A 40,828-nucleotide genomic window follows, 5' to 3' on the forward strand; every position below is an offset into this window, starting at 1 on the left:
TGAGCCAGGATCAAACTCTCATAAAAAGTTCTCTCCGGCAGCATAAACTCTGACCTTCCGCTTTCGCGGGTTTAGTCTTGGAATTACGTTGTTTTTGATTTATTCTTCACTGTTCAATTTTCAAGGTTCTGCTTGTGTTGCTGTCCGTTCTCCCTTTCGCAAGGTTGTTTTACCGGACCAGCGAAATGTAGTATATCATGGCACCAGCCCAGTGTCAACCCTATTTCCAAAGATTTCTTATGATTTTTTAATCTAACCTTTGCATCAGTGAAACTTCCTGTATTCCGCCATCAGCATTGTCACCGGATTGTTCTCCAATACCCAGCGGACTACCATGGATTCGACCATGGATTCCCTCAACTGGGGGAACGTGCCCATCATGGTCACAGCATCCAAAAGATATGTCAGGATGTAGGTAAGGATCCCTCCAAAGACCACGCCCGCAAAGATTCCCAGCAGTCCATTGGCTTGTTTGACCAGTGGAAGCCTGCTGGCCAAATCCAGGGAGGCTCCCAGCATTCCGATGAGCAGCCAGACCAGAAAGAAAGTGGCAACGAACGCCAAGGCTCCGATGATCAGATTGGCCAACATGCTGGTGATGTAGGACTCCAGACTGTCCACCTGGAATAGTTGGTATACTTCCGTATTGTTGTTTCGGATGAGGAGGGTCCTCAAATAGGGCGGCAACGGCATGCCCTGCAGGAACATGATCTGGTCTTCCGGACTGATCATGTTCTGGACGGCCGGGTCCATGGACAGAAAACCGGAAACCCGCTCCCCCACGCTTGCCTGGATGCCAGTCGCTCCGGTCAGGACAGCCGTCACCATGGGATAGATGAAAAAGGCCAAAACCAGGGAAAACAGGGCCGAGGACAGTTTAAAAAGTGTTTTGACAAGACCATTCCTGTAGGAAACACAAATAATGGCCAGGCAGAAAACCAGCAGCAGCATATCCAGCAAATTCATTTCTTTTCTCCTTCGATTCCCCTGTCTTTATGGATGATTTCCGTATCAGCTTTCCCTGATCCGTACCACTTCATAGCCTTGGGGGTAGACCATCAGATAATTTTTTCCACCAAGATGGAACACCCGGGACACCTCCCGATGGATGGAGGAAAACCACTGGGGCCGGGTTCCATAAAAAGCCGTCAGCCGAGAGGCCGAAACCACATAAAGGGTGTCTTGGTCTGCAAATATGCTCTTCACTTCTTCTTCCGGCTGGAATTTTTGGACCTCTTTCCCCTGGGTGTTGTAAAAAACCACGGTGTTCCGATGTCCTTCGCCTTCTGTCCCCAGCGCCTCTCCATACTGCACCACCACATGTTTGTCCGTATAGGCGATGTCCATGACCCTGTTGTTGACCTCGATGGCCTCCAGTTGCTTGGGGATCCGGTCTAGCTCGAAGAAGAGCAGTTTTTTGTCGGAACCCACAAACACGTGTGCGTCATCCATGAATCGTATGGCTGGAGCCAGGAGGTCCTCTTCCAAGAACCCACCCGTGATGTATTCTTCCAAGTTGCTGCTCTTGGCCTCGAAATTGAAAAAGGACAGCTTGCTTTGCATCCGGTTCTCTCTGATATAGGCATAGGATGTGACCCAGTCCATTGCGGTGCTGGAAATGTCCAGGGCCACGGGGTATCCGTCATTCTTGAAGGAGGTTCCCCGCTCCGCAAGCAATTTGCCCTCCTTGTCGTACATCTGGATCAGGTGGGTTTCTCCCGACTCTTGGACGATGACCAGGAAACCGCTGCTGTTCACCCGCAGCAGCACGATGGGCCAACTGACGGTGAACTCATGAAGAAAGCCTTCTTCGTTGAACAAAAAGGCTTTCTTGCCGGAAAGGTCGCCAACGGCCATATAACCCTGGTCCATGACCAGCTGGGGTGTTTGTACGGTATATGCCTTGCTCCAGATGGTCTCCCCGGAAACGTTCCTCTTTTCCAGTCCGTTCTTTCCTGCGGAATAGATGTTGCTTCCATAGGAATAGACGCTTACGGTGTCATTTGCATCGAACCGCCGGACATCAACCGGCTCCAGGAAGACCGCACCTCCTTGGAAAAGATGGAAGTTCGGTTTGACAAGGATCACATAGAGCAACAATAAAACAGCCGCCAGCAAAAGGAAACTGGCTGGCAGCATTTTTTTCTTGGATTTTTTCATGATACTCCCGCTTTACATTTGCTTGGCGATGATTCTCGGCTGTTTTTCCGTTCTAAATCGACAGGACCTCATTGTAGATCCGGATGTATTCCTGTGCGGACTGTTCCCAGGAAAAGCGTTTCCGCATGCCCCGTTCGACCAGCATCTCCCATTCCCCTTGGTTCCTGTAAACTTCCAAACCACGGGTGACGGCCGCCAAAAATTCATGTCCGTTGTAGTTCTTGAACAGGAATCCTGTACTGTTCTCATAGTCCTCGTGGTAATCCGTAATCGTATCTCCCAATCCTCCGGTTTTGCGTACGATGGGAACTGCGCCATAACGCAGGCTGTACAACTGGGACAGTCCGCAGGGTTCAAAAAGGGACGGCATGAGGAACATGTCGATGGAACCATAGATTTTGCGGGACAAGGCCTGGTTGAACATGATGTTTGCCTTGACTTTGTCCGGATGTTTCTCCTGCAGCTCAAGAAGCCTGCTCTCGTAATGGTAATCCCCATTTCCCAGGATTACGAACTGGACATCATCGTTCATCAGGTGTTCCATGGCATAGAGGATCAGGTCGATGCCCTTTTGCTCGGCCAGCCTGGTCACCACCCCGATCAGAGGAGTATCCCCCACGGGAAGTCCTTGCTCTTGTTGGAAGACATACTTCTGCTGCTTCTTCAACTCACGGAAATTGTCCGCGCTGAAGTTCCTGGCAAGAGCGGGATCCGTCTCCGGGTTGTAGCTGGAGTAGTGGATGCCGTTGACGATGCCTTGGATCTTTTCCGAATATTTCCTCAACAGCCCATCTAATCCATACCCGTACCACGGCGTTTGTATTTCCTTCGCATAACTCTTGCTGACCGTGGTCACCATGTCCGCATATACAATTCCAGCCTTCATGTAGCAGACCTTTCCGTAGTATTCGATTGCTTCGATATTGAAGTATTTGGGGGAAAGGTTCAGGTCATCCAGCGCATCCTTGCCGAACACCCCCTGGTATTGCAGGTTGTGTATGGTGAACACCATCTTGATGTCCTTGTACAGGTCCAAGTGGGAATATTCTTGCTTCAACAGCAATCCGATGAGGGCTGTCTGCCAATCATTCAGATGAATGATGTCGGGACGCAGGTTCAGGAACATGAGCATTTCCAGGGCGGATTTGCAGAAAAATCCAAACCGTTCATCGTCATCCCCATACCCATAGAAGTTGTCCCTGTCAAAATAGTGGCTGTTTCCGATGAAATAGTTGGTGATTCCCTTTTCTTCCATCACAAACACGGAGGCTACATTCGCTCTTCCCCCCGTTTCCACAATGAAATTGAAGACATGCTTCAGAGGATACCTTTCCTCCATGCCCTTATACTTCGGCATCAGCCGGATGACCTCCACGTTTTGATCATGCAGCGCTTCCGGAAGTGCTTGGGCGACATCCGCCAAGCCACCTGTTGCGGCATAGGGAACCGTTTCCGGTGTTACAAACAATACTTTTATCCGATCACCCATAATCATCCCTCAAATCTTTTTCGCCATTCCTGGCTTTATTGGTGGTATTCCTAATATCCCCATTATACCACAGGGGACTGCGGTTGGGAAATGGTAATTCGAAGCCCCTACTACACGTCAAGCCGCAGATCTCCCGGTTTGATCCAATTCTTTTTGCGCATGGATTCGGAAATCACCAGGGTCAGGCCGGCCGGCAACAGGAAATGCAGCAGAAGGATTTGCAGCAGCAACGAGGAGTCTGGTCTGCTGCCCGCCATGGTGCTCCAAGTCATCAGCGGTCCAACCAGACCGGAGGTTCCCATCCCTGCACCGGAAGGATTGTTTGCCATCTTGAATACGACCGTGGCGAGGGGCCCCAACAAGGCGCTGGCTACGGTGGGTGGAATCCATACACGGGGATTTCGCAGGATGTTTGGCATCTGCAGCATGCTGGTGCCCAGTCCCTGGGCCAGCAATCCATTCATCTTGTTTTCACGGTAGCTCGCAACCGCGAACCCGATCATCTGGGTTGCACAGCCCACCGTTGCGGCTCCCGCCGCCAGACCTTCCAGACCCAGGATGATGGACAGTGCGGCGGAGCTGATCGGCAATGTCAATGCCATCCCCATCATCGTGGACACAAGGATTCCCATTATGAACGGAGCCTGCTCCGTCGCCATCACGATGAGGCTTCCCAGCCACAACATGAAGGCAGAAATACCCGGACCGACCAGCAGTCCGGCGGTCCCCCCGGCCAGGATGGTCGCCATAGGCGTCAGCACGATTTCCAACTTTGTCCTTCCGGAGACAATCCTTCCGAACTCAATTCCGACCACCGCCGCTATGAAGGCCCCCAGAGGCTCGCCCGGTCCGATAAGGACCACATTCCCTTCCACGAAGGCGGCACCGGAAAGGATCTTGCCGGCATAAGCCCCCATCATTCCCGTGACAGCCGAGGAATACAGGACCATGGGGGACACCTTGAACCGGTGGGCTACCCCCATGCCGATTCCCGCACCCGTCAGGACGGAGGCGATGCTGCCGAACCATACGACGGGAAGAAGTCCGGTAATTGCCCCCAGCTGCTTCAAGATCAATCCTACAATCAAAGTGGTGAACAGTCCCAGGGCCATTCCACCCAGGCCATCAATCAAATACCGCTTGAATCCAGCCTTCAACAGCTGGGATATGCCGGCTCTTTTTCCCATAAGTCCCAATTCCTCCCAAAACATAGAATGATGTCGCTTGTCAAGGCTGCAGCAGCTTCTTTTCAATCAGCCTGCGTTCGATTTCATCCAGCGCTTCTTCACTTTCCGCTTCAATGGTATGGTAATGGACACCTCCGGTAAGGTCCATCAATGGGATGAAGTCCTTGTCCAAAGCCCTTTGCAAAAAGTCCTCCACATTCTTTCTGGACCGCAACATCATGGCCGCACTGATATCTCCGTAGACAGGATGGGTGATGACCACATTCAGCACATGCCCCCCCAGATCCACGATTGTGTTCAATTCCTCCTCCATCTGCTCCGTACCGTGACGGACACACAGCACCCGCTTGCAGGTGTTCCCTTTTATCCTGTAGGCCATATACCCTTCCGAAGTGGAAATTATTCCCTTGCCCTGGGCCCGCAGGAGTGCGATATCTTGAACGATCACCTGCCTGCTGACACCCAGAACGATTCCCAATTCATGTCCCTTGATGGGTTCTCCGCTCCCTTCCAGCATCTCCAGTATTTTTTCCCTTCTTTTCAGTCCCTCCAAAAACGATCCACCTCCATTGTCTTGTCAGAAGCCTTCGTCCCCCAATATACCACATCCATGCTGCACAATCAATCCCGGGGGCCAACCGGTCCTCCCTGTGCCCCTCCCAGGGGAAACACCATCCTGAAAGCCACCCCTTCCCCTTCCGGCAGGTTCCTGGCTCCATAACGGACCCCATGGTATTGGAAAATGCCCGCGGCTATGGCCAGACCCAAGCCGGTTCCCTGTCCCCCTCCTTTGTAGAAACTCTCCCAGATCCTAGGCAGGTCCCCTTCCGCAATCCTCTCGCCGTCATTTCTGATCTCCAGAACCGCATGATTGTTGAAAACGGCATATTCCAAGCGGATGGAATGCCGCGCATACTTCAAGGCGTTTTGAAGGATGTTTGCTATGGCCTGTTCCAGACGCAACGGGTCTCCCTCGAAACCGAACGCCTCTTCTCCAATTCCTTCCCTCCATGCAAGTCCCTTTTTCTCAGCCAGCACAGGAAATTTCTTGGCGATGCTCCGGACCAGGGATGTCAAATCCATCGGTTCCATCCGCATCTTATAGGTGCCTGACTCCAATTGGGAAAGGTGCAGCAGGTCTTTCACCATGTTGCTCATCTTTTCCATCTCGTCCTCGATGATTTCATAGTACGCTTCTTCTTCTTCGCCCTCCACCATTCCGTCGGACAAAGCTTCCAAATAGCCGTTGACGATGGTGATGGGGGTCTGCAGTTCATGGGAGACCTGGGCGACGAATTTCTTGCGCATGACGTCCAGGTTCTTTTCCTTGTCCAATTCCTTCTTAAGGTTATCGATGGTTTCCTCCAGCTTTCCCGTCAACTCATTCAGGGTGTTGCCCAACTGGCCAATCTCATCCTTCCTTTTTCCGGTGTACCGGTGCCGGAAATCCAGCTGGCCCATTTGCTTTGCTATGCCGTTCAGGTCGGCTATGGGACGGGTGATGTTCCTGGACAAGACCAGGGACAGGAAAACGGCCGCTGCCATGGCGATGCCCACAAGCCCAATGGAGAAGCTCTGGACGATGCCGATTGTGTCTTCCATGGCTGACACCGGAATCTGCAGGACGGCAATCTTACCCCCTTGGATCTCTTCCCCATAAACCAGCCATCGGGTGCCTTCCACCGGCATGGAAGTCTTGACCACATAAGCCTTGGTTCCCCTGTAGACGACTTCCTTCTCTACGCTTCCCTGCAGGAACCAAGACCCCTGGTTTTCAAAAAGAAGCAGGTTGCTGCTCCGGTCGATGAGCGTTATTTTCCCTTCAAAACCGTATCCAAGGTATTCCATGTGGCTCAGCGCCTCGTCTTCGCTTCTGCTGAGCCTGAAAAGACGTTCGATGTCTTCAACGGTTCCCTGCATAATCGCGACTTTTTTTCCGTAATAGTAGTCCTCCAGCCTGTAATGCAGGCCCACGTACAGTACCGTCCCCATCAGGCACACGAAAAACAGGTAATGGAGGAGCAGGCGCAGACGGATCGACTTCATTCCTCCCCCTCCTCGAACCTGTACCCCATCCCCCGGACAGTGTAAATCCAATCTCCCATGGTTCCCATCTTTTTCCGCAGCCTTTTGATGATGGTATCCACAGACCGGTCGTCGCCATAGTAGTCATATCCCCAGACCTTGTTCAGGATCTGCTCCCTGCTCAGGGCCCTGCCCCGGTTCTCCACCAGATACAGGAGCGTGTCGTATTCCTTCGGACTGAGGTAGATTTCCTCCCCTTGGACCTCGACCCGCCGGGCCGCCAATTGAATCCGCATGGCCCCCACCTGGATTTCCTCTTTGGCCGAAAGCTTTCCGCTTCGCACAAGCAAAGCCTTGATCCTTGCCATCAGTTCCCTTGTCCTGAACGGCTTGGCCACATAGTCATCCGCACCGAGCTTGAATCCCTGGAGGGCATCCTCTTCCTCTGTCCTTGCGGTGAGCATCAGGATGGGCACCGGACTTGTACCGCGCACCTCCCTGCACACCTGGAACCCATCCATGCCAGGCATCATCACGTCCAGTACCAGAAGGTCCACGCTGTTCTCCTGGAAAAGCTCCAGTGCCTCCCTGCCGTCCCTGGCTTCCAACACATGGTATCCTTCCCCTTGCAGGTACTTCACAATCAGTTTCCTCAGCCGCTCCTCGTCTTCCGCAATCAGTATGTTCCCTTTCAAACCAACAGCCTCCTTCCCCGGCTCCTATGGAAGTTCCTGCAGGGATTTGAAGCGGTATCCTTCCCTGCGCAATCCGTCGATCATTTCGCCCAGTGCTTCGGTGTTGGAGCTGGAAACCGCATGGAGCAGGATGATGGCTCCTGCGTGATGGTTGTCCATGACATGCCGATAGGCAACCTCTGCCCCGGGCTGGCTGTTCACGTCCCAATCCTTATATGCCATGCTCCAGAAGATGGTCTTGTAGCCTTCCTGACGAACCAATTCCAGGACACGCTGGCTGTACTCTCCCATCGGCGGCCTGAAAAACGGATCCATCCTTTGCCCCGTCACATCGGCGAATGCCGCTTCCGTATCCTCCAGCTCCTTCCTAAGCTGTCCGTCGGTCAATCCTGGAAAACTGGGGTGGGTGGCAGAATGGTTGCCCACCACATGCCCTTCCTTGGACATCCTCTCCACCAAATCAGGATTCGCCTTGATATAGGGTTTTGTCACAAAAAAAGCCGCTTTGACCCCCTTGTCCTTCAGGACATCCAGGATCTTCGGTGTGTACCCGTACTCATACCCCTCATCAAATGTCAGATAGACCACCTTTTCCTTAGTGTCCTCCAACCCATAGGCGCCATAGGCCCCCACATCGAAAGGGGTGTTGCCTGCGGCAGGCTTGTGGTCAGGATTTCTGCGGAAAGACCATCCTACCTTCTCGTTGCTCAAGACCCCCTCCCCGGAAACGGGTTCCGGTTCCGCCTCTTCCTCCACTTCCGTTGCCGGGGTTGGGGGGACAGGTTCCGGAACCTGCGTAGGGACGGGTTCCGGTGCCTGCGTAGGGACCGGTGCCGATTCCGGAACGGGTTCCGTCCTTTCCACAGGTTTTTTCACTGGATCGGCCGAAGACGCCGGTCCGGGCAAGGGCAGGACAACAGACTGTCCCGTTTCCCCCTCACATGCGGAAATCGCAGCAATGATCACCAAGATGGCCACGAACAGGGACGCCGCCTTGACCGTCTTCTTGTCTTTCTTTTTTTTCCTTGCCATAATGTCCTCCCTTCCATCCATCTTTAACCATTATAATACGCCATTCTCCATAGCGCCACCCGCACTGCCAAAAAGAAAGGGGAAGTACAGGAAAAGACCGGCGGTTGCCCAATGTCATTAAGTTAAGAAATTAGAAAAGCCCTATATCAGTAACTGATATAGGGCTTTTTTCTTTGTAATAAATTTCATGAAACACTTGACAAATCACTCAAAAAATGTGGCGAAGCTCCTTGAATATAGCTTGTTTCAAGGAGGACATTGCATGGAAAAGACTTTTCAAGAAAGCGAAAACTGGACTTTGAAACCTTCATGAAGTTCTCGCTGGGAATGTCTGGCAAATCAATGAATAAGGAGATTCTGGATTTCTTTAACTTCTCAACTGACAGCCCGAGCAACGCTGCATACAACCAACAGCGTTCAAAAGTATTGCCAGAAGCCTTTGAATATCTGTTTCATGAATTTACTTCTAAGCTTCACGCAAATCGACATTTCCATGGCTATCGGCTAATTGCCTGTGATGGAAGCAATCTATCGATAGCTTCAAATTCCTTTGATTCTGAAACACGTGTAAAATCCAATCAATACAATGCAGAAGTTAACAGACTTCACCTTAAGCTTTTTACGATCTTATGAATCGCATTTTCAATTGTATATGTAAAATGGGCAGATGGCAATCTGTCTGTTTCTCATGTATGAAATTATATTCCAAATCATAAAAAAAGAATCCTGAAGAAAAACTCATATGTTTCTTCTCAGAATTCTTTTTTGCTGCCATTAACTTAATGGCATTGGGCGGTTGCCGGTCTTTTCCTGTACTTCCTATTCTCCGATGAAAAACTTCAACTCACATTCCGTTGCCAGCTCTTCACCCACATATGCTGCGGCCTTTCCCACTCCCATGGGGCCCCGTTGCTTTATGATTTCCACTTCCAGGCGCAACACATCGCCAGGAACCACTTTCCTTCTGAATTTGGCTCCGTCGATGCCGGCGAAGAAAGCGATTTTTCCCTTGTTATCCTCTTGGGACAGGAGCGCAACAGCTCCAGCCTGGGCAAGGGCTTCGATGATCAGAACACCCGGCATCACCGGCTCCTGGGGAAAATGCCCTTTAAAAAAATATTCGTTGAAGGTGACGCATTTGACGGCCACCGTTTTCTTTCCCGGCTCCAGCAGGTCGACCCTGTCCAGCAGAAGGAAGGGATCCCGATGGGGAAGGATTTCCTGAATCGCTTTGATGTCCAGCATTTGCACTCCCCCTATTCGAATTTCTTGAACAGCAGGGTGGCGTTGTGGCCTCCAAAGCCCAAGGAATTGGAAAGCACATATTCCACAGGAACGGATCTGCCCACATTGGGCACATAATCCAGGTCGCAATCCTCATCTGGCGTGTCGTAGTTCATGGTCGGATGGATGAACTGGTCCTGGATGGTCTTCACGCAGGCTGCTGCTTCCACTGCCCCGGCCGCCCCCAGAAGATGTCCAATCATGGATTTCGTTGAACTTACCGGAATGCTTTTCGCCTGCTCCCCAAACACGGACTTGATTGCCTGCGTTTCGAACTTGTCGTTGTACGGGGTGCTTGTTCCGTGGGCGTTGATGTAGGAAATCTGGTCGTTGCGGACACCCGCTTCTTCCATCGCAAGCTTCATCGCCCTGGCGGCCCCGTCTCCGGATGGGTCGGGGGATGTCTGGTGGAATGCGTCACAGGTGGCGCCATAGCCTACGATTTCAGCCAAAATGGCGGCCCCGCGCTTCTGGGCATGCTCCAGGGACTCCAGGACAAGAACGCCTGCCCCTTCTCCCATAACGAAGCCGTCCCTGTCCTTGTCGAAAGGTCTGGAGGCCTTGTCCGGATCCGGATTGGTGCTGAGGGCTGTCAGATTGGTGAATCCCGCAAGGCCCAGCGGCACGATGGACGCCTCGGTCCCTCCCGCAAGCATGATGTCTCCGTATCCGTGTTTGATGGCCCGAAACGCCTCTCCAATGGAATGGGTACCGCTGGCGCAAGCCGTCACCACGTTGGTGCAGACTCCCTTGCAGTTGAATTCGATGGCCACATTTCCCGCTGCCATGTTGGTGATGATCCTGGGAATCAACGTGGGGGAAACTCTGGAAGGGCCCTTTGACAGCAACTTCTGTTCTTCCTCTTCGATGGTTCCCAGGCCGCCGATTCCGGAACCAAGCACCACACCCATGCGGTAGGGGTCCACGGCCTCAAAATCGATCTTCGCATCCTCCACCGCCTGCTTGGCGGCAGCCACCGCATACTGGGTGAACTCGTCCATCTTCTTCGCCGTCTTCCGGTCCATATAATCCTGGGCCTTGAAATCCTTCAGCTCCGCCGCGACTTTCACACCGAACGCAGCGGTGTCGAACTTGGTGATCATGCCGAAGCCCTTGACTCCCGCCCTTATGTTCTTCCAAAATTCCTCTACGGAATTTCCTACGGGAGAAACCACTCCCAATCCTGTGACGACAACTCTTCTTTCCATGGTCAAATCCCCTTTCGATTACATGGTCATTCCACCGTCTACGGCGATGGTCTGTCCAGTAATGTAGTTTGCTTTGTCGGATGCCAGAAAAACAACTGCATTTGCCACATCTTCCGGCTCGCCCAAACCGCTCATGGGGATTTTTTTCAAGATTTCCTCCCGGATGGATTCCGGCAGGTTTTCCGTCATGTCCGTCTTGATGAAACCGGGGGCTACCGCATTTACCGTAATGTTCCTGCCGGCAAACTCCCTGGCCAACGATTTCGTCAACCCGATGACACCCGCTTTGGATGCGGCATAGTTGGCTTGACCCACATTGCCCACCAATCCGATGACGGATGTGATGTTGATGATCTTCCCTTGGCGCCTTTTCAGCATGGACTTTGAAACCGCCTTGATGCAGTTGAAGGTCCCCTTCAAATTTATTTCCATAACCTGGTCGAAATCTTCCTCCGTCATGCGCAGCATCAGCTGGTCTTTCGTGATTCCCGCATTGTTCACCAGCAGAAGGATATCGCCGTATGTCTTCTGGATTTCACCCATCCGCTCCTGGACTTCCTGGAAATCCCCGATGTTGAACTGTGCCAAAGCACCCTGTCCACCGGCTTTCCGGATTTCCTCCAGTGTTCCTTGGGCCATGGCCTCGTTGCCTCTATAGTTGACGACTACAAAATAACCTTCCTTTGCCAATCCGATGGCAATGGATTTTCCAATCCCCCTGCTTGCACCGGTGACCAGGGCCACTTTGTTTTTGTCCATGTTTTCCATCTCCGTCATGCCTCCAGATTTGATTTCAACGCTTCCAAGGAAGCCAAATCGGATACACTGTACACCTTGGCCTTCCGGTCGATTTTTTTGATCAGGCCGGCCAACGTGTTGCCGGGGCCTATTTCAATGAATGTATCCACACCGCAAGCAATCATTTCCAGCACGCTTTCTTCCCAGCGCACGGAAGCCTTGACCTGCTCCACCAGGAGCGGAGCCACTTCCCCCTTGTTGTGGACATATCCCGCTGTAACATTGCTGACATAGGGAACCGTGAAGTCCTTGAACGCAACTCCTTGGAGTTCTTCTTCCATCTTGTGGGAAGCCTCCGACATGAGACTGGAATGGAATGCGCCGCTGACGGTCAGGGGGACCACCTTGATTCCCATCTCGTCAAAATGCCTGTAGCTGCTCTCCAATGCCATGACTTCTCCGGAAATGACGATCTGCTGGGAATTGTTGTAGTTCGCGATTTCCAGCACCCCATTCACCTTTTCAATTACCGCATGGATGGCTTCCTTTGTTGCGCGAAGCACAGCCGCCATGGAACCCTTTGTATTCTTGGCCGCCTGCTCCATGTACATGCCTCTCTTGCGCACCAATGTCACGGCCTCCTTGAATTCCATAGCGCCGTTGGCAACCAGTGCGGAATATTCGCCCAAGCTCAGGCCGGCAACCACATCGGGCTTCACACCAATACTTTCCACAGCTTTCAACAACGCAACGGAAACAGCCAGCAGTGCGGGTTGTGTATACTCTGTTTGATGGATTTGATCGTTCTCTTCAAAGCATACCTTGGCAAGATCAAAATCCAGCACAGATGCGGCCTCGTCGAATACCACCTTGCTTTCTTCAAAGTTTTGGATCACTTCCTGTCCCATGCCGACACATTGCGCGCCTTGTCCTGGAAATATGAATGCTGTTTTGCCCATAATCTCATTGCCTCCTTCGTACGGATCCTACCATGCAATCTTTGAAAATTTCTTGACTTCCTCAACACCCGCAAACAAATCTTCGATGATTTCCTTGCAGGTCTGTTCTTTGTTCACCAATCCTGCAATTTGCCCCGCCATCACGGAGCCATAATGCATGTCTCCATCCACGACGGCGTTGCGCAGGGAACCAGCCCCCAGCGCTTCCAGTTTTTCGGCGGAAGCGAACTCCCGCTCCAATTTCAGAAACTGCCTTGTCAGCTTGTTCTTCAAAGACCGCACAGGATGACCTGTCGTCCTTCCTGTGACATCCGTATCGATGTCCTTCGCCTTGATTACCTTGTGCTTGTAGTTCTGGTGGACGACACATTCCTTGGCCACGATGAACCGTGTGCCTACTTGGATCGCATCCGCTCCCAGCGCAAAAGCCGCAACAACACCTCTGGAGTCGCCAATGCCTCCTGCCGCTATGACCGGTATGGAAACGCTGTCCACCACTTGGGGAATCAGTGTCATGGTCGTGAGCTCTCCGATATGTCCGCCGGCCTCGCAGCCTTCAGCGATGACCGCGTCCGCTCCCGCCCTTTCCATCATCTTGGCCAGGGCCGTGGAAGCGACCACCGGAATCACCTTGATTCCGTTCGCTTTCCACTTCGCCATGTATTTCGAAGGGTCGCCTGCGCCTGTGGTTACAACCGGAACACCTTCGTCAATGACCATCTGGGCCACTTCCTCCGCATTGGCGCTGAGCAGCATGACATTCACGCCAAAAGGTTTGTCTGTCATTTCTTTGGTCTTTCTGATTTCATTTCTGACCACTTCCGTAGGCGCATTGGCTGCGGCAATGATGCCCAAGCCCCCTGCATTGGATACGGCCGCAGCCAGGTTGTGTTCCGCAACCCAAGCCATTCCACCTTGAAAAATGGGATATTCAATTCCCAATAGCTGTGTGATTCTTGTCTCCAAAGGTATCATCTCCTAGCTGTTTGCTTCGATATAATCCAAAGCGCTTTTTACCGTCTTGATGTTCACAAGTTCCTCGTTGGGAATCGTTACGCCAAAAGTGTCTTCAATGGACATGACCAATTCGAACAGATCCAAGGAATCCGCACCCAGGTCATCCGCAAAGCTTGCTTCCAATGTCACTTCATCTTCTTCTACGCCCAATTCTTCTACGATGATCTCTTTCAATTTGTCAAAATTCATTTTCATATCCTCCTGGAATTGTTGTTTTATTTCATATGGCGGGCACGTTGGCTCCAGCCATAGGTTTGCGTTAAAATTGGATCAGGGCTGCCGCATAGGTAAGGCCTGCTCCGAAGCCCGCCACGACGGCCTTCTTTCCTTCCAGTGCCCCGCTTCTCCACAATTCGTCCAATCCGATGGGGATGGTGGCTGCGGAAGTGTTCCCATACTTGTCGATGTTCACATAAAATTTTTCCGGATCCTGCCGCAAGGTCTTTGCGATTTTGCTGATGATCCTTTCGTTGGCCTGGTGGAGCATGTACACATCCACATCCTCTGGAGCCGCTTGGTTCCGGCCCATCAGTTCTTCGATGCACTCCGGCACCTTCTTCACCGCAAACTGGAAAACCTCCCGGCCATCCATGCGCAGGGTGTGTTCCTCTTCCTGCCGGTAGAAGGGGGTGTCGTTGTGCCTGATTTTGGAAACCAGCACATCATAGTCCTTGCCGATGGCTTTGCACAGGACATCCTGGACGCCTGGGGTTTCGGATGCCTCCAGAACCACGGCTCCGGCTCCGTCTCCAAACAGGACACAGGTGCCTCGGTCCTCCCAATCCACCAGCTGGCTCAGCTTTTCCACGCCCACCAGCAGGGCCTTTTGGTACTTCCCGCTTTGAATGTACTGGGCGGCGATGTCCAGGGAGTAGACAAATCCGGAACATGCTGCATTGATGTCAAAACACATCGCCTTGTCCGCACCGATTTCCCCTTGCACCAGACAGGCGATGGACGGCATGGAATACTCCGAGGAGACTGTAGCCACAACCACCAGGTCCAGCTCTTCCGGACCCACACCCGCCGCCTCCAGGGCCTGCAGACCGGCTTTGGCCGCCATCTGATAGGTCTTCTCGTCAACGGCGATCATCCGTTGCCGGATTCCTGTCCTGGAATGGATCCATTCATCTGATGTATCGACATATGCAGCCAAGGCTTCATTGGTCAGTACGGTATCCGGCAGGTATCTTCCTGTACCGGTAATCTTTGCAAATGTCATCAATGCCTCCTAGATTTCTTGATCCACAATTACTTTGATAATCAAAATAAAAAGTTTGATAGTCAAAGTATATGCATAAATCACCGTTTTGTCAAGGTTTTCTAATGAAAAATTAATTCCTGTCTGTTGCAAATCTGGAGGATCATTGCTATCCTTAGGTTATGGCAACACGATAACAAGAAGGTCCGACAGTGAGGTGGAGCAATGGATGCTGACGAAAACAAGGGGTTCCCTGCCGGGTGTACGGTTTCTACGGGCATGCTCGTCCGTTTCTTCCTACTGCTGTGCCTGAATGTCTGCCTGCTGCTGCTTCCTTGGACCATCCTTTGGATCCTGGCCATCGCCACGGTCACCTTCTTCATTGCCTTCACCATCTTGGGGATTTTGCTTCTTCTCTCCCTTGTTGTGGCTTTTCCCCTGGCGCTGTTGGAACTGCCCGCCGGATTCCTAGGCGACCCCCTCCTGGTGCTTTCATTGGGACTGGTGATCACCGGTTTCGGCGGTTTCATCCTTATCTCCATGATTTTTCTCATCCGCTCCTTCGCACAGGCTACTGGTGCCTATTGTCATTGGAGTTTCCGGATGGTCAGGGGGTGTTGAGCCGATGCGATCATTCCATCATATCCTGGGTGAGTTGGCAGGCATTTTCCTCCTGATGTTTTTGGGGGGGATTTCTTTGGGCTTCTACTATATGGAAACAAGGCAGCTTACTCCTCCAGACCTTTTGCGCACGCTACATCCTCCGGCGCTCGACACCGCATCCGACTACCTTGGCGTTCCCTTTCCGATGAGGAGCCGCGCAGACCTTTATCCTCTGGCTACTTGGGAGGAGGACCTCCTTTTCCCTCCCACCGCCAATCTGAATCTCCAATCCACATCGGAGGAGGTCACCTTTGTGGAAGAGGATCGAAACGACATCCGTGTCGTCTACCATCGGGAATACCCCGATACCCGCTCCTATGGCCTTGCCTTCACCTCCTATGTGGAAGAAGATACCCTTTATGTGAAATCCTCCATGAAGGTCAAAAACCTGATCCTTAACAGGGATTATCATGGATCCCTCCAAATCCACGTGCCTGCAGGGCATTCTTTTGAGAATATCACCGTCCACTCCAAATGGGGCGACGTCGACCTGCAGCTGACGGATCCTTTGGAATCCCTACGGTGCTACAACGATATGGGAACCCTACGCATCCATGCGGAAGGTTCCATCGGGAATGTGCGGCTGGATTCCCGGATGGGAAACATCGAGGCTTTTTTCCTGGGACCGGTGACGGAAGGCCATATGCATACGGAATTCGGATTGCTGCAGGTTGTTCTGCACCACTCCCCTCCCCTGCCACCCTATCTGCACACCGGCAAGGGAACAATCCATTCCGATTTTCCCTATACCCGTTCCAGAACAGGTGACCTCCAGTTTAGCACAGGCACGGGCAACATCCTCCTGCTGGATGGATCCAAAATGGAGTAGGCTAGGCGGATGTCTTTAGACTAAAAATACGGTTGTAGGATGTGCCCCGGCACATCCTACAACCGTATTTTCACTTTCAAATGCCTTTCTTTTCAAGCCCATATGAGCCTGCCGCAATCCGGTTGGACAACTCTACAAATGCGTCCAGGCCCAACGCCTCTCCCCGGATTGCAGGCGACAGTCCCGCTTCCAGGATCATGGCTTCCAGCGCCGCTTTTGGAATGTGCAGGCCATGGGACAGGCTGTTCAGGAGGGTTTTTCTCCTTTGGTTGAAGGAAGCCCGAATCACTTGGAACAGAAGCTTTTCATCCGCCACCGCATATTGCTCCTTCGTACGCTTCCGCAACCGGATGACCGTGGATCCCACTTTGGGTCTAGGCACAAAACAGTTGGGCGGGACTTGCGTTACAATGGTCGGATCCGAATAATACTGGACCGCCAAGGAAAGGGCCCCATACTCCTTGGTCGCCTTTTTCGCCTGCATCCTGTCCGCCACTTCCTTCTGCACCATGACAGTGATGCTGTCCAGAGGGACCTGGCTCTCGAACAAACCCATGATGATGGGTGTTGTTATGTAGTAGGGAAGGTTTGCGACAACCTTCACAGGACGGTTGCCGCACCGCTCCTCCACCAACCGCTTCAGGTCCACCTTCAGCACGTCCTCATGGACAATCTCCACGTTGCCGTATCCCTCCAGCGTCTCTTCCAGAATCGGAATCAGTTTGTTGTCTATTTCGATGGCGATCACCTGCCGGCAATTTTCCGCCAGATATTGGGTCAGGCTCCCTATGCCCGGGCCGATCTCAATGACATCGTCCTCCGGCTGCAATTCGGCGCCCGCCACAATCTTCTCCAAAATATTGGAGTCCACAAGGAAATTCTGCCCAAACCTCTTTTGGAACGCAAAACCATGCTTCTCAATGATCCGGCTCGTGCGGCCATACGTGGCAATCCGCTCTGGAACCCTGTTTTCATCTTCTTTCCTTTCCATCATCCCATTCCTCCTTTCCAGAAAAATTTCGATTCCATGTTTACTTTTGGGGTTCTTTTTGGTACAATGAATCCAAAACAATTAATCATAATATTAGAATATAGTATCAGAGGTGATCTCATGAACATTCAAAATTTTGAAGAAGTTGCAGAGCTGCTGAAAATGATGGGCCACCCGGCCAGGCTGTGCATTTTGATCGGGCTGCTGGACAAGGAAGGATGCAATGTCTCCTATATGCAGAGTTGTCTCAACATCCCCCAGTCCACCGTTTCACAGCATTTGGCCAAACTGAAGAGCGCAGGCATCATCAAGGGGGAGCGCCATGGGCTGGAAATCAAATACAGCGTGGTCAACGAGGATGTGATCAAGATCATCCAGGCCCTTTCCTGCGAGCATTTGAACGAGCCCTTTGTTTCCATAAAAAGCAAGTCTGCAGAAAACAATCCCACCAACTAGTGGGATTGTTTTTTTGGCAGCAGGAACTTCCGAACCACTTCCGCCACTGCGGAATCGTTGTTGGTGGCTTCCGTCACATAGTCCGCCTGCCCTTTTATTTCCGGATGGGCGTTGCCGACTGCCACCCCCAGACCCGCATAGGAAATCATGAAAAGGTCATTGTAGCTGTCCCCCATGGCAATGATTTCCTCCTGCCTGATCCCCAGCTTTTTCGCCAAAAACTCCACCGCCTTGCCTTTGTTCGCATCCTTGTCCAGAACTTCCAAATAGAAGGGTTTTGAGAAAAATGCGTTGACCCTGTCTCCATAACGGTCCAGAACCTCTTTCTGCAATTTCTCCAACAGCGGCTTGTCCAGGGAATTGTAGAGGACCTTGATGCTGGAATCGATCTCGTCCAGAGAGTCCACAATGCGCGCATGCACGCCGGACAACCTTTCGTACTCCTCAATCCGCTCCGTGCGCCCCTCTGCAATCATCAGTTCCTGGTACAGTTGGGTGTCCAATCCCCACTCCCTTCCCAAAGCCACCAATTCGCGCAGCAGTTCCCCTTCCAACGGCTTGTAGAAAAGCACTTTCCCATCCAACCGGTCGATCTTCGCACCGTTGTAAGATACGAAGAACTCGTGTTCGTCATGGATATTCAAAGCTTCAATATAATTCATCATGGATTTGTCCGCACGGCCGGAGCAGAATACGATTTCGACTCCCATTTCCTTTGCCTGCAGGATTGCTTGCACATTTTCATCACTTACATGGAGTTCATCATCCAACAAGGTGTCGTCCATGTCCAAAACCAGCATCTTATACATTTCCATCCTCTTTTCTGCTTTTCACGCTTCTACCCCTTTGATCAGTTCCACAATACGTTCAAATTCTTCTGCCGAAAGATACTCAATCTCAATTTTCCCCTTTTGGGGTGTTCTGGCCTTGATGCTCGCTCTTGTCCCCAACGCTTGGGAAATCTCTTCCTCATAGGCCTGCAATTGGATTTTCAGGTTCTCCTGGAGAAGCCTCCGGGGTGATTTTTGCTTTGCCTTTTCTTCCCTCTTTTGCATCGCCGCCATCAGTTCTTCCGTTTCCCTGACGCTCAGCTTTTCGTCGAAAACCTTGGCGGCAATCTCCACCTGAAGGTCCGGATCCTTGATTCCCAGAAGGGCTCGGGCATGTCCGCTGGTAATCATTTCGTCGACGATCATCTTCTGCACCCGCTTGTCCAATTGCAGCAAGCGCAACGTGTTGGCTATGGCAGACCGGCTCTTGGAAACCTTTTCCGCCACATCATCCTGTTTGAGATGGAATTCATCCAGGAGCCTCTGGTATGCCTGGGCTTCCTCAACGGGATTCAGATTGGACCGCTGGATGTTCTCGATCAAGGATACCTCCAAAGCCTGCTCCTTTTCAAAATCCTTCACCAGAACGGGAAGTTCCTTCAACCCCGCCAGGCGTGCGGCCCGCCAGCGCCTTTCACCGGCAATGATTTCATAATAGCCGTTTTTCTTGTTCACCAGGAGGGGTTGCAGCACACCATACTGTCTGATGGAATCAGCCAATTCCTGTAAGGCGTCCTCATTGAAGGATTGCCTTGGCTGGTCCGGATTTGGTTCCACCGATGCGATATCCACTTGATAAACATCTTTGTTTTGCTCTACGCGGATGGAAGATTCCAGGTCTTCTCCCATCAGGGCCGACAATCCTTGCCCAAGTCCTCTTCTCTTTATAGACATTGCGCCACCTTCCTGCTGGATCAATTTCTTTCCCAGTCCACCACTTCCCTTGCCAGCAGCCTGTAGCTTTCCGCACCTTTTGAATTGGTATCGTACAGGTTGATCGGCTGTCCATAGCTGGGCGCTTCACCCAGCCGCACATTTCTGGGAATGATGGTCTGGTATATGTTTGTCTGTTTCAGTTCCCTGCGAACCTCTTCCACAACCTGCAGGGAAAGGTTGGTCCGTGCATCGAACATTGTAAATACGATCCCCTCGATCTGCAGGGAAGGGTTCAGCTTCTGCTGGATGAGGTTTATCGTATACATCAGCTGGGACAGTCCTTCCAGCGCAAAGAATTCACATTGGATCGGCACCAGCACCGTGTCTGCGGCCGTCATCGCATTTACGGTCAACACGCTCATGGACGGAGGACAATCGATGACTACAAAATCATATTGGTCTTTGATCTTCTCCAATTGTTTGTGAAGGATGAAATTATTGTTGGGCAATCCAATCAACTCCACTTCCGCACCCGCCAGGTCCACGTCTGAAGGCACGAGGTCAAGGCGTTCATAGACCTCTTCCAGTATGCACTCTTCAATGGAGACCTCCCCAAGGAGCAGCTCGTAGATTGTGGTTTCCAGTGTTTTTTTATCGATGCCCAAACCTCTTGTGGTGTTGCCTTGGGGATCAATGTCGATGGTAAGGACCTTTTTGTCCAATTCCGCCAGACATGCAGACAAGTTCACCGCTGTGGTGGTCTTCCCAACGCCGCCCTTTTGGTTGGCAATTGCAATTATTCTACCCATACGAAGTCCTTTCCAAAACCGTAACATCCTAATCGAAACAAAGAAACATGTCCATTATAACACACCAGGAAATGCACAACCATACCCTGCGCAATGTTTCACGTGAAACATTGCGTTTTACACTTGGATGTTTCACGTGAAACATTGCGCCTTATAGGATTCCATTGCGGATCCCATAGACCGCCGCCTGGGTTCGGTCAAGCACCCGCATCTTTTTGAAGATATGATAGACATGGTTCTTGACTGTGCTCTCGCTTATGTTGAGGCTGTCACCGATTTCCTTGTTAAGCATTCCCTCCGCAATCAGGACCAGAATTTCCATCTCCCTTTTTGTAAGCTCTTGCATCGCCGGCTTGGGGACCAGGTGGATTGTCTGGGAAGTCTTGATCTTAAGCAACTGGTCGGCAGTCAACTGGACGTACTCCTCCCCTTCCTTCTCCAGTTCCGTGCTGATGTGGATGGTTTCCCTGTCTCCCATCTCCAAATGGAAAAGGACACTGTTGTGCTGGCTGTCTGCAATCAAAATCTGGATTTTCCCCATGCTTTCCCCCACTCCCGGTTGACCCGTTTTCTCTTAATTATACCCTCTCCCTCACCCTATAACAAGCAACCGGCGTGACACCCTGGGAGTCGTGGATTCCCAAAGTTTTAATGAATGCCTATTGAATTTTAATCCGTTCTCCCCCATAATAGAGGCATAGAGATTATTGGGAAGGAGTCGGGATTGTGAAGAAAATCGTCAAGTTGGGGGGGTGGGTTTTAATGGCTGCGGCCATGACCTCCCTGTGGAATAAACTTATTTTTACATCTGCCTCATTCAAAAAGGGGATTGAAAAGGAAACGGGAAACTACTATCATTGGAAGTTTGGCGACATCTATTATGAGAAGTCCGGTCAAGGAAATCCCATGCTGCTGGTGCATGGAACCAGCAGGGGAACCTCTTCCATTGAATTTGACAGCATCGTCCGGCATCTTTCCAAGAGCCACACCGTATACCGATTGGACCTGATTGGTTACGGGAATTCAGACAAGCCTAAGATCACCTATACCGCCTATCTGTACATCCAACTTCTGGGGGACTTCATAAAGGATGTCATCGGCAAGGGTATTCCGGTGGACGTGATAGGAGCAGGAAAATCAGCCGCCTATCTGGCCATGGCCTGTCACCAGGACCCGACCATGTTCAAGAAAATGATTTTCATCAATCCCGAAGACCTGCGCCTCCTGGGTTTGAACCCGTCCAAGAAGGACCGGTATTTGAAGTGGTTGATTGAAAGCCCATTGGTCGGCACCAGCCTGTTCAACCTTTTCCACTCCAAAAAGCAGCTCAACCGACTGTTCAAATCAGAGTATATCCACAAGAACATTTATGTCATGCGAAGATATAGTGTGCTGTTCTATGAAAACACCCATGTGGCCTACAACACATTCGAACGGCAGGGAGGTTCCAAGGGCAGCTTGGGCAAATTCCTCTTTGCATCGGAGTATTGCAATTACACGAATGTCAGCCTCCAAGGCATATTGCCCCAGATCAACAACAGCATTTACGTGATCCAGGGGGCGAGCCGCTCCATGGATTACAGGCAGATTGCCGAACAGTATAGGAGCCTGAATGCAGCCATCGAATTCGCAGCTGTCGACCACGCCAAGGAATTCCCCCATTTGGAGAAACCCGAGTCCACTTTGGAAATCATACAGCTTTTCCTCCACGAGTAATGAAAAGGGGCATCCGCCCAACAACGGTTCCGTTGTTGGGCGGATGCCCCTTATTTCTGCCCCGCGTCATTCGAACAGAATCATCAATGCTTGCATTTTTTTACCATCTTTTCTGTTATGAACATGCTTTGGTGCGGTATCCCCGCTTCCTGATACACGTCCCCGAAGGCTTCGAATCCTATAGTCTCATAGAAACCCAAGGCATCGGTCTGGGCATGGAGATAGACGGCCTCCCCTCCCAACGTGAACGCCTTGTCCACCAGCATCTTGACCACAAGGTCCCCCAAGTGCTGTCCGCGGAATTCCTTTAGGACCGCAATCCTTCCGGCCAGATATTTTCCTTCCTCATTCAACAGCCTTCCTGTCGCCAAGGGCTTGTCGTCCTCGTATACCACGACAAACCAGTTGTCCTGGTCCTTCCCATCCATCTCCAGTTCTTCGGAAACTCCCTGCTCCTCGATGAACACTTTTCTTCTGATGGCCCAGGCATCTTCCAGTGCTTCCTTGTCGTTAAAAAAATATCCCGCTTGGATCATTGGAATCCCCTTTCTTATAATGGTTTTTTAGAGGGCTTTCCGGATTTTCTCGGATACTTGTCCGGAGTCGGCCCGGTCTTTTCATACTCCACAAACGTGCGCAAGATTTCCGTTTCAGGTATCCGCTCTTCGTGGACCGCCTTGAGCCTGGCTCCCAGCAAGCTTGCGGCATTCTCCGCCATTTCCACTTCTTTGCGGACATCCTTGGATTTGTATGCCACAAAAGATCCACCGATTTTAACGAAGGGGACGCAATATTCCACCAACACAGGCAGTTCGCTGACTGCGCGGGATACGCAAAGGTCGAAGCGTTCCCTGTAAAGGGTGTCGTGTCCCAGATCCTCCGCCCTTCCGTGGATGCAGACGACCCCTTCCAATCCCAGGGAATCGCATGCCATGGCCAGATACTGGACCCTCTTGTTCAATGCGTCCACCAGGACCACCTGCAAGGAAGGAAACAGGATCTTCAAGGGAATCCCCGGAAACCCCGCTCCGGTCCCCAAATCCAAAAGGCTTTCCACCCCGTTCATATCCAGACATCCGGCCAGGAGGCTGCTGTCGATGAAATGCTTCAGAAAAAATTCATCCTCCTCCACAATGGCCGTAAGGTTCATTCTCTCGTTCCATTCCAGTGTAAGGGAGTAGAACTGCAGCAATTGCTCCGCCTGCCTGTCTGTCAGTTCAATATTTATATTATTGTAATATTTTTTTAACTTTCTTATTTTTTCCATACTTCTCCCGTCCTTTTATGCTGTTCCAGATAGACCAGAAGGACAGAAATGTCCGCCGGCGATACGCCGGAAATCCGGGATGCCTGTCCGATGGAGACCGGCCTTATTTTCTCCAGCTTTTGCACCGCCTCGATCCGCAAGCTTTTGATCTTTTCGTATTCCAGATCTTCCGGCAGCAGCCTTTTTTCCAATTTCCTGTATTGCGCAACCTGGTTTTGCTGACGGTCGATGTAGCCGGAGAATTTGACTTGGATTTCCACCTGCTCCACAACATCTTCCCCCAGTGGGGCCCTTTCCCCATCGATGGGGGCAAGCTTCCCATAATCCAACTCCGGCCGTTTCAGAAGCTCCTCTAGGGAGATGCCGGAACGCAAGGGGGTGCTTCCATGTGCGGCCAAAAGCTCCTGCACCTGGTCTGATGGTCCCACCATGGTCTTCCTCAACCGCCTAATTTCCGCCCCAATCTGCTCCATCTTCCTTTGGAGACCCGCATACCGCTCCTTCGACACCAGACCCGCTTCGTAGGCTTTGGGCGTCAGCCGGATGTCCGCATTGTCCTGACGCAGCAAAAGCCTGTATTCCGCTCTGGAAGTCATCATCCGGTAGGGTTCGTTGGTCCCCTTGGTCACCAGGTCGTCGATGAGGACCCCCACGTATCCTTCCGAGCGGTCCACCAGAAGCGGCGGACGGCCCAAGACCTTCAGCCCCGCGTTGGCGCCGGCAACCAACCCTTGGGCCGCCGCCTCCTCATAGCCGGAACTGCCATTGAACTGGCCCGCACTGAACAGTCCGGAGATTTCCTTGAACTCCAAGGTGTGCTTGAGCTGCAGGGGATTGATGCAGTCATATTCGATGGCATACCCGTTCCGCATGATCTGCACCTGTTCCATCCCAGGGAGGGTCCGCAGCATGGCGATCTGCACATCCTCCGGCAGGGAGCTGGACATCCCCTGGACATAAAGCTCGTTGGTGTCTTCCCCTTCCGGCTCCAGGAAAACCTGGTGCCTTTCCTTATCATGGAACCGGACCACCTTGTCCTCAATGGACGGACAATAACGGGGACCTGTCCCCTCTATGACGCCACTGTACAAAGGCGAACGGTCCAGATTCTCCCGGATCACCCTGTGGGTTTGGGCATTGGTGTAGGTCAGCCAACAGGAAATCTGTTCCCTCCGGATGTCTTCCGGTCGGTTCAGGAAGGAGAAGGGTACCACCTTCTCATCCCCCCTCTGCTCCTCCATGCGGGTAAAGTCCACAGACCTTCTGTCCACACGGGCCGGGGTCCCGGTCTTGAACCGGAACAGCTCGATTCCCGCTCCCAGAAGGGATCCAGTCAGATGCTTGGCCGCCTGGAGGCCGTTGGGTCCCGATTCGACGCTCACATCCCCGAAAATGCACTTCGCCTTCAGATAGGTTCCTGTAGCAACCACCACCGCTTTGGCTCCGTAAAAAGCCCCGGAAGCCGTCCCAACGCCCAGGACCTTTCCGTCCTGCTGTACGATTTCCGTCACTTCCGCTTGGCGCAGCCGAAGATGGGGCGTGTTCTCCATCACCTTCCGCATCTCCAGGGAGTACCTGTATTTGTCCGCCTGTGCCCGCAAGGAATGGACCGCAGGTCCCTTCCCCTTGTTCAGCATTCTGGTCTGGATATAGGTTTTGTCGATATTCTTCCCCATTTCTCCACCCAAGGCATCGATTTCCCTGACCAGATGTCCTTTGGAGGTTCCTCCAATGTTCGGGTTGCACGGCATCATCGCGATGCTGTCCAAACTGATGGCGAACACCAGGGTCTCCAGTCCCAGCCGGGCGCTCGCCAATGCAGCCTCGCAACCCGCATGTCCCGCCCCGACAACCACCACATCATAATTGCCTTCTAGATACTGCATTTGTTCTCCATTCCTTTGGTCGTCATTTTCCCAGACAGAACTGGCTGAAGATCTGCCCCATCAAATCCTCCTTGATGGATTCTCCGGTGATTTCACCGATCCTCTCGTAGGCATTCTTCAAGTCGATGGACCAACAGTCTTCCGGCATCCCTGCCCGGATGGCCTCCATGACATGGTCCAGACTCCCCACCGCCTGAACGACGGCATTCTTGTGCCTCACATTGCTGAGCAGGACTTCCTGCTCTTCCGTATTCTCGATTTCCCCATGGAAAAACATCTCCTTGATATGGTGCTCCAGGAGTCCGATCCCCTCCCTGTTCTTGGCCGACACAGGGACCACGGGATGGTCCGTCAAAAGCTCCCTTAGCTCTTTTTGGGATGCCTTCACTTCCAAATCCATCTTGTTCAACAGGACGATGACCTTCTTGTCCTTGATCCTTTCCACGATTGCCCTATCCCCCTCTTCCAGAGGACGGGAACCGTCCACCATGAACAATACCAAGTCCGCCTTCTGCAGGGCCCCCAGGGAACGTTCTATGCCGATGCGCTCCACATGGTCCTCGGTGTCCCGGATGCCGGCCGTGTCCACCAGCCGCAAGGGGATCCCTTGTATGTTCACCACCTCTTCCAGCGTGTCCCTGGTGGTTCCTGGAATCTCTGTGACGATAGCCCGCTGTTCCTGCAAAAGCGCATTCAACAGGGAGGATTTTCCCACGTTCGGTTTCCCCACAATGGCCGTGTTTATGCCTTCCTTCAGCATCCTTCCCTGGTCGAAGGTCTCCACCAGCGCCTGCATGTCCCCCTTCAGCGCCTCCAGCCGGTCCATGACCGTCTCCACCGCCAGTTCCTCGATGTCGTATTCCGGATAGTCGATGGAAGCCTCGATGTGGGCAATCAGGGACAGTAGGATATCCTTGAAGCGGGCCGTCTTTTCCCCCAAACGCCCTTCCAACTGCCGGACGGACAACTGCAGCGCCCGTTCCGTTTTTGCGTTGATAACGTCCATGATGGCCTCCGCCTGGGAGAGTTCGATCCTGCCGTTCAAAAATGCCCTTTTCGTGAATTCCCCAGGTTCCGCCAACCTTGCCCCCTGCCCCAGCACCAGTTCCAAAACCTTCCTGAGGACCAGAATGCCCCCATGACTGTTGATTTCCACCACATTTTCCGCTGTGAAACTGTTGGGGCCTTTCATCACCGAGACAAGAACCTCGTCTATGATCCTTCCGCTCATGGGATCCACCACATGCCCGTACTGCAGCGTATGGCTCCCCGCCGCAGACAAGGGTTTCTTCCCCTTGGGCCTGAAAATTCCGGATACCAATGGGATGGAATCCTCCCCGCTCACACGCACGATTCCGATTCCAGCAGGCGCCATGGCCGTGGAGATTGCCGCGATTGTATCGTATAGCATTGCCTACTCCTTTATCCAGAAAGAGCCAGAGGAATGATCCCTGGCTCTTTTGAGACTCTTATTTTTTTGCCGGTGTGATGACCACTTTTCTGAAGGGCTCATCTCCCTCGCTATGGGTTTCCACGAACTTGTTGCCCTGCAAGGTGGAATGGATGATCCTTCTCTCATATGGATTCATCGGTTCCAACACAAAGCGCTTCCCTGTCTTCTTGACCTTGTTGGCCAGGTTCACGGCAAGGCTTTCCAGGGTCTTCCTCCGCCTGTCCCGGTAATCTTCCGTATCCATTTTCACCCGGATGTACTGGTCCGCTTCCTTGTTGACCACCAGGCTTACCAGGTACTGGAGGGAATCCAAAGTCTGTCCCCTTTTGCCGATCAGCACACCCATGTTGGCTCCGCTGATCTCTATATTCATATTGCTTTTGTCATCCATGGTGACCTTCAGGTCGGAATCCAAACCCATCTGGAGGAAAACGTCCTGTAGGAATTTTTCAGCCACCTCTTCGATGGACATCTTCTTGATGACCTTCACCGTAGCCGGTTTGGCTCCAAACAACCCGAAGAGACCGGGGGTCCCTTTGTCCACTATTTCCACTTTCACCTGATCGCTGGACGCCCCCAATTCAATGAGAGCTTCTGTCACTGCTTCATCCACCGTCTTTGCTGTCTTTTCAACAAATTTCATTGAAATCGGCCCCCTCTCTATTTCTTGTTCTCATGCAGGTGCTTGTTTATCACCAATTGTTGTCCCAATTGGAAAACACTGCTCACAAGCCAGTACAGACCAAGTCCCGCAGGCATCTGGGTCACGAAGAATCCGGTGACCAGCGGCATGGTGTACGTCATCGTCTTCATGGTGTTGGCTTGGGCAGGATCCGTACTGGAGGTCATGGATGTCTTGGAAACCAGGAACTGCACCAGGACGTTCAGGACAGGCAGCAGGATGCCGATGCCTAGAAGGCTGGGGCTCTCCGCCAGGTTGATGCCGAACATGTAGTGGATCTTGTCCAACTTGTCCACCAGAGGCTGCACCGCGGTGCTGATGGTGGCGAACTGTTCATGGAGCATGGCCCAATCGCCGGAAGAGAACATCCCCAACAGGTCGATGACCTTGTTTTCCAGCATCGGGTCGAAATCCTTCACCTTTTTCGTCTCGTTGATTCCAACCAGTACGCTTTCAAATCCGGGAACGGACATGACTTGGGTGGCGATGCCGGCATAGATTCCTTTGATGTTGGTGATATAGGCGGGCACATTCCGCAACACCTCGAAGAGGGCGATGATGATGGGCATCTGGATCAGGAGCGGCAGGCATCCTCCAAAGGGGTTCACCTTGTGCTCCTGGTACAGCTTGCTCAGTTCCATCTGCATCTTCTGCTGGGACTCGGGATCCTTCTTTGCCTTGTACTTGTCCTGGATTTTCTTTATCTCAGGCTGGATCACCTGCATTTCCTTCATGGACTTCTGTTGTTTGAAAGCCACGGGCAGCATCAGCACCCTGGAAAAAATAGTGAAGACCACGATGGTCAACGCCAAGGATTGGATCCCCAAACCCTGTTCGAACAAATTGTAGATGCCATTCATGATCATGCCGAACAATTGGGATATCTGTCCAAGAATGGGGGTGGTACTCTGTGTCAAAACAAAAAAAGACATCAAATGCTTCCTCCTTCAACTTTATGGTACAGGGTCATAGCCTCCGCGATGGAATGGATGACACCGCAAAATCCTCTTCATGCTCAAAAAAAATCCCTTGAAAAAACCATATTTCGAAAACGCCTCATAGGCATAGCTGGAACATGTCGGCATGTAGATGCAGGACGGCCTCTTCAATGGGGATATGTATTTTCTATACAAGGAAATCAGCAGCAATGCAATTTTCGTTCCCATTCGTTCACTTCCAATCCTTCCCACCATAAACCTTTTTCCATTATATATCACATCGCACATTTAATAAAGCAGTTTTTCCTCTCTTTTCCAGAGCTTGTGCCTGCCCGCAAGATGCAGGAAAGCACTTTCCAATTCCCCCAAACTCTTGCCTGCAGCAGTTTCCCGAAGCACCACAACCAGGTCCCATCCTGGCAGGAGGGCGTTTTCGTGCTTCCTGTAGACTTCCCTCACAAGCCGCGTCAACCTGTGCCTGACAACGCTGTTGCCCACTTTCCTGCTGACGGAAATCCCGATCCTGGAATGGTCCAGTCCATTCGGGCCCACATACATGACCAGCGTCTTGTTCCCGTGGGACTTCTTCAACTGGTAGATGGCCCTGAAATCCTTGTTCTTCTTGATGGAATTGAAATTCTTCACAGCGGTTTGAATTCCTTTCCTGATTACTAAAAAAAAAGGCCACACTATGCGGCCTTTATGCTGACAATTTCTTTCTTCCTTTAGCTCTTCTCAAAGACAAAACTTTTCTACCGCTGACGCTGCTCATTCTTTTTCTGAAACCGTGTTCTCTGCTTCTCTGTCTTTTCTTGGGCTGGTAAGTTCTTTTCATGTCGTACACCTCCTTTTTTTGACTCTATCCTCGAAGCGCAAATTTGCATAACTTAAAAAAGCACTATTCCAATTATAGTAAACAAGGGGCTTTTCGTCAAGAATTTTTTTTTATTTCTGCTTGTCCACAGAAAAGCTCCCATTTATACCCATGCCTGTGGACAAGATGTGTAGATTTTCTTATCAACAGCCGGCCTCCCGCTTGTGGATAAGCCCGGTTTTTCTTGGGAAAATCTGTGAAAAAGAATCACCGGTTTTTCTGGTTTTGTTTTTCCTTTTGCAGTTTCTAATTTTGTTCATTTCTTTTGCAAACAGACTGTGGACAAGTTCTTCCGCCCTGGGTTATCCACAGTATCAACAGCTTGTCTTTGGATAATTGTACACATTTCACGGCCTTTTCCCCATAATTTTCCCGTTGAAAAGGGCCCTTGGTTGGCGTATTATAGAGTTCAGCATTTATTAAAGGGGGTATTGCCTTGCATCATGCAGTCATCGACAAGTGGAACCAAGTCCTGGACTTGCTGCAACACGAGTCGGATATCAACAAAATCACGTATAAGGCGTTTCTGGAAAAATTGGTTCCCATCAAGGTTGTGGATGATGTGGTTGTGATCAAAGCCGATGACGAAGTCAGCATTTCCATCATACAAAAGAAATATCTGAAGACCATCATGGTGGCCATCCATGAGATCATTGGCGAAACGTTGGAAATCAAGTTCGTCCTTGAGGATGAACCCGATGAAGAAACGGGACAAAGGCAATCGGACAAAGGTAAGAAAAAGGGCAAAGCCACCCCAGTGGACGGGGTCAATGAAGAAAACAACCTGAATGCCCGCTATACCTTCGACAAGTTCGTCGTGGGCAACAACAACAAATTCGCCAACGCCGCAGCGTTGGCGGTTGCGGAAGCGCCCGCCGAGGCATACAACCCCCTGTTCATCTATGGAGGCGTAGGTTTGGGAAAAACCCACCTGATGCATTCCATCGCACACTTCATATTAAATGAAAACAACGACATGAAGGTCCTCTACGTGTCCTCGGAGAAGTTCACCAATGAACTGATCAATTCCATCCGCTCGGACAAGAACGAGGAATTCCGTCAGAAATACAGGAACATCGACGTCCTCCTGGTGGATGACATCCAGTTCATCGCAGGAAAGGAACGGACACAGGAGGAATTCTTCCATACCTTCAACACTCTATATGAAGCAAAGAAGCAGATCATCATCTCCTCCGACCGGCCGCCCAAGGAAATCGAAACCTTGGAGGAGCGTCTGCGCTCCCGTTTCGAATGGGGACTCATCGCCGACATCCAGGCACCGGATTTCGAAACCAGGATGGCGATCCTCAAGAACAAAGCGGAAATCGAAAACCTGCAATTCCCCGACGACGTGCTGCAATATGTGGCCAGCAACATCAAGAGCAACATCCGGGAATTGGAAGGGGCCGTCAACAAAATCGTCGCCTATTCAAAATTGATCCATTTGGGCTATGACATGATCACCAGGGAAATAGCGGAAGTCGCGTTGAAAGACCTTATTTCCCCCCAGGATACGGACAAGATCACTCCGGAACTGATTCTGGACATGGTTGCGGAACATTTCGGCATCAGTTTTGCGGACATCACTTCCAAGAAGAGGCCTAGGGAAATCTCCAATCCCAGACAGATCGCCATGTATCTGTGCCGGAAGCTCACCGACGCATCCCTTCCAAAAATAGGGGAACTCATCGGCAAAAGGGACCATACCACCATCCTGCACGGCTATGAAAAGATCAATGCCGACTTGAAGGTGGATGCTTCCCTCCGGAACACCATCGACATCCTTACGAAAAAGATCACAGGCAAGTAGCGTACAACCCTGGGAACACCTTGTGAACCGCATGTGGATTTCTTTTCCGGAAGCACTCGGCCGGAATCGGATGTGCACGAAAAAGAACAACCCAAGGACTCCTCAACAGGTTTGTCAAGATGCCCCAGCCCTTGGATCCACTGCCCCCAGAACACTTATCCACAAATCCACATCCCTTATTACTACCTCTCCTGGAAAAATCTTTAAATAATCTTATTTTTGGCTCGAAAGGAGTTATGCACACTATGAAAATAATCTGTTCCCAAGAACAACTGCAACTAGCCGTCAATACGGTATTGAAGGCGGTTTCCTCCAGAACCACCATGTCCATCCTCCAATGCATCCTTCTGGAAGCAGGAGACGGTTTGTGCAAATTGGTGGGCAACGACCTTGAACTCGGCATCGAAAGCATGCTGGATGCGCAGATCCTGGAAAAGGGCGCCATCGCCATCGATGCGAAAATGTTCGCCGAAATCGTTCGAAAACTTCCCAACCAGGATGTGACCCTTTCCATGTCCAATAGGGATGAAAACCATATACTTACCATCACCTGCGGAAAGTCCGAATTCAACATTCCTGGACAACCTGCGGAAGAGTTCGTGCCTTTGCCTGCCATTGTCAGGAACCAGCCTCTCCGGATCCCCCAGGGGGAGTTGAAGGAGATGATCCGTCAGACCATTTTTTCCATAGCCATCGAGGAAACCAGGCCCGCCCTCACAGGGGAACTGCTGGAAGTGAAGCAGGGGAATTTCCATCTGGTGTCCATCGACGGTTACAGGGCCTCTTTCCGCAAGCTCCCCATGTCCAGGGAATTCGAGGAGACCAGCTGCATCATTCCGGGCAAGACCCTGAATGAAATCAAGAACATCCTGTCCAACGAGGAGGATGACATGGTTGCCCTGTACTTCACAGGCAAGCATGTGGTTTTCGAGCTGAACGGCAGCGTGGTCGTATCCAGGCTGCTCCAAGGGGAATTCCCCAAGTACGAGAACATCTTCACGTCGGATTACAGCACCAAAATCCATGTGAACCGGAAGGAGCTTCTGATGGGGATTGAAAGGGCCGCACTGGTTGCAAGGGAAAGCAAGAAGAATCCCATCAAGGTGAGCATCCAGGATACAGGCATGGTCATCTCGTCCAACACGGAATTGGGGAACGCCCATGAGGAAATCGACATCCAGCTGGAAGGGAATCCTTTGGAAATCGCCTTCAACCCCAAATACATGATCGACGCCTTGAAGGTCATGGAGGACGAGTCCATCGTGCTCCAGTTCAACGGTTCGGTCAATCCCTGCATCATCCACCAGGAAGAAGGCGATTTGTGCAAGTACCTCATTTTGCCGATCCGCCTGAATTGAACTTACAGAAAGCAGGTAATCCTATGGAAACCATAAAGATAGACACACCGTTCATCAAGCTGGGGCAGTTCTTGAAACTGGCGGGACTGGCTGATTCAGGCGTCCATGCCAAAATCCTGATTCTGGAGGGAGTTGTCCAGGTCAACGGAGTCACGGAGACCCAAAGGGGCAAAAAGCTCCATCCGGGAGACGTGGTCGTAGTGGGAGAGGAAGCGCCTGTCCAGGTAGGGTGACGGGGCATGCATATCCAAGAACTGAAGCTGAGCGATTTCAGGAACTACCGGGAGGGGACCATCTCCTTCGGGCCTGGAATCAACATCCTGTATGGGGACAATGCCCAGGGAAAGACCAACATCCTGGAGGCCATCTATCTCTGCGCAACCTCAAAATCCCATAGGACCAACCTCTACAAGGAGATGATCCGCCTGGGCAGGGACGAGGCCCACGTGCATCTGCGGATCAGCAAGCAGGGCGGCAGGTATGTGGATGTGATCGACCTGCACCTGAAGAGCGGGAATAAAAAGGGCATCGCTGTGAACAAGAAGCCCATCAGGAAGATGCAGGAACTTCTGGGTGTGGCCCATGTCATCCTTTTCTCGCCGGAGGACCTGGGTCTGATCAAGCATGGTCCCAAGGAGCGGAGAAGGTTCATGAACGTGGAGCTTTCCCAGGTGGACCCGGTCTATTACTTCAACCTTTCCCAATACCACAAGGTGCTCAAGCAAAGGAACAACCTTCTGCGGAGCATCCAGTTCGACCCTGGAAAGGCGGACCTTTTGGAGCCATGGGATCTGCAATTGGCGGCATACGGGCGCAAAATCATCCAGGCCAGGATGGATTTTGTATCCACTTTGGAACCCATTTTTCAGGAGATGCACAAGGGAATTTCCGGTAGTGGAGAAGCCATCACCATGGCCTATGAGAAGAACGTGGAGCCGGACCTGTTCGAAGGGAGGCTGCTGCAGGCAAGGTCCAAGGATGTGAAGACGGGATCCACCACGGTGGGTCCCCATTTGGACGACCTGTTCTTCGGATTGGGTGGCGTTGATTTGCGAAAATACGGTTCCCAAGGGCAGCAAAGGACGGCGGCGCTTTCCCTAAAGCTCTCCGAAATAGAATGGGTGGGGAGTTCCATCGAAGACACGCCGGTACTGCTTTTGGATGATGTACTCTCCGAGTTGGATAGGCACCGGCAGCTGGCGCTGATGAAGGTTTTGAATAATATTCAGACAATTATCACTTGCACTGGTGTGGAGGACTTCATGAATCAAAATATCACCATTGAAAAGATGTATTGCATCGAAAAGGGTCAAATATATGAAAAAAACCTCTGAGACCCCCTTGGAGCGCACGAGAATGACAAAAAAACCGATAGGGTTTGCTTTATCATTTGCACTCATATATAATAGTATCTAGCATTTGCAAAAATTGAGATTTGCATATAGAGGCAATCCAGTGTGTCGGAAGGCAGGAGTGAGCAGGGAATTTGGTCCAGGAATCGCATGGGCCCAATTTTCCTGCTCTAGAACAAGGAGGAAGTGCATGAGCAGTTCAAGTGAATACAACGAGAGCCAGATACAGGTTCTGGAAGGACTGGAGGCGGTAAGGAAAAGGCCGGGGATGTATATCGGCAGCACCTCCGCCAGAGGCCTGCACCATTTGGTCTACGAAATCGTTGACAATGCGGTGGATGAGGCTTTGGCGGGAAGATGCGACCGGATCGACGTGACCATCCATGAGGACAACAGCATTTCGGTGATGGACAATGGAAACGGAATCCCTGTGGGGATCCACCATCAGAAGGGCATACCGGCGGTGGAGGTGGTATTCACCATACTCCATGCGGGAGGCAAGTTCGGTGGAGCCGGCTACAAGGTGTCCGGCGGACTCCATGGTGTGGGTGCATCCGTTGTGAACGCCCTTTCCGAATGGCTTGAAGTGCGTGTCTTCCAAGGAGGCAAAATCCACGCCCAGCGCTATGAGCGTGGTGTGCCTATGGGGCCTTTGACGGTAGTCGGAGAAACGGACCGGACAGGGACCTTCGTAAGCTTCAAGCCCGACCATGAGATATTTGAAGAACTTGTTTATGATTACGACACCTTGAAGATGCGGCTCCAGGAAATGGCCTTCCTTACCAGGGGCCTGCGGATCACGCTGAAGGATTTGCGGGAAGAAGAGCCGGTGGAAAAGGTGTTCCATTACGAGGGGGGCATCAAGGAGTTCGTTGCCTACATGAATAGACACAAGGAAAAGCTCTATGGTGAGGTGATGTATTGTGAAGGGGAAAAGGATGGAGTCCATGCAGAAATCGCCTTCCAGCACAACGACACCTATGTGGAGAACATCTTTTCCTTCGTAAACAACATCAATACGCCCGAGGGCGGCACCCATCTGAGCGGATTCAAGGCGGGCATCACCAAAACCATCAACGACTATGCCCGAAAGAACAAATTCCTGAAGGAGGCGGACAAAAACCTCCAGGGAGAAGATGTGCGGGAAGGGATGACAGCAGTCATCAGCATCAAGATCCAAGATCCCCAATTCGAAGGACAGACAAAACAGAAGCTTGGAAACAGTGAAGCAAGAGGAGCGGTCGAGTACATCCTAAACGATGCCCTTGTTTTTTTTCTTGAGCAGAATCCCAGCGTTGCTAGGACAATCATCGACAAATGCCTGATGGCAAGCCGTGCCAGGGAGGCAGCCAGAAAGGCCAGGGACCTGACCAGGCGAAAAAGTGCGCTGGAAAACACCAGCCTCCCGGGTAAATTGGCGGACTGCACGGACAAGGATCCCAGAAATTGCGAAATCTACATCGTCGAGGGGGATTCCGCCGGAGGTTCCGCCAAATCCGCCCGGCAGAGGAGCACCCAAGCCATCCTGCCCCTCCGGGGAAAGATCCTGAATGTGGAAAAGGCCCGGCTGGACAAAATCCTGGTGAACAATGAGATCAAGGCCATGATCACCGCATTCGGAGCGGGAATCTCCGATGACTTCGATTTGAACAAGCTGCGTTACCACAAGATCATCATAATGACGGACGCCGACGTGGACGGAGCCCATATCCGTACTTTGCTGCTGACCTTCTTCTACCGGTACATGCACCAGCTGATTGAAAACGGGAACGTGTACATTGCCCAGCCGCCCCTGTACAGGGTGGCGAAGAACAAATGGTCGGAATATGTCTACAACGACCGGGCGTTGGAGAAGATTCTGGACGAGATCGGCAGGGAAGGCATCAATCTCCAGCGTTACAAAGGTCTCGGAGAAATGGATGCGGAACAGCTTTGGGAAACGACCATGGACCCAGAGAAAAGGATCCTGCTCCGGGTGGACATAGAGGATGCGGCGGCAGCGGATGAGATTTTCACGACCCTGATGGGCGACAAGGTGGAGCCCCGGAGGGAATTCATTGAAGCCCATGCCAAGTACGTGAAAAATCTGGACATATAGGAGGCAGACCCTTGGAAGAGAACAACCAATTCGATAAGATCATCTCTGTGGAGCTGCAGGATGAAATGAAAAAATCGTATATCGATTACGCCATGAGTGTCATTGCTTCCAGAGCCCTCCCGGATGTGCGGGACGGCTTGAAGCCGGTGCAAAGGCGTATTTTGTATGCCATGGACGAGCTGAACCTTTCGCCGGACAAGGCTTTCCGTAAATCGGCCCGTATCGTTGGGGATACCATGGGTAAGTACCACCCCCATGGGGACAGCTCCATCTATGAGGCGATGGTGCGCATGGCCCAGGACTTCTCCTACCGCTACATGCTGGTGGACGGCCACGGGAATTTCGGTTCCGTGGACGGAGACAGCGCGGCAGCCATGCGTTACACGGAAGCCAGACTCAGCAAGATGGCCATGGAAATGCTGGCCGACATCGGCAAGGAAACCGTGGATTACAGACCGAACTTCGACGAATCCCTGAAGGAGCCGGTGGTGCTTCCCAGCCGCTATCCCAACCTGCTGGTCAATGGAACAGCCGGCATCGCCGTGGGCATGGCAACCAACATCCCCCCCCACAACTTGCGGGAAGTGGTGGATGCCGTGGTAAGGATCATCGACAACAAGGTGGAGAGAGACCAGGAAACGGAAATGGAGGAATTGATCGACCTGGTGAAGGGACCCGATTTTCCGACCTATGGAAAGATATTGGGAAGGACAGGCATCGAACAAGCCTACAGGACAGGCCGTGGCGTGGTGAAAGTGAGGGCCGCCGTAGACATCGAACCCATGCACGGCAACAGGCAGAAGATCGTCGTCACGGAACTGCCCTACCAGGTGAACAAGGCCCGATTGATTGAAAAAATCGCAGAACTGGTCAAGGACAAGAAAATCGAAGGAATTTCGGACCTGCGGGATGAATCCGACAGGAAAGGCATGACCATCGCCATCGAGCTGAAAAGGGACGCCAATGCGAATGTGGTCCTGAACAAGCTGTACAAGCACACCCAATTGCAGGAAAGCTTCGGCATCAATATGCTGGCCCTGGTGAACAACGAACCGAAAGTGCTTAACCTGAAGGAAATGCTCCATCATTATCTGGAGCATCAAAAGGAGGTCGTGACCAGAAGGACCCAATACGACCTAAGGAAAGCCGAAGACCGCGCCCACATCCTGGAAGGCCTGCTGAAGGCGCTGGATGTGATTGACGAAGTCATCCGTATCATCCGGGCCTCCAACAGCACTGCGGAAGCAAAAATGAACCTGATGGAAACTTTCGCGTTCACGGAAATCCAAGCCCAAGCCATCGTGGACATGCGTCTGCGCGCCTTGACCGGTTTGGAGCGGGAGAAGCTCCAGGAAGAGTACAAGGAACTTCTGGAGAAAATCAAGGAGTACAAGACGATCCTTGGGGATGAAAAGGTCCTACAACTGCTCATCAAGGAAGAGTTGACCGCCATCTCCAACAAGTACGCGGACCCCAGAAGGACGGAAATCACTTTCGAGGATGGGGAAATCGACATGGAGGACCTGATCAAAAGGGAAAACATCTATGTGACCATGACCCATTACGGCTATGTGAAGCGGATGCCCATGAACACCTATCGGAGCCAAAACAGGGGCGGGAAGGGAATCAAAGGCGTGCAGACCCGGGAAGATGATTTCGTCAAGAAGATTTTCGTCACCTCCACCCACCACTACCTTTTGTTCTTCACGGACAAGGGGAAGGTGTACCGCCTGAAGGCCTATGAACTTCCGGAGTCAAGCAGGACAGCCAGAGGAACCGCCATCGTGAACCTCCTGCAACTGGATCCAGGAGAACTGGTCACCGCCATCATTCCTTTGGAAGGGTACAAGGAAGACCTGTACCTGTTGATGGGAACCAGAAACGGCATGATCAAGAAATCCAGCATCATGGAATACATGAACATCCGGGCCACAGGATTGCAGGCAATCGTCCTCAAGGAGGAGGACAGCCTCATAGAGGTAAAACTGACCGACAACGCCCAGGACGTGATCATGGGCACGAAGCATGGGCATTGCATCCGGTTCAATGAGAAGGATGTGCGTGTCATCGGAAGGACCTCCATGGGAGTCATCGGCATGAACCTGACCCCCGGGGACGAAGTGGTGGGGATGCAGCTGGTTTCCCAAGGGGAAGACCTGCTGATCGTTTCTGAGAAGGGTCTTGGGAAAAGGACGAAGATGTCGGAGTTCTCCGTACAGAACAGGGGCGGAAAAGGCGTCAAATTCTACAAGATCACAGAAAAGACAGGAAATGTCCTTGGTATGAAAGCGGTCAACGAGGACAACGAGCTGATCATGATCACTACCGAAGGGATTGTCATCCGTTTGCGGGTGAATGAAATTTCCCAGTTCGGCAGGGTGACGTCCGGCGTGAAATTGATGAACATCCAGGAAGACATCCAGATTGCGAGCATCGCAAGAATCAAGGATATCGGGGAAGAAGACCTGGAGGACGAGGGAGATCTGGAATGAGAGAAATTTCTGTAGACACCATCATCGAGAAATTGTCCTGGATGTGCATCGAAGCCAACTGCCGTCTGAATTCCGACATCCATAATGCCATCCGGACATGCAAGGACAAGGAACGATCGGAAATCGGCCGGGATATCCTGGAGCAACTTCTGGAAAATGCGGACATCGCAAAAAAGGAGATGATGCCGATCTGCCAGGACACCGGCATGGCCATCGTCTTCTGCGAGGTCGGCCAGGAAGTAAGGATTACAGGAGGTTCCTTGACCGATGCCATCAACGAGGGAATCCGCCAGGGATATGAAAAGGGGTATCTGCGAAAATCCGTGGTGAAGGACCCTTTTTTCCGGGAGAATACAGGGGACAATACCCCTGCCATCATCCATTATGACATCGTTCCGGGGGACAAGGTGAAGCTCATCCTGGCCCCCAAGGGGTTTGGAAGCGAAAACATGAGCCGCATCCATATGTTGGCCCCCTCCGATGGCATGGAAGGGGCAAAAAGGGTGATTCTGGAAACCATCGACCAAGCTGGAGGGAATGCCTGTCCGCCCATGGTGGTGGGGGTCGGCATAGGAGGGAGCTTCGAAAAGGCTCCCCAGTTGGCCAAGAAGGCTCTGTTGCGGCCGGTGGGGGAAGGGTCCCCCATAGGATATGTGAGGGAAATGGAGCAGGAATTGCTTGAAAAGGCAAACAAGCTGGGGGTGGGTCCCCAAGGACTTGGAGGGATCACCACAGCCCTTGCTGTCCATATAGAGACATTCCCAACCCATATTGCGGGACTCCCGGTGGCCATCAACATCAGCTGTCATGTGACAAGACATGCGGAATGCGAAATTTGAGGAGAAAATCATGGTTTACAATTTGGAAACCCCTTTGACGGAAGAAGCCGTGGGCATGTTGAAGGCGGGGGACAAGGTCCTGCTGACGGGGGTCGTGTATACCGGTCGGGACGCCGCCCATAAGAAGATGGTGGAACAATTGGAAAGGGGGGAATCCCTTCCCTTTGACCTGCACGGAAACATACTTTATTATGTAGGGCCCACTCCCGCCAAGCCGGGACAGGTGATCGGATCCGCAGGTCCCACCACCAGCTACCGCATGGATGCCTATGCCCCTGTTCTCATGGACCGGGGTCTGAAGGGCATGATCGGAAAAGGCGACAGGAACCGGGCGGTGGTGGAAAGCATGATAAAGAACCAGGTGGTGTATTTTGGGGCTGTGGGTGGAGCGGCGGCATTGATCGCCAGTGCCATTGAGGAAGCGGAAGTAATCGCCTATGAGGAGTTGGGAACGGAAGCTGTCAGGAAGCTTAAGGTCAGGAATTTTCCCGTAACCGTTGTCATTGACGCCCAGGGAGGCAACCTCTATGAAACGGAAAAGGCAAAATACCGCAATGTAGAATAACCGGAAGACAACTTGGATTGTCCAGCACCGGAACGAGGAGATTTATTGTGTATACGGAAATTTGCAAACGGGAAAAGGTAAGTTTTTTGAAAGTGCTCCTTGCCATCCTCCTGTTTTCTGTGGGAGCCACAGGAACAACCATCCTTTTTCTTTCTTTGGGAATCAGCAGGACCATTGCAGACCTGCTGGTGCTTTTTGTTTTCTTTCTGGGAACCTACCATTTCATGATGGGTTACGTGCGTTACTATGAATACATGTATATTGAAGATGAGTTCATCATCAAGGAGAAGATGGGAACGAAAGACAAGGTTGTCGGGGATTTTTACCTGTCCCAAATCATTGAAATAGGTCCGTTGAAAAATTTGAAAAGCGGTACGAAATATTTCAGCAAAAGGAAATTTTATAGCGGCAGCAGTCCGTGTCCCGTCTACTACATCCTTTTGGAAGAAAACGACAGGCAGAAGGTTGTGCTGATCAAGGCATCCGACAAGCTGTTCAATTTGTTGAAAAACTTTGAAAAATACAAATAGAGGGTAATTTCAGGACCATATCTAGTGTCTGGGAAATGCTTCCATACCATATATGGATGAGGGAATTTTTATCTGTAAAACAGGGCAAAATCGCTTGACATTGCCCTAAGGCTCTAGTATAATAACCCTTGCGCTTAAGAAAAGCGGATACAATTGCATGATTTTAATGGTTTAAATGAATTGGAGAAGTACTCAAGTGGCTGAAGAGGTGCCCCTGCTAAGGGTATAGGTCGTTAACGCGGCGCGAGGGTTCAAATCCCTCCTTCTCCGTCGGTTTCAAGAAAGATTTGAAGATTCAAAACTTTTTGAAATCAGGTGTTGACAGCTTGGTTGAAAACGTGGTATACTACGTTTCGCTGGTCCGAACAGGACAGGCAAAAAACAAGCGGAAGACAAGCAGGACCTTGAAAATTGAACAGTGAAGAATAAATCAAAAACAACGTAATTCCAAGACTAAACCCGCGAAAGCGGAAGGTCAGAGTTTATGCTGCCGGAGAGAACTTTTTATGAGAGTTTGAT

General features: G+C 51.7%; 43 protein-coding genes and 1 tRNA gene. 15 read left to right on the top strand and 29 right to left on the bottom strand.

Annotated elements, in window-relative coordinates:
• Positions 1 to 264: 264 nt before the first annotated feature.
• The 8 genes from GXN74_RS09925 to pdaA form a co-directional block, all read right to left on the bottom strand.
• Positions 265 to 966 (bottom strand): CvpA family protein, encoded by a 702-nt coding sequence (locus GXN74_RS09925; RefSeq protein ID WP_162370782.1) that lies wholly within the window; start codon positions 964 to 966, stop codon positions 265 to 267.
• 45 nt (positions 967 to 1,011) lie between these two features.
• Positions 1,012 to 2,160, bottom strand: a complete 1,149-nt coding sequence (locus GXN74_RS09930; protein WP_162370783.1) for a DUF5711 family protein — start codon at positions 2,158 to 2,160, stop codon at positions 1,012 to 1,014.
• A gap of 52 nt (positions 2,161 to 2,212) precedes the next feature.
• Complete coding sequence (locus GXN74_RS09935) at positions 2,213 to 3,649, bottom strand: glycogen synthase (RefSeq protein ID WP_162370784.1); 1,437 nt, start codon at positions 3,647 to 3,649, stop codon at positions 2,213 to 2,215.
• Positions 3,650 to 3,759: 110 nt separating this feature from the next.
• Positions 3,760 to 4,836, bottom strand: a complete 1,077-nt coding sequence (locus tag GXN74_RS09940; RefSeq protein WP_162370785.1) for a PTS sugar transporter subunit IIC — start codon at positions 4,834 to 4,836, stop codon at positions 3,760 to 3,762.
• A gap of 40 nt (positions 4,837 to 4,876) precedes the next feature.
• Positions 4,877 to 5,389 carry a transcription repressor NadR gene (locus GXN74_RS09945; protein ID WP_162370786.1) on the bottom strand — a complete coding sequence of 171 codons (513 nt, stop codon included), beginning with the start codon at positions 5,387 to 5,389 and terminating at the stop codon, positions 4,877 to 4,879.
• 68 nt (positions 5,390 to 5,457) lie between these two features.
• Positions 5,458 to 6,882: a sensor histidine kinase gene (locus GXN74_RS09950; protein ID WP_162370787.1), complete on the bottom strand. Its 1,425-nt coding sequence runs from the start codon at positions 6,880 to 6,882 to the stop codon at positions 5,458 to 5,460.
• Positions 6,879 to 7,556, bottom strand: coding sequence for a response regulator transcription factor (locus GXN74_RS09955; RefSeq protein ID WP_162370788.1), 678 nt, complete (start codon positions 7,554 to 7,556; stop codon positions 6,879 to 6,881). The genes GXN74_RS09950 and GXN74_RS09955 overlap by 4 nt, the downstream gene beginning before the upstream one ends.
• 24 nt (positions 7,557 to 7,580) lie before the next feature.
• Positions 7,581 to 8,588 (bottom strand): delta-lactam-biosynthetic de-N-acetylase, encoded by a 1,008-nt coding sequence (gene pdaA / locus GXN74_RS09960; protein WP_212505771.1) that lies wholly within the window; start codon positions 8,586 to 8,588, stop codon positions 7,581 to 7,583.
• 258 nt (positions 8,589 to 8,846) lie between these two features.
• Here pdaA and GXN74_RS09965 point away from each other — a divergent pair, with 258 nt between their 5' ends.
• Positions 8,847 to 9,221, top strand: a complete 375-nt coding sequence (locus GXN74_RS09965; protein WP_162370789.1) for a hypothetical protein — start codon at positions 8,847 to 8,849, stop codon at positions 9,219 to 9,221.
• A 186-nt stretch (positions 9,222 to 9,407) separates the two neighbouring features.
• Here GXN74_RS09965 and fabZ read toward each other — a convergent pair whose 3' ends face one another.
• The 7 genes from fabZ to GXN74_RS10000 form a co-directional block, all read right to left on the bottom strand.
• Entirely contained in the window at positions 9,408 to 9,833 is a 426-nt protein-coding gene (fabZ, locus tag GXN74_RS09970) for a 3-hydroxyacyl-ACP dehydratase FabZ (RefSeq protein WP_162370790.1), read from the bottom strand.
• An 11-nt stretch (positions 9,834 to 9,844) separates the two neighbouring features.
• The gene (fabF, locus tag GXN74_RS09975; protein WP_162370791.1) at positions 9,845 to 11,080 is read right to left on the bottom strand and encodes a beta-ketoacyl-ACP synthase II; all 1,236 of its coding nucleotides are present in this window, start codon (positions 11,078 to 11,080) and stop codon (positions 9,845 to 9,847) included.
• A gap of 18 nt (positions 11,081 to 11,098) precedes the next feature.
• Positions 11,099 to 11,839, bottom strand: a complete 741-nt coding sequence (gene fabG / locus GXN74_RS09980; RefSeq protein WP_162370792.1) for a 3-oxoacyl-[acyl-carrier-protein] reductase — start codon at positions 11,837 to 11,839, stop codon at positions 11,099 to 11,101.
• A 14-nt stretch (positions 11,840 to 11,853) separates the two neighbouring features.
• A complete protein-coding gene (fabD, locus tag GXN74_RS09985; RefSeq protein WP_162370793.1) occupies positions 11,854 to 12,777 on the bottom strand; it encodes an ACP S-malonyltransferase in 924 nt (307 codons plus the stop codon).
• A 27-nt stretch (positions 12,778 to 12,804) separates the two neighbouring features.
• On the bottom strand, positions 12,805 to 13,752 hold the full coding sequence (fabK, locus tag GXN74_RS09990; RefSeq protein ID WP_425481848.1) for an enoyl-[acyl-carrier-protein] reductase FabK: 948 nt from the start codon (positions 13,750 to 13,752) through the stop codon (positions 12,805 to 12,807).
• 3 nt (positions 13,753 to 13,755) lie between these two features.
• A complete protein-coding gene (locus GXN74_RS09995) occupies positions 13,756 to 13,983 on the bottom strand; it encodes an acyl carrier protein (RefSeq protein ID WP_212505772.1) in 228 nt (75 codons plus the stop codon).
• Between the two features lie 70 nt (positions 13,984 to 14,053).
• The gene (locus GXN74_RS10000; protein WP_162370796.1) at positions 14,054 to 15,016 is read right to left on the bottom strand and encodes a beta-ketoacyl-ACP synthase III; all 963 of its coding nucleotides are present in this window, start codon (positions 15,014 to 15,016) and stop codon (positions 14,054 to 14,056) included.
• Between the two features lie 204 nt (positions 15,017 to 15,220).
• Between GXN74_RS10000 and GXN74_RS10005 the strand changes: the two genes are divergently transcribed.
• Positions 15,221 to 15,616 (top strand): hypothetical protein, encoded by a 396-nt coding sequence (locus GXN74_RS10005; protein WP_162370797.1) that lies wholly within the window; start codon positions 15,221 to 15,223, stop codon positions 15,614 to 15,616.
• A 295-nt stretch (positions 15,617 to 15,911) separates the two neighbouring features.
• On the top strand, positions 15,912 to 16,487 hold the full coding sequence (locus GXN74_RS10010; RefSeq protein ID WP_162370798.1) for a hypothetical protein: 576 nt from the start codon (positions 15,912 to 15,914) through the stop codon (positions 16,485 to 16,487).
• A 76-nt stretch (positions 16,488 to 16,563) separates the two neighbouring features.
• Here the strand turns inward: GXN74_RS10010 and rsmA are convergent, their stop codons facing one another.
• Positions 16,564 to 17,481 carry a 16S rRNA (adenine(1518)-N(6)/adenine(1519)-N(6))-dimethyltransferase RsmA gene (gene rsmA, locus GXN74_RS10015; RefSeq protein WP_246208672.1) on the bottom strand — a complete coding sequence of 306 codons (918 nt, stop codon included), beginning with the start codon at positions 17,479 to 17,481 and terminating at the stop codon, positions 16,564 to 16,566.
• Between the two features lie 117 nt (positions 17,482 to 17,598).
• On the opposite strand from rsmA, the gene GXN74_RS10020 reads away from it, so the two are divergent.
• Positions 17,599 to 17,934, top strand: a complete 336-nt coding sequence (locus GXN74_RS10020; RefSeq protein ID WP_162370799.1) for a metalloregulator ArsR/SmtB family transcription factor — start codon at positions 17,599 to 17,601, stop codon at positions 17,932 to 17,934.
• Here GXN74_RS10020 and GXN74_RS10025 read toward each other — a convergent pair.
• The 4 genes from GXN74_RS10025 to GXN74_RS10040 all read right to left on the bottom strand — a co-directional run bounded on the left by GXN74_RS10025 (position 17,931) and on the right by GXN74_RS10040 (position 20,990).
• A complete protein-coding gene (locus GXN74_RS10025; protein ID WP_162370800.1) occupies positions 17,931 to 18,743 on the bottom strand; it encodes a Cof-type HAD-IIB family hydrolase in 813 nt (270 codons plus the stop codon). The two genes, GXN74_RS10020 and GXN74_RS10025, sit on opposite strands and share 4 nt — an antisense overlap.
• Before the next feature lie 21 nt (positions 18,744 to 18,764).
• The gene (locus tag GXN74_RS10030; protein ID WP_162370801.1) at positions 18,765 to 19,658 is read right to left on the bottom strand and encodes a ParB/RepB/Spo0J family partition protein; all 894 of its coding nucleotides are present in this window, start codon (positions 19,656 to 19,658) and stop codon (positions 18,765 to 18,767) included.
• A 20-nt stretch (positions 19,659 to 19,678) separates the two neighbouring features.
• Positions 19,679 to 20,449, bottom strand: a complete 771-nt coding sequence (locus tag GXN74_RS10035; protein WP_162370802.1) for a ParA family protein — start codon at positions 20,447 to 20,449, stop codon at positions 19,679 to 19,681.
• Between the two features lie 151 nt (positions 20,450 to 20,600).
• Positions 20,601 to 20,990: a response regulator transcription factor gene (locus GXN74_RS10040; RefSeq protein ID WP_162370803.1), complete on the bottom strand. Its 390-nt coding sequence runs from the start codon at positions 20,988 to 20,990 to the stop codon at positions 20,601 to 20,603.
• A gap of 185 nt (positions 20,991 to 21,175) precedes the next feature.
• On the opposite strand from GXN74_RS10040, the gene GXN74_RS10045 reads away from it, so the two are divergent.
• The gene (locus GXN74_RS10045) at positions 21,176 to 22,165 is read left to right on the top strand and encodes an alpha/beta fold hydrolase (protein WP_162370804.1); all 990 of its coding nucleotides are present in this window, start codon (positions 21,176 to 21,178) and stop codon (positions 22,163 to 22,165) included.
• 83 nt (positions 22,166 to 22,248) lie between these two features.
• Here the strand turns inward: GXN74_RS10045 and GXN74_RS10050 are convergent, their stop codons facing one another.
• The 9 genes from GXN74_RS10050 to rpmH are packed head-to-tail and all read right to left on the bottom strand — an operon-like array spanning position 22,249 to position 29,226.
• Positions 22,249 to 22,701, bottom strand: coding sequence for a GNAT family N-acetyltransferase (locus GXN74_RS10050; RefSeq protein ID WP_162370805.1), 453 nt, complete (start codon positions 22,699 to 22,701; stop codon positions 22,249 to 22,251).
• A gap of 14 nt (positions 22,702 to 22,715) precedes the next feature.
• The gene (gene rsmG / locus GXN74_RS10055) at positions 22,716 to 23,432 is read right to left on the bottom strand and encodes a 16S rRNA (guanine(527)-N(7))-methyltransferase RsmG (protein WP_162370806.1); all 717 of its coding nucleotides are present in this window, start codon (positions 23,430 to 23,432) and stop codon (positions 22,716 to 22,718) included.
• On the bottom strand, positions 23,420 to 25,318 hold the full coding sequence (mnmG, locus tag GXN74_RS10060) for a tRNA uridine-5-carboxymethylaminomethyl(34) synthesis enzyme MnmG (protein ID WP_162370807.1): 1,899 nt from the start codon (positions 25,316 to 25,318) through the stop codon (positions 23,420 to 23,422). Before mnmG ends, rsmG begins: the two co-directional genes overlap by 13 nt.
• 22 nt (positions 25,319 to 25,340) lie before the next feature.
• Complete coding sequence (gene mnmE, locus GXN74_RS10065) at positions 25,341 to 26,729, bottom strand: tRNA uridine-5-carboxymethylaminomethyl(34) synthesis GTPase MnmE (protein WP_162370808.1); 1,389 nt, start codon at positions 26,727 to 26,729, stop codon at positions 25,341 to 25,343.
• A 58-nt stretch (positions 26,730 to 26,787) separates the two neighbouring features.
• Complete coding sequence (gene jag, locus GXN74_RS10070; protein WP_162370809.1) at positions 26,788 to 27,414, bottom strand: RNA-binding cell elongation regulator Jag/EloR; 627 nt, start codon at positions 27,412 to 27,414, stop codon at positions 26,788 to 26,790.
• 17 nt (positions 27,415 to 27,431) lie between these two features.
• Complete coding sequence (locus GXN74_RS10075) at positions 27,432 to 28,385, bottom strand: YidC/Oxa1 family membrane protein insertase (protein ID WP_162370810.1); 954 nt, start codon at positions 28,383 to 28,385, stop codon at positions 27,432 to 27,434.
• Between the two features lie 21 nt (positions 28,386 to 28,406).
• Complete coding sequence (gene yidD, locus GXN74_RS10080) at positions 28,407 to 28,619, bottom strand: membrane protein insertion efficiency factor YidD (RefSeq protein WP_162370811.1); 213 nt, start codon at positions 28,617 to 28,619, stop codon at positions 28,407 to 28,409.
• A gap of 60 nt (positions 28,620 to 28,679) precedes the next feature.
• On the bottom strand, positions 28,680 to 29,036 hold the full coding sequence (rnpA, locus tag GXN74_RS10085) for a ribonuclease P protein component (protein WP_162370812.1): 357 nt from the start codon (positions 29,034 to 29,036) through the stop codon (positions 28,680 to 28,682).
• A 55-nt stretch (positions 29,037 to 29,091) separates the two neighbouring features.
• Entirely contained in the window at positions 29,092 to 29,226 is a 135-nt protein-coding gene (gene rpmH, locus GXN74_RS10090) for a 50S ribosomal protein L34 (protein WP_162370813.1), read from the bottom strand.
• A 475-nt stretch (positions 29,227 to 29,701) separates the two neighbouring features.
• Between rpmH and dnaA the strand changes: the two genes are divergently transcribed.
• The 10 genes from dnaA to GXN74_RS10140 all read left to right on the top strand — a co-directional run bounded on the left by dnaA (position 29,702) and on the right by GXN74_RS10140 (position 40,579).
• Positions 29,702 to 31,075, top strand: coding sequence for a chromosomal replication initiator protein DnaA (gene dnaA / locus GXN74_RS10095; protein WP_162370814.1), 1,374 nt, complete (start codon positions 29,702 to 29,704; stop codon positions 31,073 to 31,075).
• A gap of 245 nt (positions 31,076 to 31,320) precedes the next feature.
• Positions 31,321 to 32,433, top strand: coding sequence for a DNA polymerase III subunit beta (gene dnaN, locus GXN74_RS10100; protein ID WP_162370815.1), 1,113 nt, complete (start codon positions 31,321 to 31,323; stop codon positions 32,431 to 32,433).
• Between the two features lie 23 nt (positions 32,434 to 32,456).
• Positions 32,457 to 32,666, top strand: coding sequence for an RNA-binding S4 domain-containing protein (locus tag GXN74_RS10105; RefSeq protein WP_162370816.1), 210 nt, complete (start codon positions 32,457 to 32,459; stop codon positions 32,664 to 32,666).
• Positions 32,667 to 32,672: 6 nt separating this feature from the next.
• Positions 32,673 to 33,767, top strand: a complete 1,095-nt coding sequence (recF, locus tag GXN74_RS10110; protein WP_162370817.1) for a DNA replication/repair protein RecF — start codon at positions 32,673 to 32,675, stop codon at positions 33,765 to 33,767.
• A 208-nt stretch (positions 33,768 to 33,975) separates the two neighbouring features.
• On the top strand, positions 33,976 to 35,883 hold the full coding sequence (gene gyrB / locus GXN74_RS10115; RefSeq protein WP_162370818.1) for a DNA topoisomerase (ATP-hydrolyzing) subunit B: 1,908 nt from the start codon (positions 33,976 to 33,978) through the stop codon (positions 35,881 to 35,883).
• An 11-nt stretch (positions 35,884 to 35,894) separates the two neighbouring features.
• Positions 35,895 to 38,375, top strand: a complete 2,481-nt coding sequence (gene gyrA, locus GXN74_RS10120; RefSeq protein ID WP_162370819.1) for a DNA gyrase subunit A — start codon at positions 35,895 to 35,897, stop codon at positions 38,373 to 38,375.
• Entirely contained in the window at positions 38,372 to 39,214 is an 843-nt protein-coding gene (locus tag GXN74_RS10125; RefSeq protein WP_162370820.1) for a fumarate hydratase, read from the top strand. The genes gyrA and GXN74_RS10125 overlap by 4 nt, the downstream gene beginning before the upstream one ends.
• A gap of 10 nt (positions 39,215 to 39,224) precedes the next feature.
• Positions 39,225 to 39,779 carry a Fe-S-containing hydro-lyase gene (locus GXN74_RS10130; protein ID WP_162370821.1) on the top strand — a complete coding sequence of 185 codons (555 nt, stop codon included), beginning with the start codon at positions 39,225 to 39,227 and terminating at the stop codon, positions 39,777 to 39,779.
• A gap of 47 nt (positions 39,780 to 39,826) precedes the next feature.
• Positions 39,827 to 40,309: a hypothetical protein gene (locus tag GXN74_RS10135; protein WP_162370822.1), complete on the top strand. Its 483-nt coding sequence runs from the start codon at positions 39,827 to 39,829 to the stop codon at positions 40,307 to 40,309.
• A 182-nt stretch (positions 40,310 to 40,491) separates the two neighbouring features.
• A tRNA-Ser gene (locus GXN74_RS10140) sits at positions 40,492 to 40,579 on the top strand.
• The last annotated feature ends 249 nt before the right edge of the window (positions 40,580 to 40,828 follow it).

This window comes from Anaerotalea alkaliphila (assembly GCF_010179735.1).
GTDB classification, from domain to species: Bacteria; Bacillota; Clostridia; order Lachnospirales; family Vallitaleaceae; genus Anaerotalea; species Anaerotalea alkaliphila.

Coding starts and splice junctions, on each gene's coding strand:
- mnmE (WP_162370808.1), bottom strand. CDS start 26,729: ATGCTATACGATACAATCGCGGCAATCTCCACGGCCATGGCGCCTGCT.
- GXN74_RS10050 (WP_162370805.1), bottom strand. CDS start 22,701: ATGATCCAAGCGGGATATTTTTTTAACGACAAGGAAGCACTGGAAGAT.
- GXN74_RS10130 (WP_162370821.1), top strand. CDS start 39,225: ATGGTTTACAATTTGGAAACCCCTTTGACGGAAGAAGCCGTGGGCATG.
- GXN74_RS09995 (WP_212505772.1), bottom strand. CDS start 13,983: ATGAATTTTGACAAATTGAAAGAGATCATCGTAGAAGAATTGGGCGTA.
- mnmG (WP_162370807.1), bottom strand. CDS start 25,318: ATGCAGTATCTAGAAGGCAATTATGATGTGGTGGTTGTCGGGGCGGGA.
- GXN74_RS10040 (WP_162370803.1), bottom strand. CDS start 20,990: ATGGGGAAAATCCAGATTTTGATTGCAGACAGCCAGCACAACAGTGTC.
- GXN74_RS10000 (WP_162370796.1), bottom strand. CDS start 15,016: ATGACATTTGCAAAGATTACCGGTACAGGAAGATACCTGCCGGATACC.
- GXN74_RS09925 (WP_162370782.1), bottom strand. CDS start 966: ATGAATTTGCTGGATATGCTGCTGCTGGTTTTCTGCCTGGCCATTATT.
- yidD (WP_162370811.1), bottom strand. CDS start 28,619: ATGGGAACGAAAATTGCATTGCTGCTGATTTCCTTGTATAGAAAATAC.
- GXN74_RS09950 (WP_162370787.1), bottom strand. CDS start 6,882: ATGAAGTCGATCCGTCTGCGCCTGCTCCTCCATTACCTGTTTTTCGTG.
- fabF (WP_162370791.1), bottom strand. CDS start 11,080: ATGGAAAGAAGAGTTGTCGTCACAGGATTGGGAGTGGTTTCTCCCGTA.
- jag (WP_162370809.1), bottom strand. CDS start 27,414: ATGAAATTTGTTGAAAAGACAGCAAAGACGGTGGATGAAGCAGTGACA.
- dnaN (WP_162370815.1), top strand. CDS start 31,321: ATGAAAATAATCTGTTCCCAAGAACAACTGCAACTAGCCGTCAATACG.
- gyrB (WP_162370818.1), top strand. CDS start 33,976: ATGAGCAGTTCAAGTGAATACAACGAGAGCCAGATACAGGTTCTGGAA.
- GXN74_RS10020 (WP_162370799.1), top strand. CDS start 17,599: ATGAACATTCAAAATTTTGAAGAAGTTGCAGAGCTGCTGAAAATGATG.
- rpmH (WP_162370813.1), bottom strand. CDS start 29,226: ATGAAAAGAACTTACCAGCCCAAGAAAAGACAGAGAAGCAGAGAACAC.
- rsmA (WP_246208672.1), bottom strand. CDS start 17,481: ATGATGGAAAGGAAAGAAGATGAAAACAGGGTTCCAGAGCGGATTGCC.
- GXN74_RS10075 (WP_162370810.1), bottom strand. CDS start 28,385: ATGTCTTTTTTTGTTTTGACACAGAGTACCACCCCCATTCTTGGACAG.
- GXN74_RS10025 (WP_162370800.1), bottom strand. CDS start 18,743: ATGTATAAGATGCTGGTTTTGGACATGGACGACACCTTGTTGGATGAT.
- recF (WP_162370817.1), top strand. CDS start 32,673: ATGCATATCCAAGAACTGAAGCTGAGCGATTTCAGGAACTACCGGGAG.
- GXN74_RS10030 (WP_162370801.1), bottom strand. CDS start 19,658: ATGTCTATAAAGAGAAGAGGACTTGGGCAAGGATTGTCGGCCCTGATG.
- GXN74_RS10005 (WP_162370797.1), top strand. CDS start 15,221: ATGGATGCTGACGAAAACAAGGGGTTCCCTGCCGGGTGTACGGTTTCT.
- GXN74_RS10105 (WP_162370816.1), top strand. CDS start 32,457: ATGGAAACCATAAAGATAGACACACCGTTCATCAAGCTGGGGCAGTTC.
- GXN74_RS09940 (WP_162370785.1), bottom strand. CDS start 4,836: ATGGGAAAAAGAGCCGGCATATCCCAGCTGTTGAAGGCTGGATTCAAG.
- fabZ (WP_162370790.1), bottom strand. CDS start 9,833: ATGCTGGACATCAAAGCGATTCAGGAAATCCTTCCCCATCGGGATCCC.
- rsmG (WP_162370806.1), bottom strand. CDS start 23,432: ATGGAAAAAATAAGAAAGTTAAAAAAATATTACAATAATATAAATATT.
- fabK (WP_425481848.1), bottom strand. CDS start 13,752: ATGATACCTTTGGAGACAAGAATCACACAGCTATTGGGAATTGAATAT.
- GXN74_RS10125 (WP_162370820.1), top strand. CDS start 38,372: ATGAGAGAAATTTCTGTAGACACCATCATCGAGAAATTGTCCTGGATG.
- GXN74_RS09935 (WP_162370784.1), bottom strand. CDS start 3,649: ATGGGTGATCGGATAAAAGTATTGTTTGTAACACCGGAAACGGTTCCC.
- fabD (WP_162370793.1), bottom strand. CDS start 12,777: ATGGGCAAAACAGCATTCATATTTCCAGGACAAGGCGCGCAATGTGTC.
- fabG (WP_162370792.1), bottom strand. CDS start 11,839: ATGGACAAAAACAAAGTGGCCCTGGTCACCGGTGCAAGCAGGGGGATT.
- GXN74_RS09930 (WP_162370783.1), bottom strand. CDS start 2,160: ATGAAAAAATCCAAGAAAAAAATGCTGCCAGCCAGTTTCCTTTTGCTG.
- GXN74_RS10035 (WP_162370802.1), bottom strand. CDS start 20,449: ATGGGTAGAATAATTGCAATTGCCAACCAAAAGGGCGGCGTTGGGAAG.
- pdaA (WP_212505771.1), bottom strand. CDS start 8,588: ATGGCAAGGAAAAAAAAGAAAGACAAGAAGACGGTCAAGGCGGCGTCC.